We start from the raw sequence: 46,479 nt of genomic DNA, 5'->3' as shown, positions 1-46,479 counted from the left end.
TTTTTATTAAAGAGCTATTTCGTATTAATTTGTGCCATCATTTAATATGCTATTTTTAAATGATTTCCAAATTTGATGACTAATTATCTAAATTTCTAAATTCTACAAAGCACTATCAATTAAACAATTATTAAATATATCTTCTCTCTAAAACATCGTATTATCATTAGCTGCTTCACTTGGAATCTCTTGAATTACATCCCAGTGTTCGACAATCTTTCCATCCTTGATACGAAATATATCCACTATAGCAACTCCCTTATCTTGAGAATTAGTACGAGAGTGTACATGAAGAGCAACTGTATCCCCTTCAGCTACTACACGTTTAATCTCTGCAGAGGAATTAGGATTTTTAACAAAATCCTCCTTAAAGAAATCCATGAAGGCTTTTCGTCCATCAGCAACAAAAGGATTATGTTGCTTATAATCTTCGCTAACATATTTAGGGATAATATCGATATTATGTTTGTTAAAAACTTCATTATAGAAATCAACTACCATCTTTTTATTCTTTTCATTTTCTTTTACTTCTTTTGATACAGAAGCGACATTTTCACTCTTTATTGAGTTCCCTTTGTTATTACCGTTGGAAGCTTGATATACCAAAGTCGAAACTACTCCTAAAATAAATACAGAAATAATTGCTATGATTAAACTTTTCTCTAATTTCATATATACCTACCTCTTCTACTTAAATAAGTTTTCTTCTATAAAAAGTTTGAAGAAGGAGAAACCTTCCCCAAAATGTAATATCAGGGGTAATGTTAGGAATTTCATTTATCCTAACCTCCCCCTATACAAGGCATATTAGAAACGATTAATTCTAACTTAATACCTCATTAACAGTTGCACTGTCCACAATTTGAATAAACTTCTTAACCTTATCGTTCTCATCAAACTTATAAAGGTGACAAAAATCTGCTACAAATGACTTCCCTGTAGCTTTATATGTTCCACTATATTTTCCATAAACGATAACAGTATTGTTATTAAAAGCATAAATTTCATCTTTAGCGCTATAGTCATCCCATTCTGTGCCAAGACGTTCATGTACGTTTTTCACTACTTCATCTGGACCTATATAAGTACCTGCATATGGAAACCCAGCAGCTTCTGTCCAAGATACATTTTCACTTAAATACGTTTTGAACGCATCCAATTTCCCTTCGCCAGTTAACACATACGTTTCATGTAATAGTTTTTGATATTTATTCATATCATTAACCCCAAGGCATTTCTTTTGTTACAACTTTTGCACTTAATTCTAATACACCTTTATTTGCATAGCCTGGATATGCTGCTTCAAGTTTTGCCACAAAATCTTTTGAAGTTCCACTTTCCTCAGAAGCTTGAACCGCCGTTCTTAGATAATCCATTGTCGCAGTAAGTGCTTGATTATTTAGGGATTTTTCGATTGATCCATGGCTAGGCACAATTATGTCAGCATGTAATGCTTGTAATACTTTCAAGTTCTCAATCCATGCCTCCATATCCGCTTTTGAGCTAGTATCCGCTAAGAATACATGTATTTCGTTAAATACATCGATACCACCAATTAATACTTTTAGTTCTTTATTAAATAGGCTAGTTCTGTAATGATCTAAGCCTACTAGTTCAAATGTTAACCCCTGAAAATCAATCGCTTTTTCTTTAAATACTTGAGGTAATACCACGTTACTTGGTGCATTTTCTCCAAGGACGTCTTTCCAAACTTTTAATTTCCCTAAGACAGAATGAACGATATGTTCAACAGTAGACTCTGTTGCATACGCTATAGCTTCTGGGTAAAAGGCTTTAATGCTCTCTAATCCAAAGTAGTAGTCTGGATCCCCATGAATAATAAAGATTTTATCTAGAGATAAGTTGTTTTTTTTCAAATACTCTACAATTTCTTTCGAATCAGACTGCGTAAATTTTGAGTTTATTAAAAATGCATGTCCTGCTTTCTCAACTAATGTTGCTGTGACCATAAAGCTTTTTTCGTCCGAACTAAACACCGTTAATTTCACATCTTTTTGATTTGTATCGATTGTTTTAAACATAGTATGTTATTCTCCTTTTGTTAAAGTTATTAACTAATCATCATATTTTTATCTTGTTCCGATAAAGTGAAACTTTAATCAGTGGGGGTTTTGTTCATCCCCCACTGATTATTAGTTGAACCAATCGGACTTTTACGGACAGTTGATCCCCCACCTAACTTCTTTGCTTCCACTGAATTTTGAGGTGGGGGTCTTACTGCCCGTTAAAGCGGGATAAAATCTCCCACTCCCATTTATCTGAAAGTGTAATAGTACTAGCGAATATTCCGGAGATGAATGTCAGATGGCCTAAGATAACATGTTTGCTACTATATCCTAAATTTTCTTAATATAAATTTTTAAAACGCGCTTCAATTTTATCCGGTGTCATTACGCCACCACCAATAGGAATAATTTGATTATCCTTTTGTAAAAGTAATGAAGGATAGCTATTAACATCAAGCTGTCGAACTTTATTGAAATCATTTTGGACATCTATTATTGTTTCTTGAGCGTTTAAACGTTCCAATACTTGTTCAGGGTCCAAACCATGCTCGATTGCAATTTTGCGATATGTTTCAGGATCACTCAGACTTTGGCCCTCATAATAAAATGCTTTTTGCATAGCCGAAGTGAATTCTAATAAACGGTCTGGCGCTAATGAGCGTAAAGCTGAAAAGCCAATTGCAGCATCTTTCGAATTCATTTTAAAAGTCCCTTCCTCCACCAATTTTTGATAGGAAGGACCAAATTCAGCACCTGTAAGTTGATTAATTCTTTTATTTCCTTCTTCTATATATGAGAAGTTTTTCATTGGTAAATTATCTAAAAATAGCCCTCCACATAAAACCGTTAATGGTACTTCAGTGTGGTTTTTGTAAAATCCTTTAATACTTTCTGAAAAGCCATAGCACCATCCACAATATGCATCCCATACGTAAATAAGATTATCTTGTTTCGTCTCCATTTAAATCTCCTACCTTTTTTTTATTATCCAGCTCAACTAAATTTTTGGTTTATATAGGTACATCTTTTTATACCTTGTTCTTTTTTAGATACCTTACTATATTTCCCAAAAACTAATATTTCCAAAGAAAGATCCACCAAGGTTTTTAACAAAAGATAACATTGCACCTTATTGCTCCGTAACAGAAAATACTAAAGCTTGGAATATGCATTGATTTGAATGTGTTAGTAACTTTCTACACCGGGTGGCAACGTATGGACCACCATCCTTAATTAAATATATAAATCATATTTTTAGCAGATATTAGTTGTAACTAAATTAATTACATCTTTATGTAACTATTTTAGTTACAACTAATATAGAAGTCAATTCTTTTTTTCGAAAACATTAAATTTCTACATTAATCTACAACCAATCCCACTCTTTAAAAAAATATATCAACGATTATTCGATTATATCGATCGTAACTCCGAATATATCAACGTTTCGACACAACATATCGATTTACCGACAAATTTCGAGCGCGTTATCTCCTAAACTAACAACCAATCCCACATCACGTTCACCTACAAAGAAAAAAAGCACCAGGTCCCCCCGATGCTTTCCCCCACTCTAAAACAAATGACAAGCCACCTGATGCCCCTTCGCAATCTCAACCATCTTCGGTACTTCCTGTGCGCATTTTTCAGTGGCGAATTTGCAGCGCGTTCTGAATTTGCAGCCGGATGGTGAGTTGAGTGGGCTTGGTACTTCTCCTTGCAAAATGATCCGTTCCTTGCCTATGTTTGTTGGATCTGGTTCTGGCATGGATGAGAGTAGTGCTTGTGTGTATGGATGTGCCGGTTTTGTGTATAGGTCTTCGCTGTCGGCAATTTCTACTATGTTTCCTAAGTACATGACCCCGATTCGGTCTGATATGTGTCTTACCATAGATAGGTCATGTGCGATGAATAAGTATGTGACACCTGTTTCTTCTTGTATGTCTTGCAGCATGTTTACGACTTGTGCTTGGACTGAGACATCGAGTGCTGAGATTGGTTCGTCACATAGAATGAAATCTGGTTTTACAGATAGTGCACGCGCGATGCTTATGCGCTGCCTTTGCCCCCCGCTAAATTCGTGCGGGTAGCGATATAAGTGTTCTTCTTTTAAGCCTACCTTTTTCAGAAGATCTAAAATGATTTCTTTTTGTTCTTCTTTTTCGTAAGAGCCGTGAATGTTCATTGGCTCGCTAATAATTTGGAATACGTTCATCGACGGATTTAATGATGCATATGGATCTTGGAAAATAATTTGCATTCGTTTTCTATATTCTTTTAGTTCACTTTCCTTTAAACTTGCGATGTCTGTTCCGTCGAATAAAACGTTACCTGAAGTGACATCGTGCAGGCGAATAATGCTTCTTCCTGTCGTTGATTTTCCGCAGCCCGATTCTCCTACTAACCCGAATGTTTCACCCTTTTTAATTGTGAAGCTTAAGTCATCGACTGCTTTTAATTGTTCCGTTTTTCTGCCCAATAGTCCTTTTTTAATAGGAAAATACTTTTTTAAGTTCCGAACTTCAATTAAGTTTTCTTCATGCATGTGATTCACCTACTGTCTTATCGTTTAACCAGCACATGGAACGTCTTTCGTTTCCAACTTCAAAATATGGCGGACATTCTTTTTCACAAATGTCCATCGCATGCGGGCAACGTTCTGCGAATGGGCATCCTTGTGGCGGGTTTAATAAGTTTGGCGTTACACCTTGAATTGGCGCGAGTCTTTCTTTTACGCCGTTCGATATTTTCGGCAGAGAGTTTAATAACCCTTTCGTATATGGATGATTCGGCGATTGGAAAATATCAAGTACAGGTCCTTCTTCCATAATAAGCCCGCCATACATAACGATAACGCGTGTACAGTTTTGTGCGACTATTCCTAAGTCATGCGTAATAAGAAGTAACGCCATGTTCGTTTCGTTTTTTAAGTTTTTCATTAAATCTAGTATTTGTGCTTGTATCGTTACATCAAGTGCTGTCGTCGGTTCGTCCGCAATGAGAAGGTCTGGGTTACAAGACATCGCCATTGCGATCATAACTCGCTGCTTCATACCCCCGCTTAGTTCATGCGGATATTGTTTCACCCTTTCTTCTGGTGAAGAAAGACCGACTTGTTTTAACAAGTTGACTGCAATTCGCTCTGCTTCTTTCTTTTTCACTTTTTGATGCCGTATAATTACTTCCGTCATTTGCTTTCCAATTTTCACGACTGGATTTAGCGCAGACATTGGATCTTGGGATATAAGTGAAATTTGATTTCCTCTAATAGAACGTAATTCTTTTTCAGATTTAGAAAGGATGTTTTCATTATGAAAAAGGATTTCGCCTTCTTTCACTTTCCCTGGTGATGTAACGAGAGACATAACAGACTTTGCCATCACACTCTTTCCGCTTCCAGATTCCCCAACGATACCAACTACTTCTCCTTTATTTAAACGAAATGTAACGCCGCGAACCGCTTCTACTTCTCCGCTTTCTATGAAAAAAGAAGTCTTTAAATTATTCACTTCTAATAGTTTTTCAGACACGTTTCTCACTCCTTTCACGTAACACTTTAGTTTTCATTTCCAGCTCCTTTTGGCGCGAATGCTTTCTTCAATGCTTCACCAATTACATTAAAACTAAGTACCGTTAAAAGGATAAGGAATCCTGGGAAGAGCGTTAAATACCAAGCTTCACCTATGTATCCTTGCGCATTGTTTAGCATACTGCCCCAAGAAGAATCTGGTTCTCTAATACCTAACCCTAAGAAGCTAAGTGATGATTCCATTAAAATCGATGTCGCAATTGTTAATGTCGCGGCGATAATAATGGTTGATAAAATGTTTGGAATGATATGTCTTACAATAATTGTGAGTGATTTTTGTCCTGATACTTTTGCATATAAAACGTACTCACGTTCTTTCACAGATAGCGTTTCTGCCCTTACAATACGAGCGGTGTCCATCCATGTTAGTAATCCAATAATAAGAACTAACGTCGTAATCCCTGGTTTTAAATAAGCATTTAATAACAGCATTAAGAAGAATGATGGAATGGACATAAGTACTTCAACAATTCGCATTAAGAAGTTGTCTAACTTTCCGCCAAAATATCCGCTAATTGTTCCGACTGCGGTTCCGATTGTAATAGAAACAACCATCGCTAGAAAACCGACCGCAAGTGAAACTCTTCCGCCATATAATGCCCTCGTTAAGTAATCCCTTCCGTAATCATCCGTGCCGAAAGGATGACTCATACTCGGTTCTTGTAAGCGATCTGGAATCGACATTTTGCTAGGATCGTATGGCGATACGAATGCAAAAATCGATGCAATTGTTAAAACCGCAAGGATAATCACTCCCATTAGTACAAACTTATTTTTCGTAAAACTACTTTTTATCGTTTGAAATCTCCTATTATTCATTCCAAATCACCCCCTCATTCGAATGCGCGGATCTACTACGCCATATAAAATATCAGCAATTAAATTACCGAGAATTAACATGAATGATGATAGTAATGTAATTGCCATAATAATTGGATAATCAAATCTAAAAATAGCATTTACCCCAAGTGAACCAAGTCCCGGCCATGAGAATACTGTTTCCGTAATAAACGCTCCGCCTACTAAACTCGGAATAGATAATCCGAAAATCGTGATAATCGGTATTAATACATTTCGAAGTACGTGATTAAATAAAACGGTTTTCTTTGAAGCACCGTACGCATATTGAATTTGTACATAGTCTTCTTCTAATTGCTGGATTGTACTTGAGCGAATATATCTCATATAAACAGAAACGTTTTGGAACGCAAGCACCATGCAAGGTAAAATGCCGTGCTGCACAATATCCCAGACGGAATCTTGACCGACTGTACGCATACCCATACTCGGAAGAAGGTTCAACTTTAAAGAGAATAAGTAAATTAATAGTAAAGCGAACCAAAAGACTGGCATGGAGATTCCCACATAAGAGATAAAGTTTACAACGCGATCAAAGATAGAATTCTTTTTCACACCTGTTAATAGTCCAAGCGGGATTGCGATTACAAATGAGACGAGTAAAGATGATCCCATTAACCCAATTGTCGCAGGTAACCTTTCTACAATAAGATCTAAAACAGGACGATGGTTTTGAAGTGAATAACCAAAGTTCCCTGTTACAATATTTTTCAACCATAAAATATACTGCATATAAATCGGTTGATCGAGCCCTAAACTTGTGCGAATACGCTCGACATCAATTGGACTCATATTCGGCGTGACAAAGTTTCGAACAGGATCGCCCGGTGCTAGTTTTATTAATAGAAAAGAAATAATAGAAATAACAAATAAAAGCGGAATTGCATTTAAAAGCCTCTTCCCAATTACTTTATACACAAACTTCCCCCCTCAAGCTAAAGAAGCTGATTTCCACCAGCTTCTTTACTGTTTGTTTCTTATTTCACTTCATAAATCTTAGATAAATCTTCAAACATTGTGACAGGAATTGCTTTTGCTTCTTTCAATCCATCAAACTTTTTATCTACTGCAATAACTGCTTTCGGATACGCAATTGGTAGATAAGGTAAGTCTTCTCTCGCTGTCTCTTGAATTTTATGGTATAGTTCTGCGCGTTTTGTTTTATCTGTTTCAACTGCAGCTTCTTCCCATAACTTATCGAAATCAGCGTTTTTATAACGCGCATAATTGTATTCAGCATTACTTAAGAATAAGCTCTTATATGAATCTGGCTCAGGTCCCATTATGTAACCACCGAATGTAATATCATATTCTTTATTCTCTTTATCTAAGCCTTTTTCACTTGCTGCACTAGCATCTAATGCATTCAGTTCAACTTCTAAGCCAACTTCTTGTAATTTTTGTTGTGTATAAAGCGCTAAGCTTTCCATAATTTTATTATTCGTTACATACATAACGCGTACTTTTTCTTTATCTTTCACGCCAGCTTTTGCTAATAAATCTTTCGCTTCTTTCTTATCATACTTATAATCTTTAATATCTTTTGCATAATACATAGCGTCTGGCGTTAAGATTGAATTTGCTGGTTCTGCAAATTGACTCGAAACGAATGCTGAGTTAATCATTTCTTTCTTATCTAACGCATGCGCAATTGCTTGGCGCACTTCTTTTTTCTTCATTAGATCTGTATTTTGGTTATAAGATAAGTAGAATAATCTACCTTCAGGGAATGTCACCATTGAGAAGTTCCCTGTACTATCTAATTTCTTAAAGTCTTGCGGCTCAATCATCTTCATGTTGATTTGACCATTTTGCAGTGAAACATTTGCTGTATTACGGTCTTTTACAACGCGGTATACGATAGAGTCTAACTTCGCTTTACCACCTACATAATCATCGAATCGATCTAATGCAACGTACTCATCTGATTTATATTCTTTAAACTTAAATGGACCTGATCCTACAGGCTGTAAGTTTTTCTTACTCTTCGCTAAATCTGCTTCCCCTTCAAATACATGCTTCGGAATTGGGAAGAAATCATTCATTACACCTTCAAAAGATGCACTTACTTGTGGTAAAACGAATTGAGTTGTTAACTCATCTACCTTTTTCACCTCAAGTGGCTTTCCTTTAAAAACAAAGTTTTCACGACTTGAGCTATTTTGTTTCTCATCTAAAATAGATTGGAATGTAAACGCAATATCGTCTGATGTAATTTTCTTACCATCATGCCATTTCAAATTATCCTTTAGTTTTAAAGTCCATGTTAATTGATCCTCTGAAGGCGTAAAGCTCTCAGCAAGAACAAACTTTTTCTTACCGTCTTCCATATGATACAGCGGTGCATATAAAGCTTGCTGCACGGTTAACGACACACGATCATTCGCATAAAGCGGATTCATCGTATCCGGATTATCGCTAACACCAATCGTTAACGTTCCTCCATCTTTCGGAGTCCCTGATTTACTAGTGCCCGCTTGCTTCGAATCTTTTTCCCCTGAACAAGCAGCTAATGCAATAAATAATAGTAGGACAAATGGTAATACAAACAACTTCTTCTTCATATTTCGACCCCTCTCGACTATTTACACCTATAAGAAAACTCGGGATTAATACCAAGTTTTCTTATAGGTTTTAAATTACCACTACCCGTATGTATTGTCAAACTTTTTCGCAAAGGTAGAAAGTTTGTAATCTATTCATGCATTCTTGCGATAAACTATATTTATGCGGAGGGGAAAATAAGTTAGAAAACTAGCAGCCTACAAAAAATCCCTCTTAAATGATTGTTATATAGGATCGAAAATGTAGAATGAAATTAAAGACAAAAAACACATTTAGGAGGTTATCATGACATTTGAGGAATTAAAAAAACAAACCAACAACCTCATGGGTTGAGTATGATGAAGATGGGGAATCTTTCACTGAAGAAAATATAAGCGCAACAAATACGGCCCTTGACACTTACATTAACAATTTACAGCAATTAGGTGAGAATCCAACCGAAGCCAAAGTCATGCAATTTGTTAAAGAGATAGTTATGAAATTAAATGAACTAAATATCGAACATGACTACTTTATCGAAACAATGAAAAGAGAAGATCTCTATGAATTTATCGATGCAGCTGCACGAATAGCTGGCTTAGAATCTGAGGAAGATATAACAGAGGAATAGCGGGAGTGGTAACAAAGGCTGCATTTACTCCTTCATAAAAATTCATCCCTTATTCTCCGATTGGAAAATAAGAGACGAACAAAGACAATCTACTTAGCTCCCTTAAGGTTTTAATAGTTTAATATTTGATTTTCAAGTTTGCCTTCACAAATTCCTTTTAACACTGATAATAAGAAAAACAGGCCGTAAAACGGGCGATCAATTTGATCATATAGGTCATACGCTTCGCCAAGTGGAACATCCGAATCATGTGGCTGTTCACCCCGTAACAATTACTAACAGCGCGTAGAAAACATTTGGATAAATAAGAAGCAAATCAATAATTAAAAGATTGTAACCCCTACTATAAGAAATACTATTATTACCAAAGGAAGAATGATAATCATAAAGGATATTATTATTGTTAATAATGCCTTCCATGCTGAAAATTGCTGTGCTTCTCCTAAACATTTTAAGGAAATAACGATTGTCCAAATTCCAATAACTATATCAATTATGGCAAAAATAAGAAACAAAATCGTTAAAGTTATGCTACTATCCATTTCCGGTGTCTCACTCGTAAAGTTTTCTATCCCAAACAAGAAAAATGAAGGCACCCAAACTAATATAAGAGAATAAACGTAAGGGATATAAGAATAGGCAACTGAGTAACGTGTTTTTTCAAAGGTACCTTGTCCACCAAGTTTTTTTGCCACCCAATTAAATAACGCTGGTAGCAAAAAATAATAAATTAAGAAAGCAACGAAGGTACCGAATATAACCATTGAGATTATTGAAACTGGACTACTTATTGAATCCCCCACATTTTTAGAAGATGCTCGATCTAAAGTCTGTACAAATGAGCCTAATAAAATGAGTAAAAACACATTCTTTGGTTTGGATATAAAAATTTCTTTCATTGTATCACGTGGTTTTGTCCAAATGGAGAACCAAGGATTAAGTGCACGTTTAAATTGATTTTCTGGAGTTTCCATATAAAAAACATTCCCCTTTCTTAAAATATATTAAATATAATTTCCCAATTATCCCAGTTATGTACATATAAATATTAAAGCATAAATAGTCGGTTATTTAAATGTAAATATTCAATCATTTAATTTCATCTGAAACTTAGGGGGAGTGCTCCTTAACAATTCCCTCCACATTGCTTTGCATTTTTAACTATGGGCTGAGTAGTTACTCTCATTTTGGAGTACCTTACATTCTTTAATACACGGGATAAACAGTTATAATCTTATCCTTAATAAGAACAAACCTAATTTTCATTCCTTCAGATGTTTTACCAGAATATAATCTTCCATTTATACCTCTTTTATTGCTATAAGCCTCGTGAATGGCTTCCATAAGAAGAGTGCAATTATATACTTGAAATGCAACAAATCCTCTTTAAAAGCCTATACGTATTTTCCCTCCATCTTCTATATGCTTCCGTAAATAATAATACTTATGGAGTTCTATAATCATATAAAACAAAACAAACGAAAACACTGTGCATGCAGACATAAATACAATTGCCCCCATCTGTTGTGTTGCAATGCTAAGAATTATATTAGCAATTAACTGCCCCGATCCCGCTGCAATAGCTGCTACTTTTACACCACCATTTCCTTTTGACGACTTTGATTTTTTTCTTGGTTCCTGAAGTTTTTCAATATGATTTTTATAAAAATAATACAAAGCAAAACCATACAAACCAACTGAAAAAATAAAATAGATGGGAGTTTGTAATTGTAACACTTCATAAGCATATTTTTGCGTTATAACCAATAATCCGACTGAACATATGGCGCCATATACTCCTCGAAATAGGGTGTATTGTAATTGTCGTTTCCGAGGGTTGATAGCAATCCATATCGCCCACAAATTTAAAAAAATAACTGGAGGAGTTACTATATATACATAGAGTAATCGAAAAGGATTCGCAAAAGCGGGCAACAGAATAAATATGTCCGCTCCCACAAGAACAAGGGCAATTATTTGGAATCTTATTTCATTTACAGGATAAAGAGCCATATAATATTCAAAAACTTTTTTATTAAAATCTGTATTTTTTTTCATGTTAATTAAACCACCCCGCTATTGTTGACCAAGCTTTTTTCGAACCTGTTTTCACCATCACCATCTAAATCAACATCCCATTTTACACCTTTTGTGAAATATTATTCCCTTCTCGAAAAGAAGATCAACCCATTAATAAGATCTAGACTTATCAAAAATCTCAAAAACCTGGAGACTTTTCCTGTATCGAATCTATTAGGACTCACACCATGCGCAAAACCTTCGGCTATTGGTTCTATAAACAAAAGACATTGCAATGTTGCAAGAAATCTTAAATCATAGCACACCACAGATTTTCACTTAAATATATTGGTATCACTAAATAAGAAAAAAGTAATATCTTAGTTACATTTCAAATTTTCAAAATAAAAAGGGCATACCCCTTTCGGAATTGCCCTTTACCTTAAGAGTATATGTCAGCTTATTATTTATTTCTTTTCACAAAATGATGAATCCCTTCAAAGATTACTTCTTTTAGAGCTTCTGCATAATCCGAATAACCTTGTTTCCCTGCAATTATTTCCAATAATCCCCTTACATTCCCATCAAGTATTATAGTAACTCCTGGCGTTAGTTCACCAGTTTCTTCATTCTTAAATGTTTCTTTTATCATAATTAATTTATTTTCTTCAATGACCTAATCCTCTCTAACTAAATAGCTTTTATTCTTATCTTCCCAGTATCTATATTCATAGGGTACTTTTTCATCAAATCGCTGTAAATACCCTCTCCAGTTATTCGGAATATATTCTTCAAAAGATATTGATTCCGGATAATTAGAATAAAAAATTAAACGCTCAAAATCTATTAGGAAACATGGATTATAATCATAATAGGCTTCTTCTCTATTAGTTCTTAGTTCCCTTAAAAATTCTAACCTAATATCTTCTGTAAATCTTTTATATTTTTCTATTCTTTCTAAAAAGTTAGCTATTGTAGTCTCATTTAAAATACTAATGCCTTTTCTTTCTTCTGGATATTCACTAGGAGAATAACCAGCTTGATTATAATCTAAACACCATAAATCCGATTCATTTATATACCAATTGAGCTTATTTTTATATTTTACACCCACTATAATATTTTCGGCGTATAAAGGCTTAATCATTTAACTCGTTCTCCTCTCTTACTTAATAAGTTTAGCATTTCGTCCATATTCTACCAACCACCGACTAGTGGGGTCAGGTAATTCGTATGCAATACCTTCAAATCCATATTTATCAAAAGTACCCTTGTCAACAATTTTAGGAGCTGTTCTACCTTCGTTAAGTGGATTAGTTTTATAATCCTTCTGAATAAAAACAGCCTATGTAGTTATACAGGTTCTTCAACCATAAGTAGTTGTTTTCTTCCGTAAATTACAACCTTTTTTGTCCATCCTTTTAAGAGAACAATAGAACCATTTGGTAAAAACTTTTCTTTAGAAAATTGCATAATTCCCCACCCTTGCTTTATCTAAATGTAATTCTATATTCATGATGTTGCTTCTCCCTTTTCTTTTCCGCATTCTTTACTGACTATAGGAGAACCACGATTATATACTTAAAATTCAATACAGACTCTTTAAATGGTTTCATGTGTTCTACCCCCATCTTCTATATGCTTCCTTAAATAATAATACCTATGGAGTTCCATAATGAAATGAAACAACATAAACGAAAGCATCGAGTATACACACATTAATACAATTGCTACCATCTTTTGTGTTGCAAAACCAAGACTGATATTAGCAATGAGTTGACCCAATCCTACAAAAGCCAATACTCCGAAACCAGAGTTTTTTTTCGATGACTTTGATTTTTTGATTGGTCTCTGAAGTTTTCTAATATGATTTTTATAATACTGATTCAAAGCAAAAATATACAAACCAACTGAAAAAACAAAATAGATGGGAGTTTGTAATCCTAACATTCCATATGCAAACTTTTGGGTTATAACTAATAATCCTACTGAACATACGATGCCAAATACCCCGCGAAATAGAATGTATTGTAATTGCCGCTTCCTAGGATTTATAACAATCCATATTGCCCATACATTTAAAAAAGCAACTGGTGGAACTATTATGTACATATATATCGGTTGAACAGGATTTGCAAAAGCAGGTAAAAACACAAATATATCTGCTATCCCAATCACAAGAGTAATTATAGTCGATCTTATATCATTTACAGCATAAAGAGCCATATAATATTCAAAAGCTTTCTTATTAAAATCTATACTTTTTTTCATGTTAATTACCCCCCCTGCTATTGTTCCAATCATTAAAAGTTTCATAGCTATTTATTCTCTTTTTTCTAAATTTATCCATAATATTATAAGCAACTATATTCCATATTAAAGAAAGTACGGTAACAAAAAGTACAGCTAAAGAAAAATAAATCCTATCCTTCCATGTATCATGTACAATCATGCCCAGTATAATCATTATTAACGCACCAACACATATAACTATTTTTGAAAATTTTTGCGTTCTATTATCTCGCTTCCTTCTCAAACTTAAATGAAACTCCTGTGGAATCTATAACCATACCCACCTATTATAATCTCACCTTTGACACTTCTATCATAATCACCTAATACATGTATATAATCAGGTGTCTTAATTTTAATAATTTCCGCTTCATATGTTTGCAATACTATTAACGTTTCAAATGTCTTTTTATACATTCCTTATTTAACCCCAAAACATTAAAATATGAATATTATAAAAATTAACTATCTACTTCCCATCAAAATTATGGTAATCCTATTAAACCTGGGGTTACCCCTTCTACCTTTGCCCATCCAAACGAGCACTCAACTAACATTTGATTCTTACACTTAATTTTTAATAAACCCTCTTCTTCTATCGTATTTATTTCAAAATAATCAATTATATTTTCTGTCCCTAAACCTTTTATTGTTAAATTATGAATAGTAAAGAAAGATATCTCTACATAAATTACATCCCACTTATTCCATCGCTTTGGCTTGTTTTCAACATTTTCCTTTGTCATCAATTGAATAACTAAAGTCGGACCATCTCTTTTAAGACGCACATCTAATAACTCTGATTCTTCCAAATTTGGTATTTTCCCAAAAATACTAATTAACGCTTGGGGATTTAAAAATTTAAATTGATCAATCATTTTTATACTCCCTATTTATTATTTCTCTTCTCAAAATAATAATGATCCTCCATACCATCTACCTGTCCTGTTCGTGTATTGTATTCAGGTCTTACATTATGATGCAGTGGATGATCTCCAACTCCACCTTCTCCAAACTTATGACCCTCTGAATGATCTTGATTCTCCTTTTACTTCATATGTAAATTCTCGAGTCATAATAGGCTGTTTATTATCATTTAATATCCTTTTACCATTACTATCTGTTAATGGTACCATTTTTTTACTAATCGGGTGTTGAAATCTAGGTATATTTAATTGTCTTTTAATTTCTTTTAAACTAGCCCCCTAGATTCATGAAAATTTTCCCCCTCAATCTTCTTAACTTGGGGATAATATTAAAAAGACTTATGCGTAATTCACATAAGTCTTACTTTTGTTACTCATAATTAATTATTATTTGTCTTCGCAATCACATAAGCTAGAAAACATTTCTTAAAATGATGAACCAATAATGCACACTCTACAAAATAGAATTGATATCTATTAAATATAATAATCAGGATTTCCTTCCATTTTTATTAAAAATTCTTCTAAAGAATCCGCTATTTTCGTTGAACCATAATATATAGGACATTGACCTAATTCATTTTCCTGCTTAAATTTAATTGTTAAAAAGCTAATCTCTGATACTTCAAAAAACACTAATGATTCATCATCATCTACATCATCTAGGTTGGGATTATATTCATAAATATCTTGTCTTAAACGAAAATCTACAATAGAAAATGGGTCCATGAATCTGTTAATAAGAGTCTTATTAGTCTTTAAAAATCCATAGCCAATTCCCTCATAAAAAAGCTTTAGTTCTTTTGGAAACTGCATTTTCAACAAACCTTCTGCTTCTGCTATCTCTTCTTTTGGTAAAGGATAAAAAATATATTTTTGTTTAGAACGGGCACTTCTGTCTACTACAACATATTCTTTCAAAAAATTAAACATATTTTTTACTCTCCCCTATTAAAGAAGGGTTATTTTTAACGCTTCCTCAAGCATTGTATTAAAATCATTATATGTGTTCATTACCGTACCTGATGGTTTATCAAGTTCTAGATAAGTACCGTCTGATAAGTTTTTACAGAACCATGCTATATTTGAATCTCCAAGGAAAAGATACTCTTTTTGAAATTCATTTTCATACCAAATCTCATTGGTTTCTATAAGCCCGCAAATTGATTCGTCCCTTTCTGTATCTAACAAATAAGAGTCAACTCCATAAAGTACTAGCCCGTTAAAATCTAATCCATTTACAGTTTTAAGAAACTCCTCACATTCAATCGGTAGGTCAACATTGAAACTCTTTTTCATGCGTTCTCTTAATTTCTTAACTTCACTATCTGTTGCTGGTGTATTCAGTTTATCATTAAAACTTTTCTCTATTTTTTCAATTTCTAAAATCAGATTTTTCCACATATAAATTTCACCATTGCTTCAGCTTGAATCAGTTCAAAAATTTCTTTTTCATTTCCCTCATAATTGTTTAACATTCTTAGAATTTCTAAAACCTTTGCATCCATGTCACTAACTCCTATCAATTATTTTAGGACTTTCTTTTACATGTTTGCTTCTGCAATCCTATACCTCTATAAATTCAAAACCTTTTAAATCACTTTCTAACACTGTATTTCTAAATTCATCTGATACAAAAACGGAAGGAATATGTAATATTTCATTTAAGTAAACTTTAAATATTGTTTGGTTCTTAACCATATTAGGTAAGAATGCGTATTTTTTGAAATCTATTACTAAGCCAGAACGTAGTTTCTTTAGTATAGCTTTCTCATAGTCAATAGCATCTATTACATTTAAAACGTTAATTATATAATACACTTCTCCTGTCACATCATGAATTAGGGGAAAAAATTCTACATTATCACCAAGTATAGACTCTAAGAATTTTTTAGCTTTCCCACTAACCATCGGTGTACCAACTTCTCCTCAAAAATGAGGCAAATCACTTTGATTTCCTTCTTCTACACATTTAATACGTATTTCTCCCCATGAATCAGATGCTTTTACTGCCGAGTCAATTTTTCCTTTAAAATACTTTTTAGAATCTTCTTCTAAATTCAATAGTTGAAAGGATTCATAGTCATCAAATGAACTCTTTAATTCCCAAATTTTCATTTTTACTCTCCTTTGTTATAGAACGACTGGTTGCACTTTGAATCCTATCAGAGGCTGATCCCATTTTCGTAGCAATTTTCGTTGCTGTTTGTAAATTACTTCGAAATTGTCTCATTCTTTCAAAAAGTTAAACATAATTTTTACTACCTCCTTACTAAAGAAGAGTTGGTTTCAATGCTTCCTCAAGCATTGTATTGAAATCATTATATGTTTCCATCACTGTACCAGATGGTTTATCAAGTTCTAAGTAAGTACCTTCGGATATGTTTTTACAAAACCATGCTATATCTGAATCTCCAAGGAAAAGGTACTCTTGTTGCCACTCATTCTCATACCAAATCTTATTATTTTCTAAAAGTCCATAAACTGTTTCATCTCTTTCTGTTTCTAGTAAAGAAGGGTCAACTCCATAAATTATCAGACCATCAAATTCGAAGCCATTTACAGTTCTAAGAAATTCCTCATACTCATTAGGTAAATCAATATTAAAGCTTTCTTTAACACGTTCTCTTAATCTTTGAACTTCAGTATCTTTTGCTGGTTTATTCAGTTTGAGGTTAAAACTTTTCATTGTTTTTTCAACTTCTAAAAGCGTATCTTTCCACATATAAAAACCTTCTTTCTCAATTTATTCCCCTTTAGGATAAATATTATATTTTGGTATAGGCCAATCTATATCAATACTATCTCCATGAGTTAAGTCTTTAGTTAGTGTTTTTTGTGTATTAGTAATAGCCTTATGATATGGATGATTTTGTATTAAAGTTAAATTTTCAAAGTCATTTGTCCCCCCATCATCTAAGGGGAGGTTATGATGTACTTGCCACCCTGATGGATTTTTTCCTTTTTTCATATTTTCTATTTCAAAATCTGGTATACCCGCTTTCTTAAGTTCAAGAATCTTCTCAGGATTAGTTGCCAAACTGTAAAGGAATTCCTTTTTTACAGTATTTTGAAAAACCTTTCTAAGTTTTGCAGCTTCTTCTCGAGTTCTCTTAGAGTAAGTAATTTCATCAACTTTAACATCTTTAAGAATTACATCTTCTCCATATAATTTACCAACAAAAATGTCACCATCCGTAGTCCTCTTAGTATATTGATAAGGTGATAGCTTATCCTTAGCTGTTTGATAAGTATCAATAAAGCTAGATTTTAAAGAACTTCCCCCAATACCAGCATAAGCAAAACGGTTTCCGATGTTTAAATTAAAATTATTTAATACGTTTATTGCATTTCTATATGTAGCAGAATTAGTTACTCTGGACATACCTTTTGTTAGATTTGCAGTAGTTGCTACCTTCGATACTTTACTTAATCCTTTATCACCAATAAGTCCTAATCCAACTTGTGTTAAAGCATAACTTCCCCATTTAGCACGACTTTCAGCATCTCCATTTATTACATCATTAATAAATGAATCTGACAATGCATTATACATGGTACTAAGGGTATCAATAGGGTGCAAAGCAGCGTTCCCCATGTTTTCCCACGTTTCCCAATCTCCTAAAGCTTTTATTCCGTCTATTGTATCGCTAACTGCTTGTCCCGTACCATCTACAATGCCGTCCCAAATTTTTTCACCAGTAGATTTTTCAGGTAGCTTACCACACATTTCACCTTCTTCAATTGAATTGGCAGCTTGTCGTGCCCTCTCTTCTGTAATTGCTTGAATTGAAGTTGTCCATTCCATATACAACCCTTGTGTACTAAATGTACCACTTGCAGGACTAAAACCTTTTCCACTTTGTACCTCTGCTAAACCTTGTGCGATACTAGCAGCTAGTTGGAGTGCTGTATCATAATTACTACTAGAAGTATAATTAAATTCATATAGATGTTCTAATTTTTCTTGCAGTTTTTGCCTCATAACAATAAAAAGATTTACCATGGCATCCATACCCGGCATTGGCATAGCTTGACTGATGGCTTCCATACTTGCTTTCATTCGGTCAATTTCTCGAATTTGTTCTAATATTTCTTGTTCAATTACATCTGTGGAAGCGACTTGTGATTGAAAGTCACTTGGAAAAGCATCGTTCTGACGAATTAACTCTTCACACAGATAAATGATTCCTTGTGCTAAACGACGAAAGGTTTGTACAAAAAATGCTTTTGCACTACTATATGTTTGCCCTTGTAACACAGTATCAGTTGCAAAAGCGTCAATCGACTGAATGGCTTGTTCCATACCTTGAATGGTGGCCGTACATACAGCATTCATACTTTGAGTTTGGTTTTGTACTTCTCCCAAATACATATTTAAACTCATGAATTAGCCTCCTTTACTAATTGTTGTTGCTGATATGAAAGGTCATTTTCTAGGTCACTAAGATCTCGTTTCTCTTTAAACAATGTTTCTTTTTGGCTTTCCAATTCAAATGTAAGTTTTCGTTCTATGTATTGTGCTTCTTGACGCATATCCATAAAAAACAATGACATTTCTCTATCTTTATGCCAAGTTTCTAAAATTCGATTAAATAAACGATTACTTCTATTTTTCCATTCATAAAAATTTCGTTCCACATGTTCCTGAGTTTGAATTGCAAATTGATTTCGATCCTGTTCTTCGAATACACTTTGTAGTTTTTGATTCAATTGATTAATTTGTTTTTCAGTATCTTGACTCATCTTTTCCCCCTACCCTTTTACTTTTATCAGATGGTCACATTAGCGAAAGGTATTATGAAGTTCATTATCCATTCTCTCAAACTCGTTAGATACCGAATGAATATTATCAACCGCTTGTTGAAAGGCGGCGGAAAATTGTTTCGCCAAGTCTAAAACTTGCTGATTCGCTTCTTGTGATTTGAAGTTAACAGACAACGTTGTACGCGTCGCCTTTGTTATAGAACGACTGGTTGCACTTTGAATCCTATCAGAGGCTGATCCCATCTTCGTAGCAATTTGCGTTGCTGTTTGTAAATTACTTTGAAATTGTCCCATTCTTTCAAATCCTTTCTATAAATTTTCCAAATGCATTAAAGAAATCTCATTATATATATCCCTATCAATATCACTCGCTCTAGGCATGCAATCAAATGAGCCATACAATATAAGCTGTATGGCTCATTTGAAATGCTTGTTATATAGGGTAAAACAATTTTTATTTCAAACCGAAATTACGTGATAATTCTTCATCATGAGAAGCAACAGCCTCTGCAGTTTTATTCAGCTGCATATTAATTTCTTGTAATAGCTGTGCAAAGTTTTGTACTTTTGGCTTTAATTCATTGAACTGTTGATCAAAACCTTCGAAAGCACGACCTTCCCATTCTCCTCTTAATTCATTTTGTAAGTTTTGTAGTTGACTTAAAATATCCTCAATTTGATTTGCACCTTGTCCATATCGAGCAGCTTTCGATTTAAGCTCCTCTGGTGACATGCGAATTTGTCCAGCCATTTTCATTTCCCCTTTCATACATAATGAGTAACATATAAATTGGTTATTTTTACTAAATAAAATTCATAATATTTTATTATGAATTTTTAAACATTTTATCTTTCTATTGAATATTAGAATATTAATATTCTATTTTTTTTGCTTTACAAAATTTTATGCAAAAAAAGAGGAGCCATCTCCTCTTCATAAATAATCACTATTTAATTTGTTCCTTATACTCACGGTTAACAACTACATACCATTTTCCTGTATCAAATTTTTCCTTATTAATCACGTAAACTTTACTTTCTCTCATTACCTCCCCTGGTTTTAATCCCTTAGTAATACTAGAGGTCTCGCCTTTTTCAACCGCATAACTACTAGCTGCCAACACATCACTTTGGTAAGCATTATCATTTTCATCCACTAAATCCACTGATGGTAAAACGGCTAATTTCATCGGTTCGTTTGTGATATTTTTCCCTTCTGCTTCTACAACAATAAAGACATGTCCATCTTCAGGTTTTTGGAATCCTATACTCTCTTTACCAACCTTATCTCTTTCTACAACTCTTTTTACAGTTACATCAAATTTAGGTGTATGAAAATCCTTGTTTACAGCATACTCTTTTTCTTTTATTTTTGATTTCTCTTTTGCTTGTTCTGTATTTTTCTGCTTTGTATTCTCTTTCGTTTGCGTCTCATCAGTCGTTTGCACTTTCTTTTCTTCTTGTTTAGAATTGGTTTCTTTAGATTCTGAAGAAGTTTTGTCGGATGTATTGCCACAACCAGATAAATTGAATACTAAAGCGCCACCTAAAATACATGTAGTAAATTTTTTCAACATCTCTTTTTATCCCCCAATAACACGATATATAAATTCCTTACTTATCATAGCAAAAAATATGATCTTAAATTGTTGTAATGTGTCGAATAATTAAGAATAATCAATTGCTTTTACGTAAAATAAGAAGACCATGAATAATTAACCTCGTAAAATGAGTAAAAAAACTAGCAGCTTACAGAAAACCCCTCTAAAATGATTGTTATATATGACCGAAAATGTAGAATGGGATTAAAGACAAAAAACACATTTAGGAGGTTATCATGACATTTGATGAACTGAAAAAAAACAAACCAACAACCCAATGGATTGAGAATGATGAAGATGGGGAATTTTTCACTGAAGAAAATATAAGTGCAACAAATAAAGTTCTTGATACTTACATAAATAATTTAGAGCAATTGGGAAAAAATCCAACTGAAGTTGAAATAATGCATGTTGTTAAAGAGGTTGTTCTTAACATAAATGAATTAAATGACGAACATGACTATTTTATCGAAACAATGGAAAGAGAAGATCTCTATGAATTTATCGATACAGCAGCAAGAATAGCTGGTCTAGAATCTGAAGAAGACATAACAGAAGAATGGCGTGAATGGTAAAAAGTTGCATCTCTAATAATTAGAGGTGCAACTTTTTTCATACACCAATTGAATGAATGATGTGATGTCTGCGCAGAATTCATATATTTCAACATAATATTAAAAGGCTTCAATTATAAATACTAGCACACCCATCCTGACAAAAAGACCACCAAAAGTCAGTCTCAAAATTCAATCTTATTCCCTACTCCTTGCTCCACCGCTCTCTCATACAAATACTTCGCAACAATAATATCTACTACTGCCAAACCAACCGATTTAAAAACAGTAATCTCTTCATCATTTTCGCGTCCGGCTTTTTCTCCGCTTATGATTTGACCAAGTTCAGCGTGAATGGCGTTTGCTTTGAATAGCCCTTCTTTTATTGGAACTTGAAGGTCTCCTGTTTCGTCTAGTGCTGCTTCTTTTGATTCGACTACTACTTTGTTTGCTTTAGCTATGGCGTGTGAGGGTAGTTCTTGCATGCTCGGTCTGAATGAGCCGACGGCGTTTACGTGGACGCCTTTTTGTAGTGTTTCTGAGAAGACTGGTGTGGATGCATTCGTAGTTGTGACGATGATGTCTGCTTCGCTTATTGCTTCATTTGCATTTGTGTGAACATATGCAGGTTTGTTGAATCTCTCTTGTATATATTCCGCAAATGCATACGCCTTTTCTTCTGTGCGATTGTATAAGATGACTTTTTCGATATCTCTAACCGCAAATATTGCTTCGGCAATTCCTTTCGCTTGTTCGCCCGTGCCGATAATGCATAAAGTTTTTGCGTTATGACGAGCTAAATATTTTGTCGCTACTCCTGATAAGGCGCCTGTTCGGATCATCGTTAAGTACGATCCTTCTAAAAGTGCGAGCGGTTCTCCCGTTTGAAAGTCTGATAGCATCACAATCCCGTTTATCGTTTTCTTTCCTATCTTTTTGTTCTCTGGGACTACTGTTACTACTTTTAAGCCAAGTGCCTCAAGCCCTTCCGCTACTGAGGGCATAATTAATGCCGTATTTTTCTCGTTCGCAAATGGCAATGAGCCTCGAATTGGTGTGATCGTTCTTTCTGCGGAAAATTCTTTTAAAGCAAGCGCCGCGTATTCAATGACTTCGTTCATATTTACTAAGTTTCGTTGTTCGTTCGCGCTTATGACTAGCATATCTTTCCACCTCCTCCTTCTATCCTAACAAAAATCCTCGATTCAAATCATCTCTCGGGTCTACAACGAACTGATGAAATCCTGTAATAAAGGCATTCCCCGTTACTTTTGGAACGACAGCTTCATATGTATCTACTGCGGTTACCGACAATACTTCCCCCTCGAATTTCCCGTCAGTAATGCATTCATGGACGAAAATTTCTCCCTTTTGTAAAGCATCTTTTCCAAAAAGAGTTGCGATTCTTGCGGAAGTTCCTGTACCGCAAGGAGAACGATCTATTTGCCCATCAGCAAAGATTGTTACATTTCGTAAAGTTGCGTCTTCTCCTTTCGGTTCATCTGAAAAGATAACGCCGTATATTCCTTTCAATCCTTCTTCAAGTGGATGTTTCACTTCCATTTTGCTCTCTATATAATGTTTAATTTTACCGCCCCACGTTTGAATAGCGGGCAAGTCTTTAAAATCAACTTTCAAACCAAATTCTTTACAGTCTACAACAGCGTAAAATGCTCCTCCAAACGCGATATCTACTTGAAATTCATAGTTATCTATTTTAATAGGAACGTCTTTTTTGTATACAAATGAAGGAACATTTTCAAATGATACAGATTCTACTTCACTCCCGTTATATTTTGCATACGCAATAACTTCTCCGGCTGGGCTATCAATAATGAACTTTTGTTTTTCACCCTTTACTTCAAACATGCCTGTTTCAATTCCAACTGTAATGACAGCAATAATGCCATGACCACACATCGTACTCCATCCTTCATTGTGCATAAATAAAACACCAAAATCAGCGTGGGCACTTGCTGGCGGTGTAATGATACAACCGTACATTCCGTGATGCCCCCTCGGTTCATACATAAGAACCTCACGAAGATGGTCCAAATGTTCCATGCAGTACGCGCGTCTTTCCAGCTGCGTTTCCCCTTTTATTTCTGGCACACCACCCGTAATAATTCGAAGCGGCTCCCCAGCTACGTGTGCATCAATCGTTGTATATATTTTACTAACCTTCATTTCTATCTCTCCCCTATACGTTGATACTCTTTTCATTGCAAATATCATGCCAACGCATAGGGTATAAATTTGTATACATTGTTTAAAAAAGCATACATTACTGTCTATTTTTTTATACACTGTCCAGAGGCTATGTTATGGAGCCCCTTGATACAACCAGTCTTATTATTTTCACTGGAAAGTTACTTCTACCCCCAACATATACTGTTCAAAAGCAAAAAGGAAGTGATCCCATGTATTACGGAACAAAAGGCTGGTACGTAGCTGAACTAAAAAAATTAGGCGTACGCTATCATGAAGGACGAAAACTAGAAAGTTACCGCGGACACATCTTGCGCAATTTACTACTTGCACAACAAGAGAAATTAAAAGAACAGTAATATTCTAATGTAACGATATCGGCGATTCTCGGAATATATCAGCGATTTTTTAAATTTATCAGCGATTCAACACAATATATCAGCGATTTTTTAAATTTATCGGCGATTCGACATGCAATATCGACTTACCGACAAATTTCGCTAATTCATCTACCTAAACCACCAACCAATTACACATCAATACAAACAAAAAAGGTCACCCAAACGGGTGACCTTCCTTTCTTATTCACAAACAAGAATCTGTCTAGTAAATGATCCTTTTCTTGTAATACAGCGATCTGTAATTTCGAATCCTGCTTCATGGATCATGTCGTCCATTGTTTCCATCGTGACAACGACTACTTTTTTCGCGATGCGGCGTGCACTTGAGAGAATTGATAGCTGATCTTCTGGTGTGGCGTGCGTAAATAGGTCGTACGGCATATCGATAATGGCAACGTCGTAGTTCTCAGTAATTTCCTCGATTGGACCTTTTGTTACTGTTCCTTCAAATCCGAAATGCGCGATATTTTTTCTCGTTCCAAGAACTACAAGTGGATTTATATCTCTACCAACGATGTTAATCCCCATAGAAAGTGCTTCTACTACTACTGTTCCAATACCGCAGCACGGGTCAATTGCTCGTACTCCCTCTGGATTTGGTACAGCGATATTTGCAACTGATCTCGCAACACGTGTGCTAAGAGATGTCGAATAGCTATGCGGTTTTTTTATGTGATGATACCAAACTGGTTCGCTTTCTACATAGTGCCCGAAGTACCAGCGTCCTCCAAGAGGAACAATCCCGAATACACGCTCTGGATTACGAACATCCGCTTCTCCTTCAATATGCATGCCGAGGTCTCTTTCAATAAGACGTCTTTCTCCATATTCAATTTTATTCTCTCCAACGAGGTCATTGATTTTAACGAAGATAACTTTAAATGTCGCTCCCGCCAAATCAATTTGTTCCACTTGTTTTAAGATACTTTCTAAGTCGTCCCCTTCATACATAACTTCAACGCGCTCTTTTATAAACGCACTTCTACTCGGGTCAATTTTGACATCACTTTTTAAAATATTAACGTGGGACTCCATTCCAAAGAACGAGCGCATTTCCAAGTAACATAAAGCACGCTCCTCCTCACGAAATGCATACGTATATATACAGGCAGGTGTTTTACTATGATTATTCAATCTATTATCATCCTCTATCGTTTAAAATTGTTCTGATTACAATTACTCAAATACTTTTCTTTTGTATATAAAATTAAATGATATCATATGCCGGAAATAAAGAGAAACGTTAATAAATAAAAGAGACTGCCAATGGCAATCTCTTATTATTTATTAACGGAAAGAAGACACGTTGTTACCCATTTCTTCATAGTAATCTAAAATACCTTGATAAATTGCTTCCGCTGCACTTTGTCTCTGCGCTGGTGTAGCTATTTTATCTGCATCACTTTTATTATCTACAAATGCTAATTCTGCTAATACAGCTGGCATTGTATTTTCTCTAATTACGTATAAATCGCCTTTTTTCACACCACGATCTTTTGTTCCCAGTGCATCTACAAGACGTTCTTGAATTTTTTCTGCTAGTAAACGACTTTCTGATACGTTAGGATTTGTTCCTCTTGCTGTCGCTGATTCATAGTAAAACGTTTCTGTACCTTGCCCATTTTTACTTTCCGTACCATTACCATGGATACTTACAAAAATATCCCCATTATTTTTTTGAGCAAATTCTACACGTTTCTTTAAAGAATCAGAAGCACTTGTTCCTGGACGTGTATCATCTGTACGAGTGAATAACACAGTAAATGGTGTCTTTTTCTCAAATATCTTCTGTAATCGCAATGATACATCTAATACAGTTTCACTTTCTTTCTCATAATAACCTGGATTACCTGAATCAACTCCACCATGACCTGGATCAATGATAATCGCTTTGCCCTCTAAGAAGTTACCTTGCTTCACTGGATTTAATTGATTTTTATTAACCCATTGGAAACCAGCGCCCATGCGGATACGAATCCAGCTGCCGTTCTCTTCAATAACAGTTACTTGCTGTGCGTTATGTGTTCCCATTACTTTTGAAGAAGAAGAAGCTTCTGCATAAGTAGTGAATCCTTCATTAATAACTTCTGTTTTCTCTACTAAAGGTGTCCATTTATCACCTTTACTTGTTGCAATTTTGATCCATCCATCTCGCTCTTCTTTAATTTCAACCATTTGTGGATTATGCTGATTTGCACTAATCCCAGAACTTAATGATGGTGCGTGATATGTAATGAATTTTCTATCTATGTACATTTTCTTTGTTTCTACTGGACGATCACTATTCTTGCTAAATTTATCTGTTTGCGCAGTAAGTTGAGCTGCTTGTTCACGCGTAATAGAATCATTCGGTTTCCAGCCATCCTCTGTACCTAAAGAAAGTTTTAATTCTACTAAAATATTAACTTCTTCTTTACCCCAATGATTCTCTAAATCAGCAAATTTTGTAGGAACTGGTCCTGTTACTTTGCTTTTCAGATTATATGCTCTTACAAGCATAGCTGCCATTTCAGCACGAGTTACTTTTCCTTCAGGATCAAATACTCCTGGTTCTCGCCCTTTAATAATATTCTCTTTTTCCATGGCTGCAATAAATGAAGCTGCCCAACTATTTTTTGCATCATTATAAGACGGCTTTGCAATTGGATCTATTTTAGCACCAATTGCTGTTGCGATAATCTTTGCTGCCTGAGCGCGTGTTAAATTTCCGTATGGCATAAAGTTACCATCTGGCATACCGTTAATTACATTTCTCTCTACTAAATAATAAATTGCGTCTTTTGACCACGCACTATCTGAAACATCAGGAAATTTCTTCGTTTCTGCTAAACTACTAATTGGATGTGCTAGTAAATTTGCTGCTAATAAACCTGCGGCTATTGCTTTGTACTTCATGAAAAATAAATCTCCTCTCAAAACTTCATATTCATTCATTTTTTTAATCAAGCTAACTAAAAAATATTAACTATTAATTAATTCCTTTCATAGTGTATAACATTATATATCTATAGTAAATACGTTTCCGGCCGTATAACAAAAAACGCATATATATAACTTATAATGAATGTATATAAAAAACTTTAATCAGCCCTCACCAATCGGGCTTTTACGAGCAGCTCGCCTCCATCTAACTTTTTTGCTTTCGCTGAATTTTGAGGTAGGAGTCTTACTGCCCGGCAAATAGCGGGATAAAAAAGCGATTAGGACATGTCTCCTAATCGCTTTGCCAAATAAAAAGCTGATTAAAAATAATATCTTTAATCAGCTCTCTATTATCTATGAAATTATTCTTCAATTAAATTAGACATTACATATGCATACACTAATGCTTCTGTATGCGCAATAGAACTTTCATGCGTACGTTCAAATGCGTGGGAAGAATCAATACCCGCTCCAATTAACGCATGTTTCACATCAAATCCCGCGCGAATCGCAGCTGATGCATCAGATCCGTAGTACGGATAAATATCTACTTTATATTCAATATGATTCGTTTTCGCAAGCTCTACTAAATGTTTGCGCAGTGCATAATGATACGGGCCGCTAGAGTCTTTTGCACAAATAGATACTGTATATTCATCAGATGCTTGTCCATCACCTAACGCTCCCATATCAACTGCTAAGTATTCAACAGTTTCTTCTGGAATGTTAGAGTTACCACCGTATCCAATCTCTTCATTATTAGAAATTAAGAAATGCGTCGTATATGGTAATGTTACGTTTTCGTCTTGTAATCTTTTAATTAATTTTAATAAAATTGCAACACTTACTTTGTCATCTAAATGACGTGATTTTATGTATCCACTCTCTGTAATTTGAACGCGCGGATCAAATGAAACGAAGTCTCCTACTTCAATTCCTAATTCGCGTACTTCATCAGCTGAAAATACGCGCTCATCAATACGAACTTCAATATTTTTCTCATCGCGTTTTGCTTCACCTGCATCTTTATATACATGTACAGATGTTTGATGCATTAAAATCGTTCCTGTATATGTCTTGCCACTTGATGTTTCAATTTCGCAATATTCCCCTTCTACAGAGTTCCAGCGAAATCCACCAATCATAGAAAGACTCAGGCGACCGTCAGGCTTAATTTCTTTTACCATCGTACCTAACGTATCAACGTGTGCCGTTAATAAGCGGTGCTGCGCATCATTCTTCCCTTTTACCGTTAAAATAAGAGCTCCCTTATTATTACGTTTCGTTTCTACGTTCCACTCACTGACATAGTTTTCAATGAAATTAATAATTTTTGCTGTATTTCCAGATGGACTTGGAATAGAGACAAGCTCCTTAATCAGTTCCATCGTTTCTTTCGCATGATGTGCCATTGTCGTTTCCTCCTCATTTTCTCTACTATTCAGTATACAAAATTCGCCAGAAAACCTCTACTTATATGGCCTAATTTTCTAAATTGTAGTAAAATTCTTTTTAGTATACAAAAGGAGCCTTGAAATATGAATATATCAAAAAAATATATACACATTGCACTCATTTGGTTTTTAGCATCATTATTTTGTTTACAAATCTCTTATGCCGTTCATACTACTACTTCTATTACAATCGGCTGGATATTAACAGCTATCTTCTTCATTATTAGCTTCATTGCAACAAGAAAGCATAGCGTTACTCATTAACGCTATGCTTTTCCTATAAAACTATTCTTCTGAAACGTCTAATAAATAAATCCCTTTTTCAAATCCACCGCGCTCTATCTCTTTTTGCTTACGAAGGCGTTCTACATCTTCAATCGATGCACCTTCTGCACGTGCTAATGAGATGATAACTTCTAGCGCATCCGCAAGAGAATCTAGCGCATGTTCGCGTTCTTTCATAGAAGCAAATTCACGAATTTCTTCCGTTCCAATTTTCGCTAAAGCTTGTATGTATGCTTGCCCTGTTAATTTTTGTGCTGTATATGTTTTTCCAGACATTAAAATCTTCTCTGGAACACGATCTCTTACTAACTTGTTATATGCTGACATCATTCATCCTCCTATATTTAATAACATCCGAGCTCTGCTTTATAGAAAAACCATTTTTTCTTCACGCATGCACTTAACATATCAATTTCTGATTCATGTGCTCTTACAGGCGGAAAGAAATAATGCTCTGAGTTTTTTTCCTTACCATATAGAGTTTGGTACTCATCTGGAATCGCTTCTTTTTTCACATCTTTTTCTTTCGTCACCCCGTCAGAAAATGCAACACTTGGATGTCCCTTAAAAAATAACGCAGTCCGAACTGCCAAAGATGGTGTACTATGCAAAGCAGAATATGTAAGCAAAATAATAGTAATAACACCGATTATTTTCTTCATGTATTACTCCTAAAAAAAAAGTGCTAACACAATTATACTAAATTGTGTTAGCACTTTCTCCCCTTTATCCCGAATTAACGAGCTAATAATCAGTAAGGAATGGACAAAATCCTCACTTCACTTTATTCCCCTTTAAATGCTGGTAAACGTTTCTCTAAAAACGCAGCAATACCTTCTTTATGATCCGCTGTTTGTCTCATTGCATATTGACCACGCTTTTCTAATTGCAATGTTTGCTCTAAATTAGAGCGATTTACTTCACATAAAATTTGCTTCGTTTGAATCATTGCTTTAATCGGTTTTTGTGACCATTCATTAATTTTTTGTTTCACAGCCGTTTGGAAATCTTCGCCGATTACTTCATCAATTAAGCCGATATCAAGCGCTTCTGTCGCTGATAACTTCTTACCTTCCCAAATAATTTGCTTCGTCATATTTTCACCCACGCGCTTTTGAAGGAAGAAATGACCGCCTCCATCTGGAATTAAAGCGATTCCAATAAAGTTCATCGCAATAACAGATGATATATCCGCCATTACATAATCAGCTGTTAACGCAATACTTAACCCAAGACCTGCAGTTGGTCCATGAATTGCACTAATAACAAGCTTTGGCATCGTATATAACGTCACGACAACTTCAGAAATAGTATTCATAATGCCATCAAACTTACTTTCATCATTACTTGAAAGCATCGATTTAATATCCCCACCCGCAGAAAAACCACGGCCGTTCCCGCATAACACAACGATATGCGCAGAACTTTCCGCTACTTCTTTCAACTTTTGTAATAACTCTTTTAATGTCGGCTCATCTAACGCATTTAACACCTCTGGGCGATTGACCATAACCGTTGCAACGTGGCCTTCATATTTCACAACGACAGATTCTGTTTTACTTGTTATTTCCATTATATATACCCCTCTTTTCTCCATAAAGATTATACTTATATAATTATAGAAAACCACTGAAAAATCCTTCTTTTTTCTCAATTTTCTGTCTAATAATCTCGCAATTTGTACATTTACCGTATAAAACATACAATTCCGTTGAAAAATATAGAAATTAAAGTCGGTTTATCCATGCTTTTCATCTATTTACCATTACAATGAAATGGTGTATTCTTAAGTTTGATAAAAAACAAATATTGAAATTCATTCGCCTTACTATGTAAAAAAGGCTTTATACCCATCTTTTGGGTGTTGTAATAAAGGAATGAAGAACTGGAGGAACATATGGTTAATAAGTTGAAACAAACGGATAACTACTTCCCACATTTCCTATTGCTATTCATTGTGTTTCAACCAATTTTAGATTTATTAACATCTTTTTCAATCTATATACTACACATGAGCGCAACAGTTGGAGTTGTAGTCCGTTTCGCCTTTATGCTTCTTGCATTAGGGTACCTACTTCTTCATCACAAACAACAAGATGCGAAAAAGTACATCCTCTATTTATGCTTACTCGGGATCGCACTCGCAATCGGTCTTGTAAATAATATGATGGTTAAATCTCCAGTTTCATTTGGAGAAGAAGTTAAATTCATTTTAAAGAGCGTATATCCAATTGTGCTACTGTTTGGATATATTATCGCCTTTAAAGAGCTAAAAAATAAAGAGTATGTATTCCATAAAATCATTACATATTTCTTATATGCAACTTTAATTTTAAGCATTACAATGATCGTTGCAATGCAAACTGGAACGGATTTCCCAAGCTATCCTCACTCAAAAATCGGTTCAAGAGGTTGGTTCTTCGCTGGAAATGATTTAAGTTCTCTTTTCGCCATTATGTTCCCAATCATTGTCTTATATTCGATTCATAAAACAACTTCTTTCTCGAAAATATATTACTGGATTCCAACAATACTTGCGATGTATGCAAGTATTATGGTCGGAACGAAAGTCGGATATGGCGCAATTGTTATTACATTAGGCGTAGCACTTTTCTTCTCATTCATTGAATATATGATAAATCGTAAAAAAGAAGGAAAAGGATTCACACATATTGTAAATACCGTTGTTGTCGCAATTATACTAGGAGGTTTAATTGCTCTTACACCGCATACTCCTATCGCAAAAAATATGGGCATTCACATGCAAATATACGAATACAAAAAATCAGTGCAAGAAGAGAAAGATCGAAAAGAAGGAAAAGTAATTAAAGCAGATCCAGAAGATGCAAAAAAACATGCAAAAGGTGAACTTACAGATTCTGAAGTAAAAAGTTTAATTTACAGTGATCGCGACAAATTTTTAAAAACATACAAACAATACTATAAAGACGCACCGCTTTCACAAAAACTATTCGGAATGGGTTACGCTGGTAACTACACAGATAAAATTAAATTAATTGAAATGGACTTCCATGACCTATTTTTCGCATTTGGAATTGTCGGTTTCCTTATTTACTTAATACCTCTTCTATACTTTGGTATTAAATTATTTATCCGCATGATCACAAACTTTAAGAAAATCATGAAAGTAAAGTATATGCTATTAGCGAGCACACTCATTCTATCACTTGGCATTGGCTTTATGTCTGGCCACGTATTAACAGCGCCAGCCGTTAGTATTTTCTTCGTTGTTATACTCGCTTATATCATTGTTGATTTTGAAATTGAATAAAAAGAAGGTGCTACGAAATATTAGTAGCACCTTCTTTTTTATTTAATTAATGTTTTACGTATTCTAAACTTTCTTTTGCAATATACGCTTCTGTTACAGTAGGATTATCTGAAATAACTTTAACCCACGCTTTTCCATTTATTATCTCTTCACCAGTAACTGTGACAACTACATTTGTATTTAAACGATACAGTCGCTCATTTGATATACTAGGATTCTTTTTCACTTCCACGTTATTCATCACACGTGCAAGTTTGTACTTGTTGTATTCTTTTTTACCTAAATAAGAATCAAAACGGTTCATATGCCCCGCTACTTTTTTACCCCAGTTCGCATCAGATGCATATTTCGCATTTAAACCAGCAGCTTTATCACCTGTATATGTTGCTGTATAACGCCAATGTCCTGGATTTAAATATCCTTCATTCATGTATAATTTTGCTGCATGTTCAATACAATCTTCTTTTGAATTGAATGCTTCTCCGTTACCATACGGACTATCGTCTGTTGCTTTTAAACCAAATAAATTATTTTTGTCTTTTGCAAGAGCGCTTGTTCCATAATAACTTTCATGAATTGCTAATGAATATAAGAATAATGCATTTACATTATACTTGCTTTCTACTTCTTTAAATTTCTTTCCTAAACCAATTAATGGAGAGTCTGGTTTAATCGATTTCACATAACTATCTAGTTGTTCAGCTGTATAATCTGTTTTCGAACGTAATGATAAATAATTGAAATATTGATAGAAAGTTTCGTCTCCAAATGTCTTTCCATCTACACTATACATTTGCTGTCCTTGCTTCATGAAAGAAGGTGCCACACCATATCTAAATTCTGTATATCCAGGTGAACTTGTATTATATGTATAATATTTATGGTATAAATATCCATCTGATTTCACATAATAAGACGACTGTTTCATTTCATTTGTAGGAATTAAAGTGATTTCATTCTTCTTCACATAACCTGTTAAACCAGAAAGTTGAACTTTCACACGATCTTCGCCAACTTCTAACACTTTCAATTCTGTTCCATACTGAATATACGTATATACTGTTGACAAATTCTCATCATAAATATTAATGATGTTTTGCCCAGTTATTCTTTTCGCACTTGCAAAACCATCTTTAATCCATAAAAATTCGTTCTCGTATTTTACCGCATTCATACCTTTATTTTGAGCAGCCGTAACCGCTTCTTTATACGTATTATAGCGCTCTACTTCTTGCTCTGTTCCGTTTTCTCTTACATTTGTCACAACATATTTCTTAGTTTCTACAGGATTGCTATTTCCGTTTTTTTCAATCGTCTGAAGCATGCGATCCAACATAGCTGAAGCCATCCCTCTTGTAGCTGATAAATGTGGTCTAAATGTATTATCTTCTGGATACCCTTTAATAATTTGAGTAGCCACCATAACTTGTACATGCTCTTTATAGTTAATACTATCTTTATCAGTAAAGGTAAGCGGACTTACAGCTACTTTAATATTTTTATAGTCTAACGCTCGCTTTACCATTATCGACATTTCTTCACGTGTAATCACATCATTTGGTGAGAATGTCTCGTTCGTACGACCATTAATAATTTTTGCTCCATATGCTCTACTTACACCATCATATAAACCGTAAGTCTTCGGCACATCCTCGAAATTCGAATCAGCTTTCGGTAAATTTAAAGCCCTTGCTATGAATGTAGCAAACTCTGCTCTTGTTACTAATTTATCAGGCGCATATACATTGTCTCCATACCCCATTAAAACTCCTTTAGTAATAAGTGAGCGCATATTCGTCTCAAACATATGTCCTGTAATATCATCATTTGCCGCATAACTTGAAATAGGAGTTAAAAGTAATGATCCCGTTAATGCCACTGCTGTTATACCTTTTGAAAAAGTCTTCAAGGTTATCCTCCTCGTAATCTACGAATTTATTATCACAAATTTGATTATATAATAATCACAATCATTTTAGCATAATAAATAGGAATTAAAATAAAACGTTTTTTAATTAGAATTTTCATTAAATTCAAAACAAAAATAAAAGACACTTTACTTTTTTAATAAAGTGCCTTTTTCCATATGATCAATGAGTTTCTTTGTTGCCTGTTTGCCTTGCAACCGAAGCTCATCTATTGTCAATTGTAACTCTTGCTGCACAGTTCCTTGTTGCATTAATTGCTTTTTCGCAATTTCATATAAATACTCAGCACTCCATTCGCCATCCACACTTCCTATAACTGGCTGATTCACTTGACTTAAAAACGAATCAATTTTCGGATCGTATGAAATCCCGACCATTGGAGTTTTGGCTACGGCAGAAAAAACAAGTGCATGAAGACGCATACCAATTAGTAATGAACATTGTGATAAAATGAATATTTTCTCGTCGATATCCATTTTATATGGAAGCATATACGTCTCTTCTCCCATTAAGTCTACTACTTCACGCGAAGCTTTTTGATCAAATGGCTCATGCATTGGAACAAATAGAATTTGGTATCCTTCTTGCTTTAATTTTTTTAATGCCGCAGCTAATTTTTTTATATAATCTTCTTTTGCATTCCAATAACGCACACTAACCGCGATTACTTTTCCATGTATCGAATGCTTTTGCAACCAATCCGATTGTTTTGTCCGTTTCCATGTTAAAACAGGGTCTGGAACAATTTCAATATCGTTTTTTATGCCAAGTTCTTTTAAATATAAAAACGAATCCTCATCTCGAACTGATACATAGGAAGCTTTTGACAAGTTCCATTTTACTAATAGACGATTATACCCTTTTGTAATTGGACCTATTCCTTGTGAATAAATATAATACGGCTTTTTTAATAATCGAGCGAGTCCCATAATACCCGTATAATATAGAATACTCTTCGTACTTGTCTGATCTTGAAGAAGGCTCCCGCCACCGCTAATAACTCCATCACTGTTTTTTATCGCATCATAAACAGCTTTTATATCCCAGCGATCTACCGATTCTACACCATACATTTCCTTTGTATATTTAGAATCATTTGATAGTACTACTAGTTCTATATCCGGGTTCTCTTTACTTAACGATTCAATAATTGATTGTAGAATCGCCTCGTCTCCAACATTATAAAAACCATAATATCCTGATAAGACTAAACGCACCCTAAATCTCCTCCAAAACTAGGTAACCGTTTATTTCATCTAACATAAACTGGTACCCATTCCTTACCTAAACACTTGATACCCTACATAGTTTCCTCTTTATCAGTTCATATGAATTATAATAAAAAATTAAATTTCTATATTTATCTTTTCAAAAATGGTATTTTGTTTATTGATATCCATTTTAATTTCAAAGCACATACACCATACAAAATGGTTGTAATACTTAATGCTATACCACTGAATAATAACGTCATAATTCTTGAAGTTGTACCATCTATCACATTACATAATTCATACAATCCTAGTCCCAAAATACATGCTATTGCTAACACACCGAAAAAGCTTTTTAAATGAATAGAATAGGCAATATAGCTTCGAATATACAAATGATTTACAATACAAATCAATACGTAAGTAATTAGTGTACTATACGCTGCTCCATCTATGCCAAACTTCTGCACGAACATCATGTTTAACACGACTTTCACACAACTCGCACCAATAACAATCCATGCAGCTTGTGCAGAACGGTTAATGCCCTGTAAAACACCTATTGATAATACCATAACCGCAGTAAAATACGAACTGCCAATCATAACTGTTAACATACTACTGCCTTTTACATCTGTGAACAATCCGACATTTAACGGTACTGTTAATGCCATCAACCATATTGTTAACGGCGCTGTCAAAACATGCGCTAGTCGATTTGTATTTTGAATTGTTATTTTCGCCAAATTTATATCTCTTTTGGCCAATGCGGAAGTTAAGAGTGGTATTAACGGAAATACAATTGCACTTGCAAAAATAACAATTATTTGCGTGAATGCAAAACCGCGACTGTATATTCCAAATTGTTCTTGAATTTCTGTTGATGATCCTTGTAATACATGCGGTATTGTAAGCGAGTCTACTAAATTTAAAAGTGGCATTGATAAAGCTCCGATAGCGATTGGGATCGATACCCGCAATATCTTTTTGCCGTTTTCTCTTAAATCTCGGAGCGAATAGGAATTGCTTTTATTGTAGTATGGACTTCTATTATATTTTATACGCAAATATATAAGCGAACTAATAACTCCAAGAAAAGAGCCAACCATCGCACCACTAGTAATAACAGTATTACTCTTATCCCATGATACTAGTATGTAAGCAATTATTAACATAAAAAACACACGTACAAATTGCTCAATGACCTGTGATACCCCTGTTGGTTTCATATCACCGAAACCTTGAAAATACCCTCTATACACCGCCATGTATGGCGCAATGAGTAATGCTAATGAAGTAATAAGCAACGGCATTCTAGTTTCTTGTCCACCGAGCATATTCGCAATTTCAATAGAAAATAATACAATGACTAAACAGCCGAAAATGCCAAATGCTATCCCAATAATTGACGCTGATTTAAATAATTTCGCAATTTCCTTTTGCTTATTTTTTTCGTTCAACTCTGCAATTAGTTTCGAAATTGCAAGTGGAACTCCGGCTACTGATAATGTAAGAGCAATCATATATACAGGAAAAACAAGGCGAAAAATACCGAGCACTTCATCTCCTGCAATATTTTGTAATGGAATTTGAAAAAAACTACCAAGCAATTTTGACAAAAAAGTTGTAATGGTTAAAATTGCTGCTCCTTTTACAAATGTTTTATTCATATTTTTTCTCTTTTCTTTTATACATATACTCTCAAACATATTGTTTTAAGCGATAGGGATTCATTTTATCCCATTGGTTATCATAACAAATTTATTATAGGTTGAATACTTGGTTTTTTTTTCAAACTAGAAAAGCGAACCCATTTAAGCCTGTCTCTTCACAATATTTTTCTAATTCCTTCCATTATATATGTACACACTATAAGCGTTTCTGTTACGCCAAAAGAGCCCTTCCTCTCTGTCACTGCGATACATATTACTAAAAACATTATAAAAACATCCCACAACTCTACATTATAATTTATGTAAAATTGTGAGATATTCTAATTACTATCTAAACACTTAAGATTTTCAATTGCTCTTTCTGTTCATCGCTTGCCATTACTGCGATTGTTTTTTCAATACTCGGATGTACTTGCTCAAGCTTTACACTTGCTCCTACTTTATTTGATTGCTCAACAAAATTTAATAATGCCATAGCTCCTGATACATCCATATAACGCACATCTTTCATACGTAAAACAACCGGTGACTTCACATCTTGTAAAGTAGAGAAAATACGATCTACTGATAGGAAAGAGAGCGGCCCTTGAATTGTGTACGTTTCTTCTTTTTCTTTTACGATAGAAGTTTTACGTTCTTTACATTTCACCATATATATGATGAACGAAAGAATAATACCGAAGGCAACAGCAATCATTAAATCGAACTTCACCGTTACAATCATCGTTACGAGCATAACAACGACATCACCTTTAGGAGCGACATGCATCTTTTTCATGCTTCCCCAATCGAACATTCCAATACCAGTTAAAATTAAAATACCTGATAATACAGCAAGTGGAATATATTGTACGACCGAACCAAGACCCATAATAAAAATAAATAAGATAACACTATGCATACATGCCGAAAGTGCCGTTTTACCGCCACTTCTTATATTCACGATAGACCTTACAGTCGCACCTGCACCTGCTAATCCGCCAAACAATCCGCTCATCATATTACCGATACCTTGTCCAACGAGCTCTTTATTACTTTTATGACGTGTACCTGTCACATTATCCATTACGACCGATGTTAACAACGAGTCAATCGACCCTAACAAAGCAATACTAAGCGCTGGTAAAATAAGTGCTGCTATTCCTGTTCCACTTAAAGATGGAATATGAAGCGTAGGTATCGCTTCTGGAATAGTTCCAATCTTTTCAATTACTTTATTTAGTGAAAGATTTCCGATAATCGGTAACTTTACTGTAAGTCCTTCGAGTAGAGAAGAAAATAAAGGAAGCAAAGCTGTCACACCGACTAGTGCTACTAAACTAGACGGAATCGCCTTAATCCATTTACCAGAAACAATCATTACAATAATCGTTAACACAACAAGTAGAAAACTATTTTGTACGTGTTTTATTTCGCCTAAAATAATGATTAATGCAATACCATTCATAAATCCTGAAACGACAGGATACGGAATATATCGAACGTAAGAACCGAGCTTACATACACCGAATAAAATTTGAAATAATCCTGCCATCATAAAGGCAATAAAACTTGCCTCTAACCCGTGCGTCGCAATAACTCCTGTTGCAATAACGGTAATCGGTCCAGTTGGCCCTGTTACTTGCCCAGGTGTCCCGCCAAATAACGCTGCGAATAAACCTGCAAAAATCGCACCATACAATCCAACAAGCGCTCCCTCAGACGTTCCTGTCGCAGCAATACCAAACGCAATCGCAAGTGGTAACGCAACAATCGCAACAGTAAATCCTGCTAAACATTCCTTTGCTATTTTTTGAAACATAAAAAAACCACCTTTGTATAAAGTCCATGTTCCATTGTACACCTAAAAAGATACATTCGTTAGCTCACTTTTTACATTCTCGTGACGTAAACGTATTCAACGAAAAGTTTTCCCCTTATCTTTGGAAACAATTGCAACTATGCTATAATGAACAAATTAAATCTTTTACTATATACTTGGAGGCACTATGCTAACTTTTGAAGAAAAATTATCGATTATTGAATCTTTCCCAGAACTAGAAAGAAAGAACGTATCATTAAAACGTGTAAACTTCCACTTTGAAGAAAGTCGTTTAGATAAAAAGAACGTTGTATTTCATTTACACCCAAATGGAAATGGATTTGTATATGCAAGCGGTATTAAAGGTTATAAAACAGATGATAAAGGTATGGTTAACATCCGTGAGTTTTCAGCAGAGGAGTTACGTTCAGTAATTGAGAAATCAATTGACCTTCTATCACAAGAAGAGGTAGTAGCACCTGTAGAACCTGCGAAAGAAGAAGAATGGCAGAACGAAGATGGTCATATTCTTACTCTTATTTCAGAGGATGACATGTGGAACGTGTACGCTGGTGTAAACTTAGACGGTACATTCAACTCTTATCCAGAAGCTGCGGAATACCTTGATGAAGAAGGCTTTTCACGCAAATAAAAATAGAAACCTATTTCATTCAACGACTTTTATAGTAATCAAAGAAGACACTTAAGGTGTCTTTTTTTGTTATATAAACTCCTTTCTCACACTATCTCTACTAATTTTCATAAAATGATTCAGAGGAGGTTTATATGAATACAACTGCTAAATTAATAAATTGGAAAGAACATGGCGATATGATTATTCTAGAATGTGAATTAAATGGAAAACGCTTCGAGATATCAACATATAAACAAAGAATATATAATGCACACCTTTTATCAGATGACGTTTATATTCGTTTAGACTCATCTGATAATATAATTGGAATAAATATTTATAAAAAGTAAGAAAAGCCCCCTATTCCGTAGGCGGGCTTTATCTTTATCACACAATATCAGAGTATACTCTCTTTTTTTCATACAGTTTATGTAATTATACATATTCACCAAAAAATACACTAAATGAATATTACATGTAGTAAAATATAACTTGTGGGCACGTTCTATAAAGCAGATTCTTTTAAAAGGCGTAACATATCAATTATTATAGGGGATGTGGCGTCACTTCAATATTGATCTCAAATCTCTTGTCTTTTGTGAACTAACAATCTAGTGTATATAGACGATTCTGCTTTATAGTATGTGTTTACACTCATAACAAAGGGGTAATGGTAATACGGATAGATTCGTATGAAATGAAATGGTTCAAGTCGAAGAGAGGCACCTTAGGGTGCCTTTTCTTTTTGTATTACATCCACTTTGTTTTTCCACCTTATTTCAAATGCGCTAATTAACCTTCACCAAGAAGAAATGAGAATTAACAAAGATATTGTTTCTTCTGTTTAATATAGAAAAATGAAGGATACCCCATAGATATGGGGCATCCTTCATTTTTTATTTTTTCGCACCTTTCAACGACTCCCTCAGCACAAATTTCTGCAACTTCCCGCTCGCATTACGCGGAAGTTCATCTACAAATAAATAATGACGCGGACGTTTATAATCTGCTAGTTCATCACTTTCTTTGCAATACGTTTCTAAATCAGCTTCTGTTATTGTTTCATCTTTCTTCACAATAACTGCCACAACACGCTCTCCCCATAATTCGTCTGGCTCACCAAGTACCGCCACATCTAATATACCAGGATGACTATGAAGGAAATCTTCAATTTCACGAGGATAAATATTTACGCCACCGCTAATTACCATATCATCAACGCGATCAGCAACGAATAAATAACCGTCTTTATCAAAATAGCCTAGATCACCCGAATGATACCATCCTTTATACATCGATTTTTTATTCGCTTCTTCACGATTATGATAGCCAGCCATCATAGTTGGGCCGCGCAAAATAATTTCTCCCACTTCATAAGGAGGTAATACATCCTCTGGTTCTGCCGGTGCATCCTCGTTCGGTTTCACAATACGAACTTCATGGCTAAAGCATGGCGTGCCTGCTGAACCAGCTTTCGTAATTTGATCCTCCTCTACGAGAAACGCAACAACTGGCCCCATTTCTGTCATTCCGTATATTTGAACAAGATCAATATAAAGACGTTCTTTACATTCTTTTACTAACGCCGGTGCCATTGCTGCTCCGCCGTATATACCAATCTTCATCGAAGTTAAATCATACTGAGCTAAATCTTTTTGCAACAACATATTCCACATTGTCGGCGCTGCAAAGAACGTCGTAATCTTTTCTTCTTGAATCGTATGTAATACTGTTTCTGTATCAAAATGATGCAAAATAACATTCTTTCCGCCAACTTGAATGCGTGGTATGATTCCAGCGTTTAATTCACCACAGTGATATAAAGGCGCCACAACAAGCCCTACACTATCTCTATTATATTTAAGGAAATACGTACAAATCATACTATGCTCAGTCATTTCGCGATGACGATGTAATACGCCTTTCGGATGACCTGTCGTACCGCTCGTATAAAGCATTGAACAATAATCCATTTCATCAATTTCGATATTTACTTTCTCAGAAGATGCTGCATTCACTTTTTCATGGTAGGAGCTTGCATAGGAAGGTTTATCGTTTTCTATAGACCAAAAAGATGTATTTGGAAAATCTCTTTCAATTATAGCAACAGTTGACTCAACTGCTTTTTCAAAGACAACGACTTTCGAGGATGCGTCCTGAAGAATATAAGATACTTCTTTCGCCTTTAAGCGGAAATTAATCGGGTTAAAGATCGCTCCGATTTTCGCACAGGCTAAGTAAACGTTTACAAATTCACGGCAATTATATAAGTAAACAGATACCGTATCTCCCTTTCTTACTCCGTCTTCTAATAGAGCGTGCGCTGTTTTATTTATTTGTTCATCCCACTGTTTATACGTCCAGCGAATATTCTTTTCAGGTTCCACTAACGCCTCTTTATTCGGATACTTACCAACTGATAAATCAAAAATTCTCCCTATCGTCATGTACATGCCAACAATTTCCCCCTTTTCTCTTTCATAAATCTATCATTTCGTCCATAAGTAGACATTGTCCTTTAATGATTTGACTAATTTTTCTGATTATTATCGACATAGTTTTACATACGGTACCGCTAAACGGTAAATGAAATTATATCGGCGATTTTCCAGATATATCGACCGTAACTTGAAATATATCAGCGCAACTCGAATTATATCAGCGATTTTTCGAATATATCGACTTACCGACAAAAACTGACAAGATATAATCGGACCGCCCGTTACTGCAGGATAAAAAGAGGTTGTTCCAACTCGGAACAACCTCTTTCTTCTTATGCAAATAGCTCTTCTAAAATTTTCAGTTTATCTTCTGTATATTTCACAAAGCCATCGTTATATGATTTTGGATCTTTCGGATTTGCGAAGTGCGTAATTGCTCCCGTCTTCGGATGAACAAATTTACTTGATGCACCACAACCAAGTCCGATAATTGATTGTACTTCTTCCATAATGACAATGTTGTAAATACTTTCTTGCGTCGGCATTGCATAACCAACGTTCTCTAAGTTACCTAAAATATTCTTTTGACGATATAGGTAATATGGTACGTAATTATGCTTTTGCGTCCACTCTTCTGCTTCGTGCATCATCGCTGTAATTTCTTCGCGACCTGCTACTTTATATTTACGTTTGTTTTGCGTCATTTCAGAAGCACGTTTAAATGATAACGTATGAACTGTTAATGATTCTGGCATTAACTTTTCTGTTTCATCTAACGTATGCTTGAAGATATCTAACCCTTCACCAGGAAGACCAATAATTAAGTCCATATTAATATTGTTCATTCCCATTTCACGAGCTAAATGGTATTTCTCAATTGTTTCTTCTACAGTATGATGACGTCCAATTGCTTTTAGTGTCTCTTGATGGTATGACTGCGGATTAATACTAATACGGTCAATGTTCCATTTATTTAACACTTCTAGCTTTGCTGGCGTAATTGTATCTGGGCGACCTGCCTCAACTGTTACTTCACGCACATTTTTCACATCTGGGAACGCTTCATACATTTCTTCATACAGCATATCCATCTCTTCTGCTGTAATACTTGTAGGTGTACCTCCGCCGTAATAAATCGTCGTAACTTTTACACCTTTTTCTTTTAAAAACTTACCAATTTCACGAACTTCATAATGTAAACCACCTAAGAACGAATCAACAGAGCCTTGGCGTCCATTAATCGCATAAGCCGGGAATGTACAATATGCACATTTCGTTGGGCAGAACGGAATACCGATATAAATACTTACTTCTTCTTTCAAACGGTATAAATCCGGAACAACTGCTAATTGGCAATCAACAATGCGCTGAAGAAGTTCAATTTTCTCTTCATGAATTAAATAACTTTCACGAAGCTCTTGATGCGCTTCTTCTTTTGACATACCATTTTGAAGCATTTTATGAAGAAGTTTCGTCGGACGTACTCCCGTTAAAATACCCCAGCTTTGTTCAATACCAGTTAACTGCTGAAGAACAGAAAGATATACATAAGAAACAACGTGTTTCACTTGCTTCATACGCTCTTTTTCATCTGTGAAAGCAGATAAATCTTTCGAGAATGTTTCTTCATACACATTTCCTGTGCTAACATCCGTTAATTGAGCGGATGCTTTCACATTATCCTCAATGTGTATATCAACGATAAGATTTGCTTCCTCTTGTTCAAATCCAATCGTACTATCTTCAAAAAATAAGCCGCCAATATTTTGTAGCGGACGTAAAAAACGATCATCTTGTAACGTTTTAATTGAAATTAACAACATTATCACCTTTTCATTTGCAAACTCTCTTTAGTTTACTTGAAGGGCGTTTACAGGTCAATACAGAAGGTTTTACCTGTTTCTCTTACATTTTTTCAAATAATTCTTTTTATGAATATCGCTCCTGTATATAGACATCATCATTTTCTCTTGTTAAAATTTATTAGTACTAAAATCGATACATAGTGAAAATACAATATAAAAAGGAGGAATGTTAACACTAGATTCCATAATCTAATGTGTTAAAAAAATATGAAAAAGAAATTTTATAGTGTTTTAACTCTCTCTCTTGCATTACAAACTGTTCTTGCACCTACTTATTCATTTGCAGAGAGTGCTGAAAAATCCGCTGAAGTATATACGGAAGATCAAGTTTTTAAAAGTATTAAAGAGCATGTTAATGAGCATAGTACTCATGAAGAAGATATCGAGGTTACTGGTCAATTCCTACTATACACTTCAAAAAAACATTCATTATATACCGCGAATGATTTAAAAAACAAATCGAATATCGAGATTACAGAACAAGTCGTAACGGCGACAAAGAAAAAAGGAAATGCTTATTACATAACGACGCCAACTGGCGCTGGATGGATAGATAACAATGATAATAGCTTAGAAGTTCAAGAGATTCATAAACTATCTAATCAAAAATTAATCGTAAAAGAAGAAGCTTCCATACATGCCCTTCCGTTCCAATCATTTAAAGAAGAAGGGAAACTACAGCCACAAGTCATAACTCCTACTGAACAAGCTGGAAATTGGTTTAAAGTCCAAATAAATGAAACAACAAAATGGATTTATGCACCTTCTGCTACATTTGAAGGTACAAAAGCTTCATTATTAAAAAACAGTCGTACTGCTAAAAATAGTTTATTGAGATCGCCAGAAGCTCTACAAACAAACAATATTTATGGCGTTACATTTAAAGAAATGATTGTCCCAAAAGGAAATGACGATATTCGCCCTGGCTACCCGATGGTACCTAAATATATTACGATTCACGAAACAGCTAATACAGCGAAGGGTGCCAATGCTCTAAATCATGCAAAATTCTTAGATAATCAAGCACGCGGAACAGCTGATCGCGCCGCATCTTGGCATTTCACAGTAGATGATAAAGAAATTTATCAACATCTTCCAGTAAATGAAGTTGGATGGCATGCTGGAAATAAAACTGGAAACTATGAATCTATCGGAATTGAAATTGCCGTTAATCAAGATGGAAACTATGAAAAAGCGGTAGAAAATGCCCGTAAATTGGCAGCTTATTTAATGAACGACTTAAATATTTCTCTAGATAAGGTCCAAAAACACCAATTTTGGTCAGGAAAAAACTGCCCTGCGTTTATGATTCAACGCGGACAATGGGATGCTTTCTTAAAAGGAACTGAAACATACTATAAGGAAAATCAAAAAAATCCCATAACTGATGACATTACAGGTGGATGGTATGAACAAGACATTCGTCAATTAGCAGCTAGAGGCATTATGCAAGGAGAAGGGAACGGCAAGTACTTCCCAGAACGTCTTGTAACGCGTGCTGAATTTGCTACACTAATTACTCGTGCTTTACAATTACCAAGTGGAAATGCTAATTTCACAGACTTAGAACAAGTACACCCATCGTTAAGAGACGGTATTAATCGTGCAGCAAGCGCAGGTATAATCCGCGGACGTGGTGATAATACATTTGATCCAAATACTACAATTACACGCGAAGAAGCTGTTATTATGATCGATCGTTCTCTAAAACACGCTGGTATTTTTGCAAAACAAGTTGAACTACCATTCGTAGACCAAAACTTAATTTACGCTAAAGAAGAAGTACAAAGAGTGTATGGATATGGAATTGTAAAAGGTAATGAATTTAATCAATTCGTACCAAAAGGACCATCACAACGTGCACACGCAGCTGCATTTATAAACAGAATGCTTAGCGTAATTGAAGCTTAAAATATTTATCTGTATTAATTTAAAAGGCATCAGAGATTGTATAATCTCTGATGCCTTTTATACATCTTTTAACTATTTTTAGCCATGAATCTTAAACGTATTCCTAGTAACAGAAGCATAAAACCGATGAATGGAACGTAATTCGTATTGTGTCCTGTAGCTGGAAGTTGTTGATTATTAGAAGAACCTTGTCCTTTTTCTGGTAAATTAGGTTTTTCTACTCCCTCACCTGGTTTTTCTGTTCCTTCACCCGGCTTCTCTGTTCCTTCACCTGGCTTCTCTGTTCCTTCACCTGGTTTTTCTGTTCCTTCACCTGGTTTTTCTGTTCCTTCACCTGGTTTTTCTGTTCCTTCACCTGGTTTTTCTGTTCCTTCACCTGGTTTTTCTGTTCCTTCACCTGGTTTTTCTGTTCCTTCACCTGGTTTTTCTGTTCCTTCACCTGGTTTTTCTGTTCCTTCACCTGGTTTTTCTGTTCCTTCACCTGGTTTTTCTGTTCCTTCACCTGGTTTTCTGTTCCTTCACCTGGTTTTCCGGACCTTTTCTGTATCTTTTATTTGTAATTTGAAGTTTACAAATTCAATTTTCATTAGAAATCGTAAATTTCATTTCCTTATCGGATAAAGTATATCCTTCTGGCGCTTGGAT

47 protein-coding genes and 6 pseudogenes are annotated in these 46,479 nt (G+C 34.8%); 9 read left to right on the top strand and 44 right to left on the bottom strand.

What is annotated here, in order from left to right:
* Positions 1–147: 147 nt before the first annotated feature.
* The 9 genes from HMPREF1014_RS16650 to HMPREF1014_RS16610 all read right to left on the bottom strand — a co-directional run bounded on the left by HMPREF1014_RS16650 (position 148) and on the right by HMPREF1014_RS16610 (position 9,038).
* Positions 148–672 (bottom strand): nuclear transport factor 2 family protein, encoded by a 525-nt coding sequence (locus HMPREF1014_RS16650; RefSeq protein ID WP_000764201.1) that lies wholly within the window; start codon positions 670–672, stop codon positions 148–150.
* 151 nt (positions 673–823) lie between these two features.
* On the bottom strand, positions 824–1,216 hold the full coding sequence (locus HMPREF1014_RS16645) for a nuclear transport factor 2 family protein (RefSeq protein ID WP_001046361.1): 393 nt from the start codon (positions 1,214–1,216) through the stop codon (positions 824–826).
* A 4-nt stretch (positions 1,217–1,220) separates the two neighbouring features.
* The gene (locus HMPREF1014_RS16640; protein WP_000477267.1) at positions 1,221–2,042 is read right to left on the bottom strand and encodes an MBL fold metallo-hydrolase; all 822 of its coding nucleotides are present in this window, start codon (positions 2,040–2,042) and stop codon (positions 1,221–1,223) included.
* Between the two features lie 325 nt (positions 2,043–2,367).
* Positions 2,368–2,988: a DsbA family protein gene (locus HMPREF1014_RS16635; RefSeq protein WP_000448621.1), complete on the bottom strand. Its 621-nt coding sequence runs from the start codon at positions 2,986–2,988 to the stop codon at positions 2,368–2,370.
* Between the two features lie 612 nt (positions 2,989–3,600).
* Complete coding sequence (locus tag HMPREF1014_RS16630; RefSeq protein WP_000544157.1) at positions 3,601–4,572, bottom strand: ABC transporter ATP-binding protein; 972 nt, start codon at positions 4,570–4,572, stop codon at positions 3,601–3,603.
* Entirely contained in the window at positions 4,565–5,557 is a 993-nt protein-coding gene (locus tag HMPREF1014_RS16625; RefSeq protein WP_001291184.1) for an ABC transporter ATP-binding protein, read from the bottom strand. The genes HMPREF1014_RS16630 and HMPREF1014_RS16625 overlap by 8 nt, the downstream gene beginning before the upstream one ends.
* Before the next feature lie 26 nt (positions 5,558–5,583).
* Positions 5,584–6,435: an ABC transporter permease gene (locus HMPREF1014_RS16620; RefSeq protein WP_001065306.1), complete on the bottom strand. Its 852-nt coding sequence runs from the start codon at positions 6,433–6,435 to the stop codon at positions 5,584–5,586.
* Positions 6,436–6,441: 6 nt separating this feature from the next.
* Complete coding sequence (locus HMPREF1014_RS16615) at positions 6,442–7,392, bottom strand: ABC transporter permease (protein ID WP_000278808.1); 951 nt, start codon at positions 7,390–7,392, stop codon at positions 6,442–6,444.
* 59 nt (positions 7,393–7,451) lie between these two features.
* Positions 7,452–9,038 carry an ABC transporter substrate-binding protein gene (locus HMPREF1014_RS16610; RefSeq protein ID WP_000727706.1) on the bottom strand — a complete coding sequence of 529 codons (1,587 nt, stop codon included), beginning with the start codon at positions 9,036–9,038 and terminating at the stop codon, positions 7,452–7,454.
* A 286-nt stretch (positions 9,039–9,324) separates the two neighbouring features.
* On the opposite strand from HMPREF1014_RS16610, the pseudogene HMPREF1014_RS32200 reads away from it, so the two are divergent.
* Positions 9,325–9,649 (top strand): annotated as a pseudogene (locus HMPREF1014_RS32200) (hypothetical protein).
* A gap of 110 nt (positions 9,650–9,759) precedes the next feature.
* On the opposite strand, the gene HMPREF1014_RS31635 reads toward HMPREF1014_RS32200, so the two are convergent.
* The 3 genes from HMPREF1014_RS31635 to HMPREF1014_RS16590 all read right to left on the bottom strand — a co-directional run bounded on the left by HMPREF1014_RS31635 (position 9,760) and on the right by HMPREF1014_RS16590 (position 11,707).
* Complete coding sequence (locus tag HMPREF1014_RS31635; RefSeq protein WP_043308073.1) at positions 9,760–9,921, bottom strand: hypothetical protein; 162 nt, start codon at positions 9,919–9,921, stop codon at positions 9,760–9,762.
* Positions 9,922–9,972: 51 nt separating this feature from the next.
* A complete protein-coding gene (locus tag HMPREF1014_RS16595; RefSeq protein WP_000449734.1) occupies positions 9,973–10,623 on the bottom strand; it encodes a Yip1 family protein in 651 nt (216 codons plus the stop codon).
* A gap of 412 nt (positions 10,624–11,035) precedes the next feature.
* Positions 11,036–11,707 (bottom strand): hypothetical protein, encoded by a 672-nt coding sequence (locus HMPREF1014_RS16590; RefSeq protein ID WP_000742405.1) that lies wholly within the window; start codon positions 11,705–11,707, stop codon positions 11,036–11,038.
* A 101-nt stretch (positions 11,708–11,808) separates the two neighbouring features.
* Between HMPREF1014_RS16590 and HMPREF1014_RS32195 the strand changes: the two are divergent.
* Positions 11,809–12,033 (top strand): annotated as a pseudogene (locus HMPREF1014_RS32195) (tyrosine-type recombinase/integrase); the annotation flags it as partial.
* Between the two features lie 98 nt (positions 12,034–12,131).
* Here HMPREF1014_RS32195 and HMPREF1014_RS16585 read toward each other — a convergent pair.
* From HMPREF1014_RS16585 to HMPREF1014_RS16505, 17 genes and pseudogenes are all read right to left on the bottom strand, one after another.
* Positions 12,132–12,341: a hypothetical protein gene (locus tag HMPREF1014_RS16585; protein WP_043308071.1), complete on the bottom strand. Its 210-nt coding sequence runs from the start codon at positions 12,339–12,341 to the stop codon at positions 12,132–12,134.
* Positions 12,342–12,344: 3 nt separating this feature from the next.
* The gene (locus HMPREF1014_RS16580; RefSeq protein ID WP_000595040.1) at positions 12,345–12,815 is read right to left on the bottom strand and encodes a hypothetical protein; all 471 of its coding nucleotides are present in this window, start codon (positions 12,813–12,815) and stop codon (positions 12,345–12,347) included.
* A 178-nt stretch (positions 12,816–12,993) separates the two neighbouring features.
* Positions 12,994–13,141, bottom strand: a pseudogene (locus HMPREF1014_RS16575) (DUF4176 domain-containing protein); the annotation flags it as partial.
* A 129-nt stretch (positions 13,142–13,270) separates the two neighbouring features.
* On the bottom strand, positions 13,271–13,939 hold the full coding sequence (locus tag HMPREF1014_RS16570) for a hypothetical protein (protein WP_000748171.1): 669 nt from the start codon (positions 13,937–13,939) through the stop codon (positions 13,271–13,273).
* A gap of 1 nt (position 13,940) precedes the next feature.
* Positions 13,941–14,204, bottom strand: coding sequence for a hypothetical protein (locus HMPREF1014_RS16565; protein WP_001253181.1), 264 nt, complete (start codon positions 14,202–14,204; stop codon positions 13,941–13,943).
* A 241-nt stretch (positions 14,205–14,445) separates the two neighbouring features.
* Positions 14,446–14,838 carry an immunity 50 family protein gene (locus HMPREF1014_RS16560; protein ID WP_000566925.1) on the bottom strand — a complete coding sequence of 131 codons (393 nt, stop codon included), beginning with the start codon at positions 14,836–14,838 and terminating at the stop codon, positions 14,446–14,448.
* An 11-nt stretch (positions 14,839–14,849) separates the two neighbouring features.
* Positions 14,850–14,945: an HNH/endonuclease VII fold putative polymorphic toxin gene (locus HMPREF1014_RS32190; RefSeq protein ID WP_242785551.1), complete on the bottom strand. Its 96-nt coding sequence runs from the start codon at positions 14,943–14,945 to the stop codon at positions 14,850–14,852.
* Between the two features lie 418 nt (positions 14,946–15,363).
* On the bottom strand, positions 15,364–15,819 hold the full coding sequence (locus HMPREF1014_RS16550) for an SMI1/KNR4 family protein (RefSeq protein ID WP_000481691.1): 456 nt from the start codon (positions 15,817–15,819) through the stop codon (positions 15,364–15,366).
* Positions 15,820–15,837: 18 nt separating this feature from the next.
* Positions 15,838–16,290 (bottom strand): YrhA family protein, encoded by a 453-nt coding sequence (locus tag HMPREF1014_RS16545; protein ID WP_000265784.1) that lies wholly within the window; start codon positions 16,288–16,290, stop codon positions 15,838–15,840.
* A gap of 162 nt (positions 16,291–16,452) precedes the next feature.
* Positions 16,453–17,004, bottom strand: a pseudogene (locus tag HMPREF1014_RS16540) (imm11 family protein).
* Position 17,005: 1 nt separating this feature from the next.
* A pseudogene (locus HMPREF1014_RS31885) lies at positions 17,006–17,119 on the bottom strand (TIGR04197 family type VII secretion effector); the annotation flags it as partial.
* A gap of 39 nt (positions 17,120–17,158) precedes the next feature.
* Positions 17,159–17,611: a YrhA family protein gene (locus tag HMPREF1014_RS16530; RefSeq protein ID WP_000265347.1), complete on the bottom strand. Its 453-nt coding sequence runs from the start codon at positions 17,609–17,611 to the stop codon at positions 17,159–17,161.
* 21 nt (positions 17,612–17,632) lie between these two features.
* Positions 17,633–19,273, bottom strand: coding sequence for a T7SS effector LXG polymorphic toxin (locus HMPREF1014_RS16525; RefSeq protein WP_000056075.1), 1,641 nt, complete (start codon positions 19,271–19,273; stop codon positions 17,633–17,635).
* Complete coding sequence (locus HMPREF1014_RS16520) at positions 19,270–19,632, bottom strand: DUF3958 family protein (RefSeq protein WP_000076386.1); 363 nt, start codon at positions 19,630–19,632, stop codon at positions 19,270–19,272. Before HMPREF1014_RS16520 ends, HMPREF1014_RS16525 begins: the two co-directional genes overlap by 4 nt.
* 39 nt (positions 19,633–19,671) lie before the next feature.
* Positions 19,672–19,947, bottom strand: a complete 276-nt coding sequence (locus HMPREF1014_RS16515; RefSeq protein ID WP_000529669.1) for a TIGR04197 family type VII secretion effector — start codon at positions 19,945–19,947, stop codon at positions 19,672–19,674.
* Positions 19,948–20,107: 160 nt separating this feature from the next.
* Complete coding sequence (locus HMPREF1014_RS16510) at positions 20,108–20,404, bottom strand: WXG100 family type VII secretion target (RefSeq protein WP_000918588.1); 297 nt, start codon at positions 20,402–20,404, stop codon at positions 20,108–20,110.
* A 196-nt stretch (positions 20,405–20,600) separates the two neighbouring features.
* Complete coding sequence (locus tag HMPREF1014_RS16505; protein WP_000913417.1) at positions 20,601–21,230, bottom strand: hypothetical protein; 630 nt, start codon at positions 21,228–21,230, stop codon at positions 20,601–20,603.
* 260 nt (positions 21,231–21,490) lie between these two features.
* Between HMPREF1014_RS16505 and HMPREF1014_RS16500 the strand changes: the two genes are divergently transcribed.
* Complete coding sequence (locus HMPREF1014_RS16500; protein WP_000141768.1) at positions 21,491–21,829, top strand: hypothetical protein; 339 nt, start codon at positions 21,491–21,493, stop codon at positions 21,827–21,829.
* Positions 21,830–21,993: 164 nt separating this feature from the next.
* Here HMPREF1014_RS16500 and HMPREF1014_RS16495 read toward each other — a convergent pair whose 3' ends face one another.
* Both HMPREF1014_RS16495 and HMPREF1014_RS16490 read right to left on the bottom strand, forming a co-directional pair.
* Positions 21,994–22,971: an ornithine cyclodeaminase family protein gene (locus HMPREF1014_RS16495; RefSeq protein ID WP_000960306.1), complete on the bottom strand. Its 978-nt coding sequence runs from the start codon at positions 22,969–22,971 to the stop codon at positions 21,994–21,996.
* 19 nt (positions 22,972–22,990) lie between these two features.
* Positions 22,991–24,043: a proline racemase family protein gene (locus HMPREF1014_RS16490; RefSeq protein ID WP_157466029.1), complete on the bottom strand. Its 1,053-nt coding sequence runs from the start codon at positions 24,041–24,043 to the stop codon at positions 22,991–22,993.
* Between the two features lie 89 nt (positions 24,044–24,132).
* Here HMPREF1014_RS16490 and HMPREF1014_RS31340 point away from each other — a divergent pair, with 89 nt between their 5' ends.
* Positions 24,133–24,375 carry a YflJ family protein gene (locus tag HMPREF1014_RS31340; protein WP_000433498.1) on the top strand — a complete coding sequence of 81 codons (243 nt, stop codon included), beginning with the start codon at positions 24,133–24,135 and terminating at the stop codon, positions 24,373–24,375.
* A gap of 222 nt (positions 24,376–24,597) precedes the next feature.
* Here HMPREF1014_RS31340 and HMPREF1014_RS16480 read toward each other — a convergent pair whose 3' ends face one another.
* The 3 genes from HMPREF1014_RS16480 to HMPREF1014_RS16470 form a co-directional block, all read right to left on the bottom strand.
* Positions 24,598–25,551 carry a TRM11 family SAM-dependent methyltransferase gene (locus HMPREF1014_RS16480; RefSeq protein WP_001059316.1) on the bottom strand — a complete coding sequence of 318 codons (954 nt, stop codon included), beginning with the start codon at positions 25,549–25,551 and terminating at the stop codon, positions 24,598–24,600.
* 153 nt (positions 25,552–25,704) lie between these two features.
* The gene (locus tag HMPREF1014_RS16475; RefSeq protein WP_000875319.1) at positions 25,705–27,312 is read right to left on the bottom strand and encodes an N-acetylmuramoyl-L-alanine amidase; all 1,608 of its coding nucleotides are present in this window, start codon (positions 27,310–27,312) and stop codon (positions 25,705–25,707) included.
* Positions 27,313–27,701: 389 nt separating this feature from the next.
* Positions 27,702–28,751 carry a M42 family metallopeptidase gene (locus HMPREF1014_RS16470; protein ID WP_000930030.1) on the bottom strand — a complete coding sequence of 350 codons (1,050 nt, stop codon included), beginning with the start codon at positions 28,749–28,751 and terminating at the stop codon, positions 27,702–27,704.
* A gap of 126 nt (positions 28,752–28,877) precedes the next feature.
* Between HMPREF1014_RS16470 and HMPREF1014_RS16465 the strand changes: the two genes are divergently transcribed.
* The gene (locus HMPREF1014_RS16465; protein ID WP_001027086.1) at positions 28,878–29,057 is read left to right on the top strand and encodes a hypothetical protein; all 180 of its coding nucleotides are present in this window, start codon (positions 28,878–28,880) and stop codon (positions 29,055–29,057) included.
* A 21-nt stretch (positions 29,058–29,078) separates the two neighbouring features.
* Here the strand turns inward: HMPREF1014_RS16465 and HMPREF1014_RS16460 are convergent, their stop codons facing one another.
* The 3 genes from HMPREF1014_RS16460 to HMPREF1014_RS16450 form a co-directional block, all read right to left on the bottom strand.
* Positions 29,079–29,405, bottom strand: coding sequence for a nucleoside triphosphate pyrophosphohydrolase (locus tag HMPREF1014_RS16460; protein WP_001277349.1), 327 nt, complete (start codon positions 29,403–29,405; stop codon positions 29,079–29,081).
* 17 nt (positions 29,406–29,422) lie between these two features.
* Entirely contained in the window at positions 29,423–29,740 is a 318-nt protein-coding gene (locus HMPREF1014_RS16455) for a YjcN family protein (protein ID WP_000720151.1), read from the bottom strand.
* 122 nt (positions 29,741–29,862) lie between these two features.
* Positions 29,863–30,675: an enoyl-CoA hydratase gene (locus HMPREF1014_RS16450; RefSeq protein WP_001999174.1), complete on the bottom strand. Its 813-nt coding sequence runs from the start codon at positions 30,673–30,675 to the stop codon at positions 29,863–29,865.
* A gap of 300 nt (positions 30,676–30,975) precedes the next feature.
* On the opposite strand from HMPREF1014_RS16450, the gene HMPREF1014_RS16445 reads away from it, so the two are divergent.
* A complete protein-coding gene (locus HMPREF1014_RS16445) occupies positions 30,976–32,370 on the top strand; it encodes an O-antigen ligase family protein (RefSeq protein WP_000247530.1) in 1,395 nt (464 codons plus the stop codon).
* 46 nt (positions 32,371–32,416) lie between these two features.
* Here HMPREF1014_RS16445 and HMPREF1014_RS16440 read toward each other — a convergent pair whose 3' ends face one another.
* From HMPREF1014_RS16440 to HMPREF1014_RS16425, 4 genes are all read right to left on the bottom strand, one after another.
* Positions 32,417–34,279 carry an S-layer homology domain-containing protein gene (locus HMPREF1014_RS16440; protein ID WP_000847506.1) on the bottom strand — a complete coding sequence of 621 codons (1,863 nt, stop codon included), beginning with the start codon at positions 34,277–34,279 and terminating at the stop codon, positions 32,417–32,419.
* Positions 34,280–34,426: 147 nt separating this feature from the next.
* Entirely contained in the window at positions 34,427–35,515 is a 1,089-nt protein-coding gene (csaB, locus tag HMPREF1014_RS16435; RefSeq protein ID WP_001241590.1) for a polysaccharide pyruvyl transferase CsaB, read from the bottom strand.
* Between the two features lie 143 nt (positions 35,516–35,658).
* Positions 35,659–37,179 (bottom strand): putative polysaccharide biosynthesis protein, encoded by a 1,521-nt coding sequence (locus HMPREF1014_RS16430; RefSeq protein WP_001043992.1) that lies wholly within the window; start codon positions 37,177–37,179, stop codon positions 35,659–35,661.
* 334 nt (positions 37,180–37,513) lie between these two features.
* On the bottom strand, positions 37,514–38,983 hold the full coding sequence (locus tag HMPREF1014_RS16425) for a SulP family inorganic anion transporter (protein WP_000486650.1): 1,470 nt from the start codon (positions 38,981–38,983) through the stop codon (positions 37,514–37,516).
* A gap of 187 nt (positions 38,984–39,170) precedes the next feature.
* Between HMPREF1014_RS16425 and HMPREF1014_RS16420 the strand changes: the two genes are divergently transcribed.
* Entirely contained in the window at positions 39,171–39,635 is a 465-nt protein-coding gene (locus HMPREF1014_RS16420) for a hypothetical protein (RefSeq protein ID WP_000954998.1), read from the top strand.
* 134 nt (positions 39,636–39,769) lie between these two features.
* Complete coding sequence (locus HMPREF1014_RS16415; protein WP_001098260.1) at positions 39,770–39,967, top strand: hypothetical protein; 198 nt, start codon at positions 39,770–39,772, stop codon at positions 39,965–39,967.
* 546 nt (positions 39,968–40,513) lie between these two features.
* Here HMPREF1014_RS16415 and HMPREF1014_RS16410 read toward each other — a convergent pair.
* Complete coding sequence (locus tag HMPREF1014_RS16410; protein WP_000281980.1) at positions 40,514–42,070, bottom strand: fatty acid--CoA ligase; 1,557 nt, start codon at positions 42,068–42,070, stop codon at positions 40,514–40,516.
* 320 nt (positions 42,071–42,390) lie between these two features.
* Positions 42,391–43,881: a coproporphyrinogen III oxidase gene (locus HMPREF1014_RS16405; protein WP_002164625.1), complete on the bottom strand. Its 1,491-nt coding sequence runs from the start codon at positions 43,879–43,881 to the stop codon at positions 42,391–42,393.
* Between the two features lie 249 nt (positions 43,882–44,130).
* On the opposite strand from HMPREF1014_RS16405, the gene HMPREF1014_RS31335 reads away from it, so the two are divergent.
* On the top strand, positions 44,131–45,834 hold the full coding sequence (locus HMPREF1014_RS31335; protein ID WP_000726529.1) for an S-layer homology domain-containing protein: 1,704 nt from the start codon (positions 44,131–44,133) through the stop codon (positions 45,832–45,834).
* Positions 45,835–45,902: 68 nt separating this feature from the next.
* On the opposite strand, the pseudogene HMPREF1014_RS32185 reads toward HMPREF1014_RS31335, so the two are convergent.
* Positions 45,903–46,479, bottom strand: a pseudogene (locus HMPREF1014_RS32185) (LPXTG cell wall anchor domain-containing protein); the annotation flags it as partial.

The organism is Bacillus sp. 7_6_55CFAA_CT2 (assembly GCF_000238655.1).
GTDB lineage: Bacteria > Bacillota > Bacilli > Bacillales > Bacillaceae_G > Bacillus_A > Bacillus_A cereus.
The sequence above is the reverse complement of the archived record's forward strand: the minus strand, read 5'-3'. Positions and strand labels throughout refer to the sequence as shown.

Bases quoted from the DNA above. Each gene is read 5' to 3' on its own strand.
- HMPREF1014_RS16425 (WP_000486650.1), bottom strand. From the start codon at position 38,983: ATGTTTCAAAAAATAGCAAAGGAATGTTTAGCAGGATTTACTGTTGCG.
- HMPREF1014_RS16595 (WP_000449734.1), bottom strand. From the start codon at position 10,623: ATGGAAACTCCAGAAAATCAATTTAAACGTGCACTTAATCCTTGGTTC.
- HMPREF1014_RS16505 (WP_000913417.1), bottom strand. From the start codon at position 21,230: ATGTTGAAAAAATTTACTACATGTATTTTAGGTGGCGCTTTAGTATTC.
- HMPREF1014_RS16445 (WP_000247530.1), top strand. From the start codon at position 30,976: ATGGTTAATAAGTTGAAACAAACGGATAACTACTTCCCACATTTCCTA.
- HMPREF1014_RS31335 (WP_000726529.1), top strand. From the start codon at position 44,131: ATGAAAAAGAAATTTTATAGTGTTTTAACTCTCTCTCTTGCATTACAA.
- HMPREF1014_RS16545 (WP_000265784.1), bottom strand. From the start codon at position 16,290: ATGTGGAAAAATCTGATTTTAGAAATTGAAAAAATAGAGAAAAGTTTT.
- HMPREF1014_RS16630 (WP_000544157.1), bottom strand. From the start codon at position 4,572: ATGCATGAAGAAAACTTAATTGAAGTTCGGAACTTAAAAAAGTATTTT.
- HMPREF1014_RS16620 (WP_001065306.1), bottom strand. From the start codon at position 6,435: ATGAATAATAGGAGATTTCAAACGATAAAAAGTAGTTTTACGAAAAAT.
- HMPREF1014_RS16590 (WP_000742405.1), bottom strand. From the start codon at position 11,707: ATGAAAAAAAATACAGATTTTAATAAAAAAGTTTTTGAATATTATATG.
- HMPREF1014_RS16635 (WP_000448621.1), bottom strand. From the start codon at position 2,988: ATGGAGACGAAACAAGATAATCTTATTTACGTATGGGATGCATATTGT.
- HMPREF1014_RS16475 (WP_000875319.1), bottom strand. From the start codon at position 27,312: ATGAAGTACAAAGCAATAGCCGCAGGTTTATTAGCAGCAAATTTACTA.
- HMPREF1014_RS16610 (WP_000727706.1), bottom strand. From the start codon at position 9,038: ATGAAGAAGAAGTTGTTTGTATTACCATTTGTCCTACTATTATTTATT.
- HMPREF1014_RS16515 (WP_000529669.1), bottom strand. From the start codon at position 19,947: ATGGGACAATTTCAAAGTAATTTACAAACAGCAACGCAAATTGCTACG.
- HMPREF1014_RS16470 (WP_000930030.1), bottom strand. From the start codon at position 28,751: ATGGCACATCATGCGAAAGAAACGATGGAACTGATTAAGGAGCTTGTC.
- HMPREF1014_RS16650 (WP_000764201.1), bottom strand. From the start codon at position 672: ATGAAATTAGAGAAAAGTTTAATCATAGCAATTATTTCTGTATTTATT.
- HMPREF1014_RS16405 (WP_002164625.1), bottom strand. From the start codon at position 43,881: ATGTTGTTAATTTCAATTAAAACGTTACAAGATGATCGTTTTTTACGT.
- HMPREF1014_RS16530 (WP_000265347.1), bottom strand. From the start codon at position 17,611: ATGTGGAAAGATACGCTTTTAGAAGTTGAAAAAACAATGAAAAGTTTT.
- HMPREF1014_RS16420 (WP_000954998.1), top strand. From the start codon at position 39,171: ATGCTAACTTTTGAAGAAAAATTATCGATTATTGAATCTTTCCCAGAA.
- HMPREF1014_RS16415 (WP_001098260.1), top strand. From the start codon at position 39,770: ATGAATACAACTGCTAAATTAATAAATTGGAAAGAACATGGCGATATG.
- HMPREF1014_RS16560 (WP_000566925.1), bottom strand. From the start codon at position 14,838: ATGATTGATCAATTTAAATTTTTAAATCCCCAAGCGTTAATTAGTATT.
- HMPREF1014_RS16465 (WP_001027086.1), top strand. From the start codon at position 28,878: ATGAATATATCAAAAAAATATATACACATTGCACTCATTTGGTTTTTA.
- HMPREF1014_RS16430 (WP_001043992.1), bottom strand. From the start codon at position 37,179: ATGAATAAAACATTTGTAAAAGGAGCAGCAATTTTAACCATTACAACT.
- HMPREF1014_RS16570 (WP_000748171.1), bottom strand. From the start codon at position 13,939: ATGAAAAAAAGTATAGATTTTAATAAGAAAGCTTTTGAATATTATATG.
- HMPREF1014_RS16525 (WP_000056075.1), bottom strand. From the start codon at position 19,273: ATGAGTTTAAATATGTATTTGGGAGAAGTACAAAACCAAACTCAAAGT.
- HMPREF1014_RS16460 (WP_001277349.1), bottom strand. From the start codon at position 29,405: ATGTCAGCATATAACAAGTTAGTAAGAGATCGTGTTCCAGAGAAGATT.
- HMPREF1014_RS16500 (WP_000141768.1), top strand. From the start codon at position 21,491: ATGACATTTGATGAACTGAAAAAAAACAAACCAACAACCCAATGGATT.
- HMPREF1014_RS16550 (WP_000481691.1), bottom strand. From the start codon at position 15,819: ATGTTTAATTTTTTGAAAGAATATGTTGTAGTAGACAGAAGTGCCCGT.
- HMPREF1014_RS31340 (WP_000433498.1), top strand. From the start codon at position 24,133: ATGGAGCCCCTTGATACAACCAGTCTTATTATTTTCACTGGAAAGTTA.
- HMPREF1014_RS16640 (WP_000477267.1), bottom strand. From the start codon at position 2,042: ATGTTTAAAACAATCGATACAAATCAAAAAGATGTGAAATTAACGGTG.
- HMPREF1014_RS16495 (WP_000960306.1), bottom strand. From the start codon at position 22,971: ATGCTAGTCATAAGCGCGAACGAACAACGAAACTTAGTAAATATGAAC.
- HMPREF1014_RS16455 (WP_000720151.1), bottom strand. From the start codon at position 29,740: ATGAAGAAAATAATCGGTGTTATTACTATTATTTTGCTTACATATTCT.
- HMPREF1014_RS16520 (WP_000076386.1), bottom strand. From the start codon at position 19,632: ATGAGTCAAGATACTGAAAAACAAATTAATCAATTGAATCAAAAACTA.
- HMPREF1014_RS16580 (WP_000595040.1), bottom strand. From the start codon at position 12,815: ATGATTAAGCCTTTATACGCCGAAAATATTATAGTGGGTGTAAAATAT.
- HMPREF1014_RS16645 (WP_001046361.1), bottom strand. From the start codon at position 1,216: ATGAATAAATATCAAAAACTATTACATGAAACGTATGTGTTAACTGGC.
- HMPREF1014_RS16450 (WP_001999174.1), bottom strand. From the start codon at position 30,675: ATGGAGAAAAGAGGGGTATATATAATGGAAATAACAAGTAAAACAGAA.
- HMPREF1014_RS16410 (WP_000281980.1), bottom strand. From the start codon at position 42,070: ATGTACATGACGATAGGGAGAATTTTTGATTTATCAGTTGGTAAGTAT.
- HMPREF1014_RS16510 (WP_000918588.1), bottom strand. From the start codon at position 20,404: ATGGCTGGACAAATTCGCATGTCACCAGAGGAGCTTAAATCGAAAGCT.
- HMPREF1014_RS16490 (WP_157466029.1), bottom strand. From the start codon at position 24,043: ATGATATTTGCAATGAAAAGAGTATCAACGTATAGGGGAGAGATAGAA.